This is a genomic window from Haladaptatus sp. AB643 (assembly GCF_024136975.1).
Classification (GTDB): Archaea; Halobacteriota; Halobacteria; order Halobacteriales; family Haladaptataceae; genus Haladaptatus.
Map to the genome: position 1 here is coordinate 1 of NZ_JAMYJW010000003.1, position 56,230 is coordinate 56,230.

At 61.3% G+C, this 56,230-nt stretch carries 57 protein-coding genes, 2 tRNA genes and 1 pseudogene; 24 read left to right on the top strand and 36 right to left on the bottom strand.

The features are described 5' to 3' along the window. The 5 genes from NKF25_RS07000 to pgk form a co-directional block, all read right to left on the bottom strand. A partial coding sequence (locus NKF25_RS07000; protein ID WP_253225990.1) for a hypothetical protein occupies positions 1-355 on the bottom strand: 355 nt, incomplete at its 3' end. A 236-nt stretch (positions 356-591) separates the two neighbouring features. Continuing rightward, positions 592-2,091, bottom strand: coding sequence for a D-alanyl-D-alanine carboxypeptidase/D-alanyl-D-alanine-endopeptidase (gene dacB, locus NKF25_RS07005; protein ID WP_253225991.1), 1,500 nt, complete (start codon positions 2,089-2,091; stop codon positions 592-594). Between the two features lie 316 nt (positions 2,092-2,407). Beyond that, positions 2,408-2,481 (bottom strand) — tRNA-Thr (locus NKF25_RS07010). A 17-nt stretch (positions 2,482-2,498) separates the two neighbouring features. Then, complete coding sequence (locus NKF25_RS07015) at positions 2,499-2,975, bottom strand: GNAT family N-acetyltransferase (protein WP_253225992.1); 477 nt, start codon at positions 2,973-2,975, stop codon at positions 2,499-2,501. Further along, positions 2,976-4,175 (bottom strand): phosphoglycerate kinase, encoded by a 1,200-nt coding sequence (gene pgk / locus NKF25_RS07020; RefSeq protein WP_253225993.1) that lies wholly within the window; start codon positions 4,173-4,175, stop codon positions 2,976-2,978. 210 nt (positions 4,176-4,385) lie between these two features. Here pgk and NKF25_RS07025 point away from each other — a divergent pair, with 210 nt between their 5' ends. From NKF25_RS07025 to NKF25_RS07045, 5 genes are all read left to right on the top strand, one after another. Then, entirely contained in the window at positions 4,386-5,501 is a 1,116-nt protein-coding gene (locus NKF25_RS07025; RefSeq protein WP_253225994.1) for a branched-chain amino acid ABC transporter permease, read from the top strand. Next, positions 5,498-6,811, top strand: coding sequence for a branched-chain amino acid ABC transporter permease (locus NKF25_RS07030; protein ID WP_253225995.1), 1,314 nt, complete (start codon positions 5,498-5,500; stop codon positions 6,809-6,811). The genes NKF25_RS07025 and NKF25_RS07030 overlap by 4 nt, the downstream gene beginning before the upstream one ends. Next, positions 6,808-7,650 (top strand): ABC transporter ATP-binding protein, encoded by an 843-nt coding sequence (locus NKF25_RS07035; protein WP_253225996.1) that lies wholly within the window; start codon positions 6,808-6,810, stop codon positions 7,648-7,650. Before NKF25_RS07030 ends, NKF25_RS07035 begins: the two co-directional genes overlap by 4 nt. Further along, positions 7,650-8,357 carry an ABC transporter ATP-binding protein gene (locus NKF25_RS07040; RefSeq protein ID WP_253225997.1) on the top strand — a complete coding sequence of 236 codons (708 nt, stop codon included), beginning with the start codon at positions 7,650-7,652 and terminating at the stop codon, positions 8,355-8,357. Before NKF25_RS07035 ends, NKF25_RS07040 begins: the two co-directional genes overlap by 1 nt. Before the next feature lie 88 nt (positions 8,358-8,445). Continuing rightward, positions 8,446-9,348: a right-handed parallel beta-helix repeat-containing protein gene (locus tag NKF25_RS07045; RefSeq protein ID WP_253225998.1), complete on the top strand. Its 903-nt coding sequence runs from the start codon at positions 8,446-8,448 to the stop codon at positions 9,346-9,348. Here the strand turns inward: NKF25_RS07045 and NKF25_RS07050 are convergent. The 4 genes from NKF25_RS07050 to NKF25_RS07065 form a co-directional block, all read right to left on the bottom strand. Further along, positions 9,345-10,616, bottom strand: coding sequence for an ABC transporter substrate-binding protein (locus NKF25_RS07050; protein ID WP_253225999.1), 1,272 nt, complete (start codon positions 10,614-10,616; stop codon positions 9,345-9,347). The two genes, NKF25_RS07045 and NKF25_RS07050, sit on opposite strands and share 4 nt — an antisense overlap. 137 nt (positions 10,617-10,753) lie before the next feature. Beyond that, the gene (locus tag NKF25_RS07055; RefSeq protein WP_253226000.1) at positions 10,754-12,106 is read right to left on the bottom strand and encodes an ABC transporter substrate-binding protein; all 1,353 of its coding nucleotides are present in this window, start codon (positions 12,104-12,106) and stop codon (positions 10,754-10,756) included. 143 nt (positions 12,107-12,249) lie between these two features. Further along, positions 12,250-12,810 carry a CBS domain-containing protein gene (locus NKF25_RS07060; protein WP_253226001.1) on the bottom strand — a complete coding sequence of 187 codons (561 nt, stop codon included), beginning with the start codon at positions 12,808-12,810 and terminating at the stop codon, positions 12,250-12,252. 138 nt (positions 12,811-12,948) lie between these two features. After that, the gene (locus NKF25_RS07065; RefSeq protein ID WP_253226002.1) at positions 12,949-13,707 is read right to left on the bottom strand and encodes a GTP cyclohydrolase IIa; all 759 of its coding nucleotides are present in this window, start codon (positions 13,705-13,707) and stop codon (positions 12,949-12,951) included. Between the two features lie 146 nt (positions 13,708-13,853). Between NKF25_RS07065 and udk the strand changes: the two genes are divergently transcribed. Next, positions 13,854-14,657: a uridine kinase gene (udk, locus tag NKF25_RS07070; protein ID WP_253226003.1), complete on the top strand. Its 804-nt coding sequence runs from the start codon at positions 13,854-13,856 to the stop codon at positions 14,655-14,657. A gap of 8 nt (positions 14,658-14,665) precedes the next feature. On the opposite strand, the gene NKF25_RS07075 is transcribed toward udk, so the two are convergent. Together NKF25_RS07075 and NKF25_RS07080 are read right to left on the bottom strand one after the other, a co-directional pair. Further along, positions 14,666-14,986 carry a DUF5785 family protein gene (locus NKF25_RS07075; RefSeq protein ID WP_253226004.1) on the bottom strand — a complete coding sequence of 107 codons (321 nt, stop codon included), beginning with the start codon at positions 14,984-14,986 and terminating at the stop codon, positions 14,666-14,668. 44 nt (positions 14,987-15,030) lie between these two features. Next, on the bottom strand, positions 15,031-15,681 hold the full coding sequence (locus NKF25_RS07080) for a helix-turn-helix domain-containing protein (protein WP_253226005.1): 651 nt from the start codon (positions 15,679-15,681) through the stop codon (positions 15,031-15,033). 182 nt (positions 15,682-15,863) lie between these two features. Between NKF25_RS07080 and NKF25_RS07085 the strand changes: the two genes are divergently transcribed. Further along, positions 15,864-16,814, top strand: coding sequence for a malectin domain-containing carbohydrate-binding protein (locus NKF25_RS07085; protein ID WP_253226006.1), 951 nt, complete (start codon positions 15,864-15,866; stop codon positions 16,812-16,814). Positions 16,815-17,295: 481 nt separating this feature from the next. Here NKF25_RS07085 and NKF25_RS07090 read toward each other — a convergent pair. Then, positions 17,296-17,378 (bottom strand) — tRNA-Ser (locus NKF25_RS07090). Positions 17,379-18,276: 898 nt separating this feature from the next. On the opposite strand from NKF25_RS07090, the gene NKF25_RS07095 reads away from it, so the two are divergent. After that, positions 18,277-19,728 (top strand): Na+/H+ antiporter NhaC family protein, encoded by a 1,452-nt coding sequence (locus NKF25_RS07095; RefSeq protein ID WP_253226007.1) that lies wholly within the window; start codon positions 18,277-18,279, stop codon positions 19,726-19,728. A 20-nt stretch (positions 19,729-19,748) separates the two neighbouring features. Here the strand turns inward: NKF25_RS07095 and NKF25_RS07100 are convergent, their stop codons facing one another. Beyond that, positions 19,749-20,501: a DUF2064 domain-containing protein gene (locus tag NKF25_RS07100; protein WP_253226393.1), complete on the bottom strand. Its 753-nt coding sequence runs from the start codon at positions 20,499-20,501 to the stop codon at positions 19,749-19,751. A 68-nt stretch (positions 20,502-20,569) separates the two neighbouring features. Here NKF25_RS07100 and NKF25_RS07105 point away from each other — a divergent pair, with 68 nt between their 5' ends. Further along, a complete protein-coding gene (locus NKF25_RS07105) occupies positions 20,570-20,770 on the top strand; it encodes a hypothetical protein (protein WP_253226008.1) in 201 nt (66 codons plus the stop codon). Between the two features lie 35 nt (positions 20,771-20,805). Here the strand turns inward: NKF25_RS07105 and NKF25_RS07110 are convergent, their stop codons facing one another. From NKF25_RS07110 to aroC, 4 genes are all read right to left on the bottom strand, one after another. Further along, complete coding sequence (locus NKF25_RS07110) at positions 20,806-21,435, bottom strand: uracil-DNA glycosylase (protein WP_253226009.1); 630 nt, start codon at positions 21,433-21,435, stop codon at positions 20,806-20,808. A 31-nt stretch (positions 21,436-21,466) separates the two neighbouring features. Next, the gene (locus NKF25_RS07115; protein WP_253226010.1) at positions 21,467-22,375 is read right to left on the bottom strand and encodes a hypothetical protein; all 909 of its coding nucleotides are present in this window, start codon (positions 22,373-22,375) and stop codon (positions 21,467-21,469) included. Between the two features lie 420 nt (positions 22,376-22,795). Next, positions 22,796-23,140 (bottom strand): HalOD1 output domain-containing protein, encoded by a 345-nt coding sequence (locus NKF25_RS07120; protein ID WP_253226011.1) that lies wholly within the window; start codon positions 23,138-23,140, stop codon positions 22,796-22,798. A gap of 56 nt (positions 23,141-23,196) precedes the next feature. Beyond that, on the bottom strand, positions 23,197-24,342 hold the full coding sequence (gene aroC, locus NKF25_RS07125) for a chorismate synthase (protein WP_253226012.1): 1,146 nt from the start codon (positions 24,340-24,342) through the stop codon (positions 23,197-23,199). 103 nt (positions 24,343-24,445) lie between these two features. Here aroC and NKF25_RS07130 point away from each other — a divergent pair, with 103 nt between their 5' ends. Beyond that, on the top strand, positions 24,446-24,961 hold the full coding sequence (locus NKF25_RS07130) for a hypothetical protein (RefSeq protein ID WP_253226013.1): 516 nt from the start codon (positions 24,446-24,448) through the stop codon (positions 24,959-24,961). Here the strand turns inward: NKF25_RS07130 and aroA are convergent, their stop codons facing one another. Further along, complete coding sequence (aroA, locus tag NKF25_RS07135; RefSeq protein WP_253226014.1) at positions 24,962-26,251, bottom strand: 3-phosphoshikimate 1-carboxyvinyltransferase; 1,290 nt, start codon at positions 26,249-26,251, stop codon at positions 24,962-24,964. A gap of 93 nt (positions 26,252-26,344) precedes the next feature. After that, positions 26,345-26,797, bottom strand: a complete 453-nt coding sequence (locus NKF25_RS07140) for a universal stress protein (RefSeq protein ID WP_253226015.1) — start codon at positions 26,795-26,797, stop codon at positions 26,345-26,347. Positions 26,798-26,946: 149 nt separating this feature from the next. On the opposite strand from NKF25_RS07140, the gene NKF25_RS07145 reads away from it, so the two are divergent. From NKF25_RS07145 to NKF25_RS07170, 6 genes are all read left to right on the top strand, one after another. Continuing rightward, the gene (locus NKF25_RS07145; protein ID WP_253226016.1) at positions 26,947-27,402 is read left to right on the top strand and encodes an ABC transporter ATP-binding protein; all 456 of its coding nucleotides are present in this window, start codon (positions 26,947-26,949) and stop codon (positions 27,400-27,402) included. Positions 27,403-27,515: 113 nt separating this feature from the next. Then, entirely contained in the window at positions 27,516-28,694 is a 1,179-nt protein-coding gene (locus NKF25_RS07150) for a Xaa-Pro peptidase family protein (RefSeq protein WP_253226394.1), read from the top strand. Between the two features lie 263 nt (positions 28,695-28,957). Beyond that, the gene (locus NKF25_RS07155) at positions 28,958-29,407 is read left to right on the top strand and encodes an ester cyclase (RefSeq protein ID WP_253226017.1); all 450 of its coding nucleotides are present in this window, start codon (positions 28,958-28,960) and stop codon (positions 29,405-29,407) included. A gap of 164 nt (positions 29,408-29,571) precedes the next feature. Beyond that, positions 29,572-30,024 (top strand): ester cyclase, encoded by a 453-nt coding sequence (locus NKF25_RS07160; protein WP_253226018.1) that lies wholly within the window; start codon positions 29,572-29,574, stop codon positions 30,022-30,024. Positions 30,025-30,078: 54 nt separating this feature from the next. Further along, positions 30,079-30,852, top strand: coding sequence for a prephenate dehydrogenase/arogenate dehydrogenase family protein (locus NKF25_RS07165; RefSeq protein ID WP_253226019.1), 774 nt, complete (start codon positions 30,079-30,081; stop codon positions 30,850-30,852). Continuing rightward, complete coding sequence (locus tag NKF25_RS07170) at positions 30,849-32,597, top strand: class I SAM-dependent methyltransferase (RefSeq protein ID WP_253226020.1); 1,749 nt, start codon at positions 30,849-30,851, stop codon at positions 32,595-32,597. Before NKF25_RS07165 ends, NKF25_RS07170 begins: the two co-directional genes overlap by 4 nt. Here NKF25_RS07170 and NKF25_RS07175 read toward each other — a convergent pair. Beyond that, positions 32,594-32,806, bottom strand: a complete 213-nt coding sequence (locus NKF25_RS07175; protein ID WP_066145796.1) for a hypothetical protein — start codon at positions 32,804-32,806, stop codon at positions 32,594-32,596. The genes NKF25_RS07170 and NKF25_RS07175 overlap by 4 nt on opposite strands. 289 nt (positions 32,807-33,095) lie before the next feature. On the opposite strand from NKF25_RS07175, the gene surE reads away from it, so the two are divergent. The 5 genes from surE to NKF25_RS24180 all read left to right on the top strand — a co-directional run bounded on the left by surE (position 33,096) and on the right by NKF25_RS24180 (position 36,961). Then, positions 33,096-33,872 (top strand): 5'/3'-nucleotidase SurE, encoded by a 777-nt coding sequence (gene surE, locus NKF25_RS07180; protein WP_253226021.1) that lies wholly within the window; start codon positions 33,096-33,098, stop codon positions 33,870-33,872. A gap of 59 nt (positions 33,873-33,931) precedes the next feature. Further along, positions 33,932-36,271, top strand: coding sequence for a bacterio-opsin activator domain-containing protein (locus NKF25_RS07185; RefSeq protein WP_253226022.1), 2,340 nt, complete (start codon positions 33,932-33,934; stop codon positions 36,269-36,271). Between the two features lie 98 nt (positions 36,272-36,369). Next, positions 36,370-36,627 carry a HalOD1 output domain-containing protein gene (locus NKF25_RS07190; protein WP_253226023.1) on the top strand — a complete coding sequence of 86 codons (258 nt, stop codon included), beginning with the start codon at positions 36,370-36,372 and terminating at the stop codon, positions 36,625-36,627. A 10-nt stretch (positions 36,628-36,637) separates the two neighbouring features. Further along, on the top strand, positions 36,638-36,820 hold the full coding sequence (locus tag NKF25_RS07195) for a hypothetical protein (RefSeq protein WP_253226024.1): 183 nt from the start codon (positions 36,638-36,640) through the stop codon (positions 36,818-36,820). A 6-nt stretch (positions 36,821-36,826) separates the two neighbouring features. After that, on the top strand, positions 36,827-36,961 hold the full coding sequence (locus NKF25_RS24180) for a hypothetical protein (protein ID WP_256486704.1): 135 nt from the start codon (positions 36,827-36,829) through the stop codon (positions 36,959-36,961). Positions 36,962-37,059: 98 nt separating this feature from the next. Here the strand turns inward: NKF25_RS24180 and NKF25_RS07200 are convergent, their stop codons facing one another. Further along, on the bottom strand, positions 37,060-37,590 hold the full coding sequence (locus tag NKF25_RS07200) for a GrpB family protein (protein ID WP_253226025.1): 531 nt from the start codon (positions 37,588-37,590) through the stop codon (positions 37,060-37,062). Positions 37,591-37,694: 104 nt separating this feature from the next. Here NKF25_RS07200 and NKF25_RS07205 point away from each other — a divergent pair, with 104 nt between their 5' ends. Further along, complete coding sequence (locus NKF25_RS07205; RefSeq protein ID WP_253226026.1) at positions 37,695-37,958, top strand: hypothetical protein; 264 nt, start codon at positions 37,695-37,697, stop codon at positions 37,956-37,958. Positions 37,959-37,988: 30 nt separating this feature from the next. Here the strand turns inward: NKF25_RS07205 and NKF25_RS07210 are convergent, their stop codons facing one another. The 3 genes from NKF25_RS07210 to NKF25_RS07220 form a co-directional block, all read right to left on the bottom strand. Beyond that, positions 37,989-38,264 carry a hypothetical protein gene (locus NKF25_RS07210; protein ID WP_253226027.1) on the bottom strand — a complete coding sequence of 92 codons (276 nt, stop codon included), beginning with the start codon at positions 38,262-38,264 and terminating at the stop codon, positions 37,989-37,991. 71 nt (positions 38,265-38,335) lie between these two features. Continuing rightward, on the bottom strand, positions 38,336-39,112 hold the full coding sequence (locus NKF25_RS07215) for a nucleoside phosphorylase (protein ID WP_253226028.1): 777 nt from the start codon (positions 39,110-39,112) through the stop codon (positions 38,336-38,338). 120 nt (positions 39,113-39,232) lie between these two features. Further along, complete coding sequence (locus tag NKF25_RS07220) at positions 39,233-41,062, bottom strand: acetyl-CoA carboxylase biotin carboxylase subunit (RefSeq protein ID WP_253226029.1); 1,830 nt, start codon at positions 41,060-41,062, stop codon at positions 39,233-39,235. 389 nt (positions 41,063-41,451) lie between these two features. Between NKF25_RS07220 and NKF25_RS07225 the strand changes: the two genes are divergently transcribed. Continuing rightward, positions 41,452-42,324 (top strand): class I SAM-dependent methyltransferase, encoded by an 873-nt coding sequence (locus NKF25_RS07225; RefSeq protein WP_253226030.1) that lies wholly within the window; start codon positions 41,452-41,454, stop codon positions 42,322-42,324. Between the two features lie 1,354 nt (positions 42,325-43,678). On the opposite strand, the gene NKF25_RS07230 is transcribed toward NKF25_RS07225, so the two are convergent. From NKF25_RS07230 to NKF25_RS07270, 9 genes are all read right to left on the bottom strand, one after another. After that, positions 43,679-43,948, bottom strand: a complete 270-nt coding sequence (locus tag NKF25_RS07230; RefSeq protein WP_253226031.1) for an acc operon protein — start codon at positions 43,946-43,948, stop codon at positions 43,679-43,681. Next, positions 43,929-45,479: an acyl-CoA carboxylase subunit beta gene (locus NKF25_RS07235; RefSeq protein ID WP_253226032.1), complete on the bottom strand. Its 1,551-nt coding sequence runs from the start codon at positions 45,477-45,479 to the stop codon at positions 43,929-43,931. Before NKF25_RS07235 ends, NKF25_RS07230 begins: the two co-directional genes overlap by 20 nt. A gap of 86 nt (positions 45,480-45,565) precedes the next feature. After that, complete coding sequence (locus tag NKF25_RS07240; RefSeq protein WP_253226033.1) at positions 45,566-46,894, bottom strand: sodium-dependent transporter; 1,329 nt, start codon at positions 46,892-46,894, stop codon at positions 45,566-45,568. Positions 46,895-47,101: 207 nt separating this feature from the next. Beyond that, positions 47,102-48,409 carry a sodium-dependent transporter gene (locus NKF25_RS07245; protein ID WP_253226034.1) on the bottom strand — a complete coding sequence of 436 codons (1,308 nt, stop codon included), beginning with the start codon at positions 48,407-48,409 and terminating at the stop codon, positions 47,102-47,104. Positions 48,410-48,623: 214 nt separating this feature from the next. After that, positions 48,624-49,328, bottom strand: coding sequence for an SDR family oxidoreductase (locus tag NKF25_RS07250; protein WP_253226035.1), 705 nt, complete (start codon positions 49,326-49,328; stop codon positions 48,624-48,626). Between the two features lie 42 nt (positions 49,329-49,370). Beyond that, positions 49,371-50,111, bottom strand: coding sequence for a metallophosphoesterase (locus tag NKF25_RS07255; protein ID WP_253226036.1), 741 nt, complete (start codon positions 50,109-50,111; stop codon positions 49,371-49,373). Continuing rightward, positions 50,111-51,904: a hypothetical protein gene (locus NKF25_RS07260; protein WP_253226037.1), complete on the bottom strand. Its 1,794-nt coding sequence runs from the start codon at positions 51,902-51,904 to the stop codon at positions 50,111-50,113. The genes NKF25_RS07255 and NKF25_RS07260 overlap by 1 nt, the downstream gene beginning before the upstream one ends. Then, the gene (locus NKF25_RS07265) at positions 51,901-53,172 is read right to left on the bottom strand and encodes a Single-stranded DNA binding protein (RefSeq protein ID WP_253226038.1); all 1,272 of its coding nucleotides are present in this window, start codon (positions 53,170-53,172) and stop codon (positions 51,901-51,903) included. The genes NKF25_RS07260 and NKF25_RS07265 overlap by 4 nt, the downstream gene beginning before the upstream one ends. A 93-nt stretch (positions 53,173-53,265) precedes the next feature. Continuing rightward, positions 53,266-53,448 carry a hypothetical protein gene (locus NKF25_RS07270; RefSeq protein WP_253226039.1) on the bottom strand — a complete coding sequence of 61 codons (183 nt, stop codon included), beginning with the start codon at positions 53,446-53,448 and terminating at the stop codon, positions 53,266-53,268. Between the two features lie 186 nt (positions 53,449-53,634). Here NKF25_RS07270 and NKF25_RS07275 point away from each other — a divergent pair, with 186 nt between their 5' ends. Next, positions 53,635-54,267, top strand: a complete 633-nt coding sequence (locus NKF25_RS07275; RefSeq protein WP_253226040.1) for a 2,5-diamino-6-(ribosylamino)-4(3H)-pyrimidinone 5'-phosphate reductase — start codon at positions 53,635-53,637, stop codon at positions 54,265-54,267. Between the two features lie 6 nt (positions 54,268-54,273). Here NKF25_RS07275 and asd read toward each other — a convergent pair whose 3' ends face one another. The 3 genes and pseudogenes from asd to NKF25_RS07290 form a co-directional block, all read right to left on the bottom strand. Beyond that, positions 54,274-55,308 (bottom strand): aspartate-semialdehyde dehydrogenase, encoded by a 1,035-nt coding sequence (gene asd / locus NKF25_RS07280; protein WP_253226041.1) that lies wholly within the window; start codon positions 55,306-55,308, stop codon positions 54,274-54,276. A 359-nt stretch (positions 55,309-55,667) separates the two neighbouring features. After that, positions 55,668-55,844: a 30S ribosomal protein S17e gene (locus NKF25_RS07285; RefSeq protein WP_253226042.1), complete on the bottom strand. Its 177-nt coding sequence runs from the start codon at positions 55,842-55,844 to the stop codon at positions 55,668-55,670. Positions 55,845-55,921: 77 nt separating this feature from the next. Then, positions 55,922-56,199: pseudogene (locus tag NKF25_RS07290) on the bottom strand (acylphosphatase). Positions 56,200-56,230: the final 31 nt, after the last annotated feature.

Genomic DNA, 56,230 nt, shown 5'->3' on the forward strand with positions numbered 1-56,230 from the left:
CCATCAGATCCGGATGGTCAGCGTTCGGGTAGCGAAACGACCACGCTCGGTCGAACTCGATACCTCGTCGGTAGCCCTTCAGCAGCAGATCACCGAGCACGTCGCGGAAATCCTTGAGCACGGCTTGCTCCGGTGGTTTCGTTGGCTCGGGTGGATTCATAATCTCCTCGGTCCCCCCCTTTTCGAGATGAGTGATTTCGGCCATCAGGTTGGGCGTCTCGTCGGGATATCGGAACGTCCACGCTCGGTCGAATCGGCGGTCGTTTTTGTACGCCGTACTGAGGACCATCTTGAGCGTGCTCCTGAACTCCTCGGGTTCGGCCATCCAGAGGGGGACACTCTGGGTGCGGCTCATGAAAGGGAAGCAAGCGTGCTGCCAGTATAAAACCGTCCGATAATTATTCTGGTAGAAACAACGAGCAACAGTTCACAATGCGGAATCCGGCGTTAAGCGGTAGCTAATCCTGTCCACGGACATTCGTATCACCGAAGCAGTCAGTCCGAAGCGGGATCCCCCTGTAAAACCGACTGCCCCGTTTCTCCGCCGTCCCGCTACCGTTCGAACCACGTGATACGATTGTGTCCGAGCGCTCAGGCGTCCACGAGCGCTCTCACCAGGTCGTCCTGATAGTCCCGGGCGTCGCCGAGTCCCACGGTCACGTTGGACATGAGAATCGAGAACAACACGTCGGGTTTGCCCGTTCGGCGAATAGCCCCGGACAGCGACCGCGTTCCCCGAACCGTTCCGGTTTTCGCTTGGACGGGCACGTCCACGTCCCGCAACCGGTAGGCGAGCGTACCGTGTCCCGGCGTCGGGAGCGACCCGAACAGGGTTTCGGACCACGGTTTCCGACCAATCCATTCGAGCATGGAAACCATGTCGGCGGCCGAAATCAGATCGAACTGCGAGAGTCCGGACCCGTCGCGGAAAACCGTCGCAGGCGCTCCCAAACTCTCGAAGTAGGCCCCGGTTAGGTCCGTCCACGCGTCGAACGACCCCACCCCCGTCGCACGGCGTGCGGTCATCAGCGCCAGTTGATCGGCATCGACGTTGTTCGAGTACAGCAACATCGGCCCGATGGTCTCGTGGAGTGGTTCCGACCGGATGCTCGTCCGGAACGCCGCCGTTCGGTCTTTCTCCTCCGTCTGCAAGGTCACGCCGCCTTTCACCGTCACGCCTGCGTCTTCGAGGAACCCCGCGAACACGGCGGCGGCGTGTTCGTCGGGGCGCATCACGGGTGACAAGTCGGTCTCCTCGTACCCCGGCGGGAGTTCGCCGATGGCGTAGATGGTCCCGTTCACCCGGTCGAGGTAGGTGTAGAAGTAGCCGTCCGACCCGGCGGGCGCTTCCGAGAGGTGGGACTCGACGGGGACGAACTCCGAATTCGGTTCGACCGAGAGATCGATCCCGTCGTCGGTTCGCTTGGCCGTGATGGCGACCTTGTTCCAGTACAGCGCGAGCGTCGAACTCGGCGCGCCGTAGGAGTACTGCGGGTCCTCCCAGGTCCACCCCTCCGGATAGCCGGGACCGCGAACCGAAAAGACGGGGCCGTACCCGGACGTGTCGAACGCGGTGATGTCCGCGACGACGTCGCCGTGAACCGCCTCGATTCCCTCATCGGCGACCTGCCCCGCCAACGTTTTCAGGTTGTTCTGCGACAGCACGTCCCCGTTGCCGCGAATCACGAGGTCGCCGTGAAACTGCGTCCCCGACTTCGAACCGTCGCCGATCACGCTGGTTTCGAACCGCTCGTCGGGTCCGAGATGTTCGAGGGCGAGCGCCGTCGTGAGCAGTTTCGTGTTCGACGCCGGTTTGACGACCTTTTCCGACTCGTGACTCGCCAGCACCTCGCCGTGCGGTCCGGCCTCCTTGGCGTATACCGAGACGATTCCCCCGGGGAACTTCTCCGACGCCTGTGCCAGCAGTTTTTCGACGGCCGAGTCGCCCGACCAACACGACTCGTCCCGTCCGTCGTGCTTTTTGTGCGACTCCTTTGCGAGCGCACCCTCGCTGAACAGCGTTCCGGCACCGACCATGCCGGTCGCTCCGAGCATCGTTCTCCTGTTTATCTTCCAGCTTTTATCTTTCATTACAACGTTGTATTTTCACGAACCGATCAAGTACACATCCCCTTTCGTGCTAGGGTATCTCTCCCACCATAACGTGTCGGATCGAACGCCGTCGGGAAGTAACGGGAATTACCGTCGGCGAGGAGAGGGTTAACGGGTAGTTTCCACCGGTATTGTGAATGCCCTGTCGAACGCTGTAGCTCCCAATCGAAACTCCCGATTCCGAGCAACACCAGTGTGGTACTCCGTGCAAACCAGTGCGGTACGCCGTGCAAAAACCTCGGGTTCTTTCGAGCAGCTATCCCTATCTCTCGGTGCCAAAACGAACCGCGAAGGAAGCCAAGGGTGGGATTTGAACCCACGTAGTCTCGATTACAAATCGAGTGCTTGAACCACCCAAGCTCCCTTGGCGCAACCCCCACTTCTCGCTACTCCTTTGAGTGGTTATCGTTTTCGCTCGATTTTTCCATCTCGATTCGATGCGGTTCGTACCCTCTGTTTTCGTACAGTCTGCGGGCGTTTTCGTTCCTCGCCATCACGTCGAGGGAGAACGCCTCGGCACCGCGCTCCGCGAGCATGGCTTCGGCTTCGTCCAGCAACGCGGATCCGACACCCTCGTTCCTGTGCGACGGTGCGACGTAGACGTTCTGGATGAGCCCCCGGGTGGTCGTCTGCTGGTAGAGCCCGGTCTGTAGCTCGAACATGACGAACCCGACGATGCCCGAATCGCGAGCGACGAGCAAGCCGTCCTCGATGATGTGCCGGGCGATCGAATCCCGAACTGCCCCCCGATTCTCGTCGGCGAGGATGTGGGAATCGTACGTGCGCTGGTCCCGCGCGAGTTCCACCCATCGCTCCACGACCGGGTTGATGTCGGCGCTCGTCGCCGCCTCGATGACCACCATCTATTGGGAGAGTGCCTGTAACGCCGGAAGGGGTTCGCCGGTGAGCATTCGGAGACACGCCCCACCGCCAGTGCTGACGTGGTCGAACCCGTCGAGGTCGAACTTCCGAATCGCGGCGGCGGTGTCACCACCGCCGACGATACTGAACTCGGCGTTCCCGGCCTCGATGTATAGCTCCCGAGTGCCGTCCGCGAACGTCTCGTCCTCGAACACGCCCGCCGGTCCGTTGAGGATGACCGTCCCCGAGTTTTGGAGGATGTTCGAATAGGAGCATATCGTCTCCTCGCCGATGTCCATCGCGGCCTCGCCTTCCTTCGGTGGGAACTCCTCCCGGGCGAGTTCGACGCGTTCGCCGTCCCGTTCGACGGCGGCGTCCTCGGGGAGGTGAATCCTGTCGCCGTAGGTTTCGAGCAGGTCGGCGGCGTCGTCGATGTAATCGATGTATCCCTGGTCGTGGATGAACTCCTTGCTGGCCTCGCCGAGGTCCGCGCCATCGGCGAACAGGAAGACGTTCCCGACGACTCCGGCCGTCAGGATGTGATCCGCGAGGTCGCGTTCCAGTACGTTCCTGGCCACGGCGATGGAGTCCGAGACCTTCGCGCCGCCGACCACGTACGTACGCGGGCGTGGCGTTCCTTCGATATCGCCGAGCACGTCCACTTCACGCTCCATGACTCGACCGGCGTATCCCGGTAACCGGGTCGGAAAACCGACGAGTGAGGGCTGTGAGCGGTGTGCCGCCGCGAACGCGTCGTTGACATAGACGTCGAGTTCGGGGGCAAGTCGGTCGACGAGATGGGTTTCGGCGGCCTTCTCCGCCGGGAACTCCATGTACTCCTCGCTGTAAAAACGGGTGTTTTCGAGAACCACCGCTTCGCCCTCGCGGAGGTTCGACACGGCCCGGCGTGCCTCCGCGGAGAACGTCCCGTCACAATAGGAAACCGGATAGGAGAGCAACTCGTCCAACCGCTCTGCGTGTGCCGAGAGACCCGCGAAATCGTCGCTCCCGGGTCTCCCTTGGTGGGCGAGAATGGCGACCTTCCCGCCGCGCTCCAACAGCTCCGAGAGCGTGTCGACGTGCGCCACGAGCCGCGCATCGTCGGCGAGGCTACGGGATTCGGTCAACGGACTGTTGATGTCGATACGCACGCCGAGCGTCGTCCCTTGAACCGCGAGGTCATCAAGGGTCAGTATGGACATACGTGTGCCTGCAACACCGCTCGGCATATGTGTGTCGGTAGTTGAGCCTCGAAATAAACACGGTTTCGAGTAAATAGTCGGGTTATTTACTTTCTACACATTCCTCTCTGGACCTTGTCAGTATGCCGTCGTTACCGGAATCCGATGGGAGGCTCTGTCGGAAAGGTTTAATAGCCTGACTGGAACCGGTTATCATGTGGAGAGTTATCAATGGACGATGCAACTGAGACCTATTCACGTGGACGCCGCCTCATCGTCGAACGACCACTGCTCGTGGTCGTCGGCTTATTCGCGGTGCTCCTCGTCTTCGATTTCATCCAACGCTTGGTAACCGGCAACCTACGCGTCTCCTACGTCGGGTCACTCATCTGGACTGGCCTCATGCGGGGACTCATAATCGGCCTCGCCGGAATCGGGCTTTCGATGACGTATAGTATTCTGAACTTCGCTAATTTCTCGCACGGGGACTACATCACGAGCGGCGCGTTCTCGGGATGGGCAGTCACGTACCTCATCGCGGGACTCGGGAGCAACAACATCGCGGGATTGTTGCTCGTCGGCGCGGGCGGAACCGTGTACGCGAGCAGTCTCGGTATCACGATCGCGACGACGCCGGTGGCCGTCATCCTCGGCATGCTGTTCGCCGGAGCGTTCACCGTCGTGTTGGCGCTTCTCATCGACCGGATCGTGTATCGGCCGATGCGTGATTCGGAGGGGATCTCCTTGCTCATCACGAGCATCGGCGTCGCGTTCGTACTTCGCTACCTCGTCGTCTTCGTCTTCTCGGCCGAAAGCCGCGGAACGACGGCGATCCAGGACATCCCGTCGTGGAATCTCCTGCTGTGGGACGGGACGGTACGGGTCACGGCACACGACCTGACGATCCTCGTCTGTACGGTGGGATTGATGCTCGGCGTGCACATGCTGCTCCAGCGGACGAAGCTCGGGAAGGCGATGCGCGCGATGGCCGACAACGAGGACCTCGCTCGCGTTACCGGGATTCCGACCGAACAGGTCATCCGCTGGACGTGGATAATCGGCGGCGCCCTGACCGGCATCTCGGGCTTCCTGCTGGTGCTGTGGCGCGGAACCATCATATTCAATTTCGGATGGCTCCTCCTGTTACCCATCTTCGCCGCGGTCATCCTCGGCGGCATCGGGTCGATTTACGGCGCGATTCTCGGGGGGCTGGTTATCGGTCTGACGTGGAACCTCGCCATCATCTGGATCCCCAGTGACTTCGGCCGTGCCGCCGCGTTCGGCATGATGATCCTCATCCTGCTGTTCAAGCCACAGGGACTGTTCGCAGGGAGGACGACAGCATGAGTTCGAGCGTCCGCGATTTCGAAATCAACGACACGATGCTCATCCTGGGCGCGCTGTTGGCCATCTACGTGCTGTACCTCGTGGGAGGTACACTGCTCGGCTACTCGCTTCGTGGCCAGTTGAACTCCCTCGCACGGCTCACGTTCCTCATCGGCGTGTACGGGATGTTGGCGCTCGCGTTGAACCTCCATTGGGGGTACACCGGGCTGTTCAACATCGGTATCGCGGGATTCATGGCCGTCGGATTGTACACGATGGCGATGATCTCGAAGCCCCCTGCAAGCGCGAGTGCCGGTGCCGCGACCGTTTCCGGTCTCGGCCTCCCGCTGTGGGTCGGCATCCTCGGCGGAATGCTCGCCGCGGCGATTCTCGGCCTGTTGGTGGCGCTTCCGGCGCTTCGGTTGCGCGCCGACTATCTCGCGATCGTTACCATCGCGACGTCGGAGATCATCCGTTTCATCGTGACGTCGAACCAGTTCCAGACGTTCACCCTGTTCGGCAAGCAACTCGGAACCGGTGGCGGTCGTGGACTGTTGTTGAACTTCTCCGATCCGCTCGACCCGCTGTTCAACAGTGGGCCGTACACGGCGATCGAGCACGCACTCGATCCGTTCGTCGGCGGTTCTTCCGGTCCGGTTCTGGACTCGTTGACCTACGCGATCATCCTGTTACTGTTCGTCGTGGCCTACTACTGGCTGATGAAGCGGACCGGCGAATCGCCGTTCGGACGCGTGCTCAAGGCCATCCGTGAGGACGAGCAGGTCGCGAACTCCCTCGGGAAGGACACCGACCGGTTCAAGATCAAGTCGTTCATGCTCGGCTGTGCGCTGATGGGGCTCGCGGGTATCCTCTGGCAGATGCGCCAGGGTGCCATCACGCCCACCTCGTTCAAGCCGCAGGTGACGTTCTTCGTCTGGTTGGCCCTCATCATCGGCGGTGCCGGGTCGAACACCGGGAGCGTCCTCGGCGCGGCGATATTCGCCGGGCTATTGTATCAGGGACCGCTGTACCTGAAGAACATCATCCGGGGATCGATTCAGGTCCCCACCGCTCCGAACTCCTTCGCGGGTGCGGTCGGACCGATACTCAACGGCAACATCATGCCGTTCGTTTCCTACATAATGGGTAACATCAACGCACTCCAGTTGGTCATCATGGGCTGTGTCCTCATCTGGATCATGCACCACCGGCCGGAGGGCGTCCTCGGTCACCGCAAGGAGGAAGCGGCGAGCATTCCGCTCCTGCGTCCAGGCGGTGGCTCCGGTGGTCCGAAACCGGATGCAGCGGCGGACGGAGGTGAGGAGCAATGACCGCGAGCGAAGCAGAAGACACCGACGATGCGAACTCGCTCGACATCGGGAACGAAGTCGCCGACCTGAGCGAGACGCCGCTCCGGGTCGAGAACCTCCGGAAAACGTTCGGCGGTATCACCGCCGTCGACGGGGCGACGTTTTCGGTCGAACAGGGCTCTTTCACCGGCCTCATCGGGCCGAACGGGGCCGGGAAGTCCACGACGTTCAACCTCATCACGGGCGTCTACCAACCCGACAGCGGTTCGGTGTACTTCAACGACCGCGACATCACGGGATTGCAACCGTATCAGATCGCCGACCGTGGCATGGTCAGAACGTTCCAGATCGCCCGCGAACTCTCCGAGATGACCGTCTTGGAGAACATGATGCTCGCCCCAAAGGGACAGGAGGGCGAAGCGCTCTGGCGATCCGTGATGCCGATAATTCGAGGCGACGTGCGCAAACAGGAGGAAGACGTGCTCGAACGGGCGTGGGAGATGCTGGAGTTCTTCGAGATCGACCACCTCGCGAGCGAGTACGCGGGCAACCTCTCCGGCGGCCAGCGGAAACTGCTGGAGATGGCGCGGGCACTCATGACCGACCCGCAGATGGTACTGTTGGACGAACCGCTCGCGGGTGTCAACCCGTCGCTGGAGAAGAAACTGCTCAAACACGTTCACGAACTCCGTGAACGCGGCTACACGTTCCTGCTCGTCGAACACGACATGGACGTCATCATGAACAACTGCGAACACGTCATCGTCATGCACCAAGGAAAAGTACTCGCCGAAGGGGAACCCGCGGCGATCCGTTCGAACGATCAAGTCATCGACGCCTACCTCGGAGAGGAGATCTGATGGCGCTGCTCGATATCGACAGCTTGGACGCGGGGTACGGCGAGGACTTACAGATCCTCTCGGACGTCGATATGCGCGTCGAGGACGGCGAGTACGTCACCATCGTCGGTCCGAACGGCGCGGGGAAATCGACCGTGATGAAATCCGTCTTCGGGTTGACGACGTACATGGGTGGCAGCATCAGGTTCGCCGGAACGGAGATCCACGGCGACGCCCCCGAGGACATCATCCACCTCGGACTGGGGTACGTGCCCCAGAACGACAACGTGTTCTCGTCGCTCACCGTGGAGGAGAACCTGGAGATGGGGGCGTACATCCTGGACGAAGTCCCGGAGGACGCCATGCAGGAGGTGTTCGACCGCTTCCCAATCTTGGACGAGCGCCGGGAGCAGAAAGCGGGAACGATGTCCGGCGGCCAACAGCAGATGTTGGCGATGGGCCGGGCGCTCATGCTCGACCCCGACCTGCTGATGCTGGACGAACCAAGTGCGGGGTTGGCTCCCGACCTCGTCGCCGAGATGTTCGACAAGGTGGACGAGATCAACGACCACGGGACCGCCATCCTGATGGTCGAACAGAACGCGAAGGAGGCGCTCCGACGCTGTGACCGCGGCTACGTGCTCGTGCAGGGTCAAAACCGCTTCATGGACACCGGCGACGCGCTGCTGGCGGACGACGAGGTCCGACAGGAGTTCCTCGGCGGATAATCCCGGGATTTCGGCGGATACTCCCGTACCATACCACCCCGTTTCATCGTGCCACAATCGCCAAGGACCAGCACCGCGTGTCATCGTCATGATTCTCTCACGCCGGAGCGGTTCGGCCGTCGCACTCGTGGTCGTCCTCGTGCTCGCTTCAGTTCTCGCTTCCGGCGCACCCGTGCCGACGATACCGGCTTCCGCGTCCCAGTCCGCTGAGACCGCATCCCAGTCCGCCGACGCTGCCCCGACGTCCCTCGATTCCTGTACGCGGATCACCCACTCCGGCCACTACGTCCTCTCCAACGACATCGAAACCCGTCAGCGGGCATGTCTTCGGATCGACGCCGACGATGTGACTCTCGACGGAGCGGGACACGTCGTGGACGGACGGGTGTTTCGGGAGGGTACGGCGGGCATCGCCGTGACGGGTCGGAACGTTACGGTTCGAAACGTCACGGCCATTAACTGGACGTTCGGCATCGAATACGAGAACGCGAGCGCCGGAACGGTAGCGAACGTGACGACGTGGCGAACCGCGGACGGAGTCTCGGTGTTACGCTCCCCGGAGACACGTCTCCGGCGGGTGACGGCGACGAACGGGTTCACGGGAATCGCGATGAGCGACTCGAACGGGAGCCGAATTTCGGACAGCGATGTCCGCGATACGAGTTCGTCGGGCGTGTTCGTCTCCGACTCCGAAAACGTGTCGCTGGCGAACGTCTCGGTCGTGCGAAGTAAGATCGGCGTGGCGCTGGCCGGGGTCCGAAACGGGAGCGTGACGGACGTGGCCGTTCGCTCGACCGAGGATGGCATCCTGCTGGTCGATTCACACGACAACACGATACGGAACGCGACGCTGACGAACCCGGACGGTAGCGCAGTCGTGACGCGTTCGAACGCGAACGACAATCCGATCGTCGGTAGCCATGGAAACTGGACGGCACGCGACGCGTCGAGGACGACGCACGCGAAAAACGGGCGAGAACGTGGCGCTTAGCTCAGCGCTTGCTGGATGACGGCCGTGTACGACGATTCGCCCTTGTTGAACGCGACCTGTTTGCTCACCGAACCACCTTGGCTCGACGTGAATTTTTTCGTGAACTGATTCGATAGCTGTTGGCCGTAATCGTTGTTCACATACAGCGTCGCGGCGGTTTTCGCGCCGAGCCGTTCCGCTGCTATTTGCGCCATTATCGCACCCTGAAGCAAGTCACTCGGTGCGGTTCGGAAGACGAAGTCGTTATCCTTCAGGTTCGTGACGGTGACCGCCGTGCTCGACGGCGAACAGCCCACGATCTGATTCGGGACGAACACCTCGGTCGCGACCGGGATGTAGTTCCCCGAGGACGCCGGGCCGGAGATGGCCGGGAAGCCCGCGTTGACGAGCGCGTTCGCGCCGCTGAGCGACGCCTGTCGGTCGGTCTGTGTGTCCTCGACCTGCGTTTGGACTTCGAGGTCGACGTTCCCGTCGTTCACCTGCTTGATCGGAATTTGCGACGCCTGCACCATCGCCCCACCGACCGAGGCGAGGTCACCGGTCTGCGGGAGCAGGATGCCGACCTTGATCGTTCGGCCCATTCCACCCGGGGCGCTGTTCGCCTCGGGTCCACCCGGTTTGCTCGTGAACTCCCGCGTGTTGACGACTTTGATGCCGTCCGGCGTCTGCGGTGCGAACTTCCAGACGTCGTAGGCGGCGGACGCCGGACCGCCGTGTACGTCGAAGTTCGTCGAACTCGATGCACCTTGATAGTTGATATCGTCCCCGTTCGCTGCGGCTTTGACGGCGTCCACGAAGTTCGCTGGACCGAACTCCTTTCCGGGCGGGTTGGCGACCCGACGCATCTGGTCGCGGATCTTGGTCCCGTCGTTCGCCCCCGCCGCCGCGTTGGCGAGGATGAGGATGGCGACGGAATCGTACGATTGGGCCGTGAAGACGCTCGGTGGTGCGTTGTACTGGTCCCGAAACAGCTTCGTGAACGCCTGCTGATTCGGTCCGGCGGCGGCGGGTGCCGTCCCGGTGACGTTTTTCATGTCGTTGCCGACTTCTTTCGGTAGACTGGCGCTCTGTAACCCGTCCGGAACGAGAACGGGCACGGATTGTCCGGTCCCGTAGAAGTCGCGGAATAGCTGAATCCCGCTTTCCGGATAGCCGATGACGGTGAGCATGTCCGGCCCACCTCCCTGTTGCAGGGTTCCCATCAACCCGACGGTACTCGTTGCACCTACCGCTCGGAGGTAGGTGCGGCGGTCGATTTTGTGACTCATACCCGGTGGGAGTCTCAACGTTCCGAGGCAAAAATGTATCTTAAATTATCATTATAGATGTCGCTCGATTCATCGGATGTCGACCGATACAGTAGGGGCGACGGTTTCCATCGAAAACGGTCGAACGAGAGGGGAGCTTAGCTCGAACCGGTCGCCTTTTTGATGACGGACGTGTAGGAGGATTCTCCCTTGTTGAACGACACCTTCTGTAGCACCTCTCCGTCGTACTTGTCGGTGAACGTTTTGGAGAACTTGTCCGACAGCTGTTGGCCGTAGCTGTTGTTCACGAACAGCGTCGCGGCGGTCTTGCCGCTGAGCTTCTTGGACGCGACTTGCGCCATCACCTTGCCTTGGAGCAGGTCGCTCGGTGCGGTCCGGAAGACGAAGTCGTTGTCGTCCAAGTTCGTCACGGTCAGCGCCGTACTGGACGGCGAACAACCGACGACGCCCTGTTTGATGTACACCTGCTGGCTCACCGGGATGTTGTTCCCCGAGGATGCCGGGCCACAGATGGCCGGGAAACCGGCGCTAACGAGCGCGTTCGCGCCGCTGAGCGACGCCTGTTTCTTGGTCTGTGAATCCTCGACCTGGGATTTTACCTTGATGCTGATGCCCGCGTCGTTCACTTGCTTTACCGGCATCTTCGCGGCTTTGATCATCAGGCTCCCGGTCGAGCCGAGGTCACCGGTTTGAGGGAGCAGGATACCGACCTTGGCGGTCCGGTTTTTCCCACCGGGCGAGCTATCGGCCATCTTGCCGCTCGGTTCGCCCTCGAAAGTGATGGTATCCTCCGTCTTGATCCCTCCGTCGGCGCTCGAATCGAACTTCCAGACGTCGTAGGCCGCGGACGCCGGGTCACCCTTCTTGTCGAAGTCCACGACGCTGGACGCGCCTTGGTAGTTGATGTCCTCGCCGCGTGCGGCGGCTTTGACGGCGTCCACGAAGTTCTCCGGTCCGTACTTCTGTCCGCCGGGATTGGCGACCCGTCGCATCTGGTCGCGGATCTTGCCCCCGTCGTTCGCCCCCGCCGCCACGTTGGCGAGGATGAGGACGGCGACCGCGTCGTAGGAGTGGGAGTTGAACACGCCCGGTTCGCGGTTGTACTCGTCCTTGTACATCTGATTGAACGCCTTCTGATTCGGCCCGGACGCCGCAGGAGCCGTTCCAGTGAGGTTTGCCATATCGTTGCCGACGTTTTTGGGGAGCGTCGAATCCCGCAACCCGTCGGGGACGATTATCTTTTGGTTTCCGTCGGTACTCTGGTAGTAATCGCGGAACAGTTGAATCCCGCTTTCCGGGTAGCCGATGACGTTGAGAACGTCGGGGCCACCGCTGTTGTCGCCGCCTCCGCCGCCGTTTCCGTCACTACTGCTCTTGCTGGTACTGCTGTCGTCGCCGGCACCGCCACCGCCGATACAGCCTGCGAGACCGGCAATTCCGGTTGCACCCAGTCCCTTCAGCACGTCACGTCGATCGATATCATATCGCATGGACAGCCATGGGTCTCGACTCAGGCGATATAAATCTACCTTTCCAGATTATTAACTCTCTGAAACATTGATGTTTAATATCAATGATTAATAATTTTACTGGGTCCCAGAGTGATTCGAGTTTCGGAAAACTGGAAATCCCGCTAAAATTCGCGACAGTCGGCACAGACCAACTGGCCGTTGACGTTCGTCAGATCGTGCGTCAGTGCGCCACAGACCTCACAGATGCTTTGGCCTTCGTATTCGGTCCCGCCGTTCGTTCCCATCCGGTTTCCGAGGTCCCCTTGGTCGATCTCCCGCTCCTGCGTTCGCGAGATGCTCGACGGGGATGTCGAAGCCGAAATCACGTCCCGTTCGGTGAGCACCCCGAGCAGTTCGTCGTCAGCGGTGACGATGATCCGGCGAATCCCTTGTTGTGCCATCATCCCCGCGGCGTCGGCTACACTCCGGTTGGGTTGCACAGAGAGCACGGGTTTCGACATCGCTTCCGAAACCGTCGTTTCCATCGGGTCGTCTTCGTTCGCGACGAGGGCGATCACGTCCGACTCGGTCATGATACCGACCGGCTCGTGACCCCTGAGAACGACGACGCTCCCGACTCCTTCGTCGTGCATGAGACGGACCGCTCCAAGAACCGAATCGGATTCACTGACGCCGACGTATTCCCGCGTCATCACGTCCCGCACGATAACTTCCGCGTCCATGTGTGAACAGTTGACATGGTCGTTCTAAAAAGTATCCCCGGCACCTTTATTCCCACATCCAGCGAAAGGTACTAGCCGATTTTTCGCCGTCGAACGATGCGATTCGAATCCGATTCGAATCGATTTATCAGACTCCGACTACTCGAATTCGATCCTGCTTCCGGTCGCTCGACACGTCTCCAAGGCGTGCTTCGCGTCCATTCCGGCGGTTTGCGGGACTCTCCCCGTGCCGACGCCGACTTTCAGTTCGACTTCGACCGTCTCCTCGACGTGCTCGATGACGTCCTCGTAGTCCGATTCGTCCATGTTCGGGCAGACCGCGATGACGTTGTCGCCGCCGACGAAGAACGACAGGGAGTCGTGTGCCTCGCGCATGTATCGCATCAGTTCCGCGTACCCCTGTTCGATGTGGATGAAGGAGTCGAAGGCGTTCACCTCGTCGGTGTAGTTGCCCGTCATGTCGTTGACGTCGAAGTGGGCGATCTGCACGTCGTCGTCGGTTCTGAACTCCTCGTCGATCGTCCGTCCGTCGAGGATTTCGCGGCGCGAATGATCCTGCGCGCTCCCGGCGTCCTGGAGCAGTTCCGTCGCATCTTCGAGCGCCTGAATTGGACTCGTTCCGGTGGCGACGCTCAAACTGACGGTTACGGGGTATCGATTTCCGACCGATTCCTGCACGAGCGCGTGATCGGACAACGAGAGACCGTTCGTCACGGCCACCATGTTGTCGAAGCGGGTGAAGAAGACGTACCCTTCCCGGTTACCGATGAGTTGGGAGAGGTCGGCGTACAATCGCGATTGAAGCGTTTGGAGGTCGACTTCCCGACGCGGTTCCGGCGTCACGGTCCACGGCCCGTAGTTGTCGATTTGTATCAACGTGAGTTGGGCGTTCGTCACTGTTGGTCGGGAGTTGGGCACACGGTATTATAAGCGAACCTAATCGTGATTTGCGTCTCAAAAATGGAATTGGCGGAGAACCGATCAGATTCCACACTAATCCCGAAGTCGGGGGATTCAAATCGTCGTTTCCCCTGCATCCCACAATGAGTATTCCGTCGTTCGTCATCGGTATCGCCGGGGGTACCGGCGCGGGGAAGACGACAGTCGCCCGTGAAGTCACGGAATCCCGGAGCGATTCGGTTACCCGGATTCCATTGGACAACTACTACAAGGACCTCTCGCACCTCGATTTCGAGGAACGCGCCGAGGTGAACTACGATCATCCGTCGGCGTTCGAGTGGGAACTGCTGCGTGAACACCTCGATTCGCTCCTTTCCGGACAGGCCATCGAGATGCCCCAATACGATTTCAGCGTTCACAACCGGAAGGACGAACGCGTCACCGTCGAACCGACGGACGTGGTCGTGCTCGAAGGAATACTCGCGCTGTACGACACCGACGTCAACGAGATGCTCGATTTGCAGGTGTACGTCGAAACCGACGCCGACGTGCGAATCCTCCGCCGAATCGAGCGGGACGTGGTGGACCGGGGCCGTGACCTCGAAGGCGTCATGGACCAGTATCTCTCCACGGTGAAACCGATGCACGAGCAGTTCGTCGAACCGACGAAAAAACACGCCGACCTCATCATTCCCGAGGGAGCAAACCGGGTCGCGGTCAACCTCCTCGAAGAGAAGGTCCGCGCGGAGACGCGTTCGGAACGCGCGTGGGAAGTCGAGGAGGAACTCTATCTGCCGGACGGTGACGTGGAACGAACCGACCAAACCGATCGACCCGAGCGAGACAGTCGTACCGAACCAAGCGGCCGAAGTGACACGAACGAGCCACCTGCCGCGACACCCAACGGTGGCGGCGAACGATGGCGCTCGTCGAAAGAATCGAAGTGAGTTACGCGTTACGCTCGTTTCTTTTCCGGGTTCTCGCCGACCGGGTGGTAGTCCCAGAACCCGCCGGATCGCATTCCTTTGCCGACTGCTTTGTGGAAATCCGTGATCGTCTCGTACTCGTCCTCCTCGACGTGGTCGAAGATGTCGGCGACGCTGACGACCTTCTTGTAGTTGATTCGGATCGGTTCGTCGGCGTGTGCCTCGACGAACTCCTCGCGTTCGAGCGGGAAATCCTCGTCTTCGTCTACCTTCTTCGCGAGGATAGCCATACCGTACTTCCGTCCTCCCTCGCTCCCTTCTTCACCGTCAGGGTCGTGGGGCCAGTCCATGCTCGCACGTTTCGTTGAGGGGGCAAAAAGGATTGCTTTCTGTCCTACTCGCTCGGCGCGGTAAGCCCCGTCTCGACCAAACTGCGGTGTCCGCGGCGCAGTCGTTCGGACACGGCTTGGTGTGAAACACCCAACTCCTCGGCGAGGTCCTTCGTCGTCGCCTTTCGCGGTATCTCGTAGTACCCCCTGTCCATGGCGCTTCGCAACGTTTCGTACTGCTGTTCGGTAAGCTTGTGCGACTCGTCCAGCAGCGTCGTTCGCTTGTGAACGTTCTGTACTTCGATCGGTATGCCGGTGTCTTGGCAGGATTCGTACACTGTCGAAAGCATGTCGCGGTCCACAAACTGAATACGAAAACTCCACCGATTGTTCGCGGCACGTGCGGTAAGGACGGTCGTATCGCCCATCGAAATCACGGAAAGCGTTTCGGCAACGTCGGCACCCCATCGCATGGAAAACAACCCCTGGTCGTCCAACTTCGTCAACAGTTTGGCATCCGTGACAGTTCCGTCGTCGTCGAACGCCTTCTCCACGGTCGAAATATCGGTCGCGGTCGCGCGCAACTGTGGCATCACGTATTCCGCTTGGTGTGCGACGACTCCCACGACTTCGAACCTCGAACCGGGCACCTGCGAAAACGTTTCGCGGAGTGCAAACTCGCTCGTCGGGAGCGCAATCTCTGCAATCGTACTCACCCGAGTGAGAAGCAACAGCATCCAGTTCGATGTTCTGCTTGCTAATTCATGCTGCTTTAAGAATAGCCGGACACGTCACATAACTAATTTCGGGTGGATTTCACTTTAGCTGGTGTATAATTAACTGGATAGGGTCCTGACCTTCGGATAATGTTGCGGTACATACGGGGGAGATGAGAAATATGTCAGGCTCTTCATCCGGCGGTTTAATCCAGGGAATACTCATCGGCGGCGGCGTCGTTTTCTTCGTTGCTGGCCTCATCATCGTCGCGGGGATTCCCGGCGGAATCCTCGGACCAGCAGGCAGTACGAACGGTGGCGCGAACGCTTCACCGGGAACCTCGCCAGCCACGACCAGCGTGGAGGCGACGTCCACCGCGGCGACGACGACCCAAACGACGAAATCGGCCACCACTACGCCGAAAACCACGGCGACACCGACGAGTACGACGAGTACAACGACATCGACTACTTCGACCACCCAGACGACACAACTGCAGAAGACGGTCCGCTATCGTGTCAACGTCGGTGGTCCACAGCTCAAATCCTCCGACGGCGGCCGGTACTGGCTCGCGGACACCGAGGATAGCCCGTCACGGTTCAACAACGCGCGTATCAGCGGTAGCCACACGAACAGCACGAACGATTACATCTCGATGACGTCCGCCGTCCCGTCCGGAACGCCCGAAGCCATGTTCCAGAGTCGGCGGTACGACGCCGACGTCGCCGGAAAGCCGAGCGACGACACCGAGATGCAGTATCGGTTCCCGGTACGGAACGGCCGGTACGAGGTCCGGTTGTACTTCGTCGAGAGCTACTTCGACAAACAGAGCTACAAGAAGAAAGGCCCGCGTAAGTTCGACGTCGAAATCGAAGGCAAGCGCGTCCTCAAAAACTACGACATGTTCAAGGAACTCGGTCACAACCGCGGCACGATGAAGTCGTACACGGTGACCGTCCGCGACGGCGTGGCCAACGTGAAGTTCATCCACGAGAAGGAGGACCCGATGCTCTCGGGCATCGAAATCGTCCGCGTTCAGGGCGGCAAGCAGAAAGGTGGCAAACAAAACGACCGTCAGTCGAACGACGTGAATTCGGGCCAGACACTCGCCGCCGCTTCCAAGTCGAACTGACCCTGCCGGTTACCCCCTGATTTTCCCGAACGCCGACCGTTTCAGAACTGTTGTAAACTGCCCTCCGACCCGTTCATCGACCTGTGTTCCGCACGTCGTGCGAAATCTCCGGTCCATTCCGAACCTGACTCCCGTTCCGTGTCTCCACTCATCGTTTGAAATACCGTGTGTTCCATAATTGAACAGTTGTTGAACCATCTGTTCGATCCTGATGGGATGTTTCGTGTCGCCGTCGGTCCGTAACGGCCTCCCGAATTTCGGATTTGGATGCCGCTCTCCCGCTCCTGCCGAGACGAGCGCCGCATCGCGGCGCTCGTCGGGTAATCGCGTGAAAAGCGGTGGGAATGGGATTTGAACAACGTCCGAGAACCTGCGCACAGCGCAGAACCTCGGTCTAGTTCAAATCCCATTCGTCGTTTTCGATGCTCGTGCTGTGCCGAGCGCCGCTACGCGTCACTCGGTGATTACTCACATCGGAAAACGGTGGGAATGGGATTTGAACCCATGAGGCATGACGCCACCTGCTTTCAAGGCAGGCGCAATAGGCCGCTCTGCCATCCCACCACGAGAGTGTCAGTTTACCCCGACGCCCTGATGCGATTTTACGGCTTCAAGACGTGAAACGAAAGATGACGATTCGCAGTACCGAAGCCCGATTGAACGAACTCGGAAACCACGAAACCGCCGTCCGTGGGGTGTATCTCCATGTGTGAGGTGGAGAAAGTTGAAGGTATCGTTCTCATTCCCGAACCAACCTGACGACAGCACGATGATCGGCAGCTAATCGAAGACAAAAACGACCGGAAACAACCCGTCAGATGGATTATTCGGGTGGGATGATCGACTTCCATCCGCTCCCCATCCCCGTACAGGCCCCCGGTTGGTTATTGGGTTTCCCGGTGGAATTATTGTCCGCGAACGAGAATTTCGAGTATGTCCTCCAAGAAAGCAGTCGGCGTCGCACCACTCGTTACTGGACTTCTACTTGCAAGCCAGTCATTCGATCAATCAGTCCTGAGTCATCCGTCTCTGTCGTCAGTAACCGGGATGATAGGGAGCCTCGCTGCTATCTTCGTCGGTATCGGTATTCTGTCCGGTAGGTGGGGCTTCGATGTCGAAACGGATTCGTCCAGTCAAACGGTTTCTACCGTTCTCGTTGTGATTGCTTTGGTGGCCTTTATTCTCGGTTTCGCACTGACTGTGGTCTGATTTTCTTCCCGAGAGATCGTATCAGCTACCCATTTACGGAATCTCCCGTAGAATCCAACTGACCTGTTTTCGATCCGGGCACGATAGGCCGCTCTACTATCCCACCACGGTTCGCTCTACTCGGCACCCCTTCTACGTACAGCCTGTCTCGGCTCACGGACGTGTCCGACACGACGAATTGCGAGACTGAAATATTATCCCAAGACATCATACCATAAGCGTTTAATTCCCCAGGTGCATTTCCCGGAGTACGATGCCATCATTGGATTTCGAGCCGATGACGTACGAGGAGTTGCCGGAGGAGCGGCGACCCACGTTCAAACAGGCGCTTTTACCCGTCCTTGCGACCATCGTCTTTCTCGCGGTCGGGTCGGCGTGGCTTGGGATGGACCCGCACATGCCGTTGCTCTGGGCCATCACGTTCACCGGCCTCGTCGGGTACTACGTCTTCGGCTACTCCTGGGAGGAACTGTACGATGGACTCGCCAACAGCCTGATGATGGGCTTGCAGGCGATTCTCATCCTGTTCTCGATTTACGCACTGATCGCCACGTGGATCAGTTCCGGCACGATTCCGGGGCTGATGTACTACGGACTGCAACTGCTCTCCCCGTCCGTCTTCCTGCCCATAACGGCGATACTGTCGGGACTCGTCGCCTTCTCCATCGGGTCGTCGTGGACGACGGTGGGGACCCTCGGCGTGGCGTTCATCGGTATCGGGTCGGGACTCGGGATTCCCGCGCCGATGACCGCCGGAGCGATTCTCTCCGGCGCGTACGCGGGTGACAAGCAGTCGCCGCTCTCGGACACGACGAACCTGGCGGCGGCGGTGACGAACACCAAACTGTACGACCACATCAACCGGATGCGAACCGGGACGCTGCTGGCGTTCGGCCTGTCGGTCGTCCTCTTCGCGTTCTTCGGTCTCCAAGCGAGCGGTGGCACCGAAGGCGGCAAGGCCGCCGCCATCCAGCACGCGCTCTTGGGAACGTACTCCATCTCGCCGCTGGTGTTCATCCCGTTGGTCGTCACCTTCGGACTCGCGCTCTACGGCTATCCCGCCCTCCCGTCCCTCATCGCGGGCATCTTCTCCGGCGCTGGGACGGCCATCCTCGTGCAGGGGATGTCGTTCACCGCCGCGTGGAACGTCGCTCTGAGCGGAACCGCCCCCAAAACGGGGATGAAACTGGTGAACGGTCTGCTCGCCAACAGCGGCATCAGCGGCTCCGCGTGGACCATCGCGGTCGTCGTGCTCGCGCTCGCGCTCGGCGGACTGCTGGAGAAGACCGGCGTCCTCGCCACCCTCGCGTACTACCTCTCCCGGGGGCTCAACAGCACCGGCCTGCTGGTCGCCGGAACCGGAATCTCGGCCACGCTGACGAACCTGCTCACGGCCCAGCAGTACATGAGCATCGTCGTCCCCGGCATGACGCTCCGGAATGTCTACGACGAACACGGGCTAGACAGCAGCGAACTCTCGCGGGCCGTCGAGGCCGCTGGGACGCCAACGGGTGCGCTCATCCCGTGGCACGCCGGAGCCATCTACATGGCAGCAGCGCTTGGCGTGCCCACGCTCGACTACATGTGGTTCTACTTCTTCGGCATCCTCTCGCCGATCATCCTGTTCGTGATGGCGGCCACTGGCTGGCGGATCGGATCGGAAGATTCGAGCGAAAAATCGAGTGCCGTCGCGTCGGCCGACTAACGAACCTTCTCCTGCTCCCGCTACCGAACTACCGTCCGTTTTCCGTCCCTCTCCTCGACGTGAACGCCGAGTTCGTGGAGATACGACGCCGTGTTCACCGGAACGATTCGCTCGGCGGCGATGCGCGAATTGAGAAGCGGAATCAACGAACACAAATCCGCCCCTGTCTCAACGCTCGTCATCGCTGGCAGGTAGTCCACGTCGTGACCGGCATCGACGGCGCGCTGGGTTGCCGTTTCGAGCTCAGGCGGCGTGTACACGTCCGCGAAGTCGATGGTGTCCGTCGCGCCGAGATAGTAGAGTCGCCCGTCCGCGGCGGGACCGAGGACGACCTCGCTCCGCCGGAGTTTCATCGCCGCGCTGTCGATTTCCTTTCGCGTGAGCATCGGTGCAGTTCCATCGACGATAGCGACCGAAGCCACCCCTTCCGCTTCGAGCAAGTGCGTCGCCGTGTTTCCGGCACGTCCGGAGAGCGTCTCCCCGACCTGTACCTCGAAACGCACGTCGTCCGTCCCTTCCAGCGCCTCGTCTGCGAGCGCGCGTAGCTCCTCCTCGGAACTTTCGTCGCCCGCATATTCGTCCGGTATCGCCTCGTCGGGACGGTAGTTGACGAGCAGTTCGCCGCCGCTGTTCGCCACCGCGACGAAGGTGTCCTTCAACATGGCGGCGTACAGTTCGGCCGCCTCGCTCGCGGAGAGCGGCGACGTTTCGGCGAGTTCCGGGAGGACGAACCCTTCGCGTGGCGGGTCGGCCAACACGGCGATGGTGGTCATACCCGCCCGTCGGTTCGGGAGCGCCTTGAAAGGCACCATTTTATGCCTCCACCGACCCGATTTCGACCATGGACTGGACGAAACCCCTCGGTCTGCTCGGTGTCGTTGTTCTCGCGCTGCTCGTCATCGGCGCGCTCGTCTCCCTCGTCATCAACACGCTTTCGGGCGCTGCAGCAATCGTGACGGTCGCGCTGCTCGTCGTCCTCATCGCCGGGGTCGCACACGTCGGCGGGCGGTCAAAGCGCTGGCGGCAGAACCCGTACTGGTAACCGATTCGGTCCGTTTCTTGTCTCCCCTCTCTCGATTATCGACCTTGTCGTCCCTTCGTCTGGCGATAATCCGTGTCCATCAACTCGTGGAAGTGCTGAACGAACGCTTCGGTCTGTTCTTCGGTCTGGTTTTCCGGCCGAATCATCGGGACGAGTTCGAACCCGCGTCCGCGAATCGTCGTCGCGTGGTCCGCCACGATGTCGATGTCGGCCGCCGGTTTCGTCGTGTATTCGGTCGCGATTTCCGCGAGCGCGCCCTCCCCGATGGGGACGAGGATTTCCGGGTTAATCATCCGTATTTCGGCGTTCAGATACGGCTCGCAGGTCATGATTTCGCCATCCGTCGGTCCGCGCTCGGGATGATGACAGCGGGTCAGGTAGGTGAGAAACGCGTTCTCGATCTCCGGTTCCTCGGCGTCCGGCGGGGATTCGTTCAATCCGAGTCGTCCGAGAATCTCCTGTAGTCGCTCCCCCGCCGCGTCGCCGGTGAAGGGAACGCCGGTTTCGTCCGCGCGGTCGCTGGGCATCTCGCCGACGAACAGGAAATGGGCGTCCACGTCGCCGTAGCCGTGGACGACCTGTTCGCGTGATTCACACAGATCGCAGTTCGTGCAGGCTTCATCCATCCCAAACGGGTTCGAGCGTTCCTCCTGCTTCGCGTTCATACCCCCGATTGTGCCGCGAGCCTAAAAGGGCCTACTCCTCGACGAGCGCGAGAAACGACTCCGCCCATCGTGCACCGTCCCGAACCGAGACGCGATGGTTTCGCTCGTCGTAGTCGATGAGGCCTGCGGAGTCGAGTTTCGGGAGGTGAAGCTGATACAGCGTCGAGTAGTACTTGCGGTGTTGGTTGTGCGTCGATCCGCCGCCCGGTCCGAGGCGTGCGAGTGCGGTCGCCAATTCGCTGATGTCGACCGCATCCTCGGTGTCGAGGAGGTATCGAAGCGCGTCACGTCGGCGTCTCGAACTGAGTGCCTCGAACAGGGTATCGAGCGGCGGCCCGTCCCTGGGCGCAGGCCGTGGAAGAGCCCCGTCGTTCGTGTCGTCCAGTTCGACCGTCTCGTCCACGAGCGCCCGAAACGGTGCGACCGCCGAGATATCGGACGGCTCCGAGCAGTAAAAGTAGCCGACTGCGTCGGCATCCGTGAGAAGGTTCGAAACGGCGTGGAAGAACGGAATCATCTCGTGGATCGAAACGTGTTCGGTCGGGGTGGTGAGCGAGTCGAAGACGAGTACCGTCTCGCCATCCGACGCCGCCAGTGCGGATGCAATTGCCTCCCGAACCCCGTCGAGGTCGTTCGGCCGGTCGACAGTTTCGACGACTCCCGCGGATCGTTCGTCGGGCGGGGTATCCGCCATCGAGTCGTCAGCCGTCGAGCGCATCGTTCGCCCGACTTCGATGATCCGAACGAACTCCGGAACCGTTCCGGTACGTCGTCGCCACGTTCGCAGGAACGAATCGGCGGATCGGTCGTACGTCACCGCGACCAACGCGTCCGTCTCGTCGTGGAGGGGTGAGTAACCGTTCGTCCGTTCGCAGTCAGCGGCGGATGTATCGACGAGGACGCTACTTCCGGTCTCGAAATCGTGATCTGTGCCGGTCATGGACGATATGTTCGACGATTGTTCGACTCGTCCGATACCCGCTGGAGGTGGGATACAGTGTGGTATTTCTTTGTCATATGTCAACATATGGGGCGGCAGATGTTTTTCGACCGTCCATAACGCCGAACACAGCGTTGTGGACGGCGATTCTCTCCGTCCGCAAATTCGGGTGGCACCGGTGATTCCATGGGTGTTTACGGGGACATTGCTACAACAATGTTACCCATGTTACCGTAGCACCAATGCTATCCGTACACGCCATACGCATCAATTCGTAATAAAGTTGTCCGTGAATAAATCTATGTGGGTCGATCGTAAATGGATCGATCGATGATTATGATTATTGTCTTCGCGCGCGAGCGGACGACGTTCCTCTAATCGTCGCTTCCGATACTGTGTTCGTGGAATGGGACGCCGGTATCAGTGTCTCACCGTGTTTGGGTTTTCACGAACGAAGACGTGTCCGTTCGAATGAGCGAACACGGTGAGTCCGTCGAAGGGTAACACGATGTGACCGTCTGCTCGTTCCTTCCCTTGGTAGGTATCGGCAAAGAGTGCGTCGAGCGCATCCGGATCGACTACCTCTATCAACGGGATTCGGGTGGTGGTCGGGTCCACGTTTCGAATCGCTGCAACCGATTCGATGACGACTTCGCTGAGCACTCTGGATGTGGTATCATAACAGATGTGGTATCCACGAGGATTCGATGTGACGAGTGTCGGCCCTCGTTCTCCGTTGTCACCGCCCGCATTCGTTCTGTTCATCTACGATACGATGATATTCTCTCCCTCAAACGTTATAAAATTACGTCCCGGGACGACTACTCGGAGCGACTGGGATGATAGTCGGTATCGTACTCGCCGGGTTGTGCGTCCAGTCGGTCGGGGTTGATTCGGCCACCGAGGAGCATGAAGTCCACGAGCGTCAGCGCGAGCATGGCTTCAACGACGGGCACGCCGCGCGGCGGAAGGACGGGGTCGTGTCGGCCGATGACTTGTACTTCCTTCTCCTCTCCCGTCTCCCAGTCGACCGTGGTCTGGGTCTTCGGAATGGACGTCGGTGCGTGAAGCGTGACCTCGCCGTAAATCGGTTCGCCGGACGTGATGCCGCCCTGAATCCCGCCGTGACGATTCTCCACGGGCTTCGGATCCTCGTTCTCGTCGAACTCCCATTCGTCGTTTCTGTCGTGGCCTGCCCATTCGCGTGACTCCCGCCCGAGTCCGAACTCGAAGGCGGTGGACGCGGGAACGGACATCATGGCCTGTCCGAGCCGTGCTTCGACGGAGTCGAAGCGCGGTGCACCCAATCCACGCGGGACGCCACGAGCCTCGAAGTAGATCGACCCGCCGATGGAGTCTCCCTGTTCCTGATAATCGTCGATCAACTCGCGCATCTCCTCGGCGGCGTCGGGGTCGGCACAGCGAACCTCGTTTTCCTCGCTGTGTTCGAGCATCTCCTCGAACGTCACGTCGTCGGCCCGAACATCACCAATCTGGTTGACGTGGGCTTTCAGTTCGACGCCGACCGACGAGAGGATTTTCTTGGCGACCGCTCCGGCCGCGACCCAGTTTACCGTCTCGCGCGCGGACGACCGACCGCCGCCGCCCCAGTTTCGCGTGCCGAACTTCGCGGAGTAGGTAAAATCGCCGTGACTCGGGCGCGGCGCGGTGATGAAGGGTTCGTACTTCCCGGACTGGGCGTCCTTGTTCTGGATGACCATACCGATGGGCGTTCCGGTGGTGTAGCCGTCCTGAACCCCGCTGTTGATCGTTACTGCGTCGGGTTCGTTTCGACTGGTGGTTATCATCGACTGGCCGGGTTTGCGCCGGTCCAGGTCAGCCTGTACGTCCTCCGTCGAGAGTTCGAGACCGGCGGGACAACCGCTGATCGTGACTCCCATCGCCTCGCCGTGGCTCTCACCGTACGTCGTCACCTGAAAGAGGCGTCCGAATCGGTTTCCGTTCATAACCGTGTCTGTGTGACCGGGGCATTTAGAGGTTACAGACCGCGGAACGTTTCGCCACGGCGGCCGAAAGAAAATTTATACCCGGAACCCCAACACGGAGGCGATGAATCGGCGTCGCTTCCTCGCTTTGACGGGGTTCGCTGGCAGTCTCGCAGGCTGCATTGGCCGCCTCCCGTTCGATGACGAGGACGCCTCGAAACCGGTGAGCCTGCGCGTTCGTAACTACTTCGAAGAACGGCGGGTCGTCACGGTGACGATAAAAGGAAAACGGGGGAAGAAACGATACAAATCCGATTTCTATCTCTTTCCTGGCTGGGTCGCAAACCGGCGAAACATCCTCGAAGCGGGCACGTACAAAGTGAACGTCCAACTCGACAACGGAATGTGGCGCACCGCGGAGTGGACGATGGAGGGCTGTGACACGAACGTCATTCTGGTCGATGCCGGTCAGGACGGTGTCGGCATCACCTCGACGTGTCAGAAGCAGACGACCACCGAGACGGAGACGTCTTCCGGAAACGAGACGACATCCGGGAACGAACCGGTCACCGAGACGGAGATGCCCGTCGGAAACGAGACCACTGAAACGGGAACGTCCGAATCGGGGACGACCTTCTGATTACCGCTGCACGTCGCCGCCGAGGTCGTAGAGCACCTCGAAGAAGTCGGGAAACGACACGTCGACGTGTTCGGCGTCCGCGATCATCGTCGTCCCGTCGGCCGCGAGACCGGCGACGGCGAGCGCCATCACGATCCGATGGTCCGCGTGGCCGTCCACGACGGACCCGACGAGGTCGGACTCGCCGCCGTACACGGTGAGTGCGTCGTCCTCTTCCTCGACTTTCGCTCCCATGTTCGAGAGTTCCTTCGCCATCACGGTTACGCGGTCGGTCTCCTTGTAGCGGACGTGCTCGCAGTTCTCGATGCGCGTCTCACCGTCCGCGGCGGCACCGAGCGCCGCGATGGTCGGGAGCAGGTCGGGCGTGTCCCCGACGTCCACCGTCGTCCCCGAGAGCGACGACTGTTTGACCGTGAGTACGCCGTCGTTCCGGTTCCACTCGACGTCCCCGCCCATGTCCTTCAGCACGTCCACGATGTACGTGTCGCCCTGTGCGCTCGGATACGCGCCCTCGATTTGGACGCTCTCGCCGCCCTCGGCGGCAATCGCACCCGCGGCGAGCAGGTAGGAGATGGACGAGAAGTCGCCGGGGACGTGATACTCCCCGTCGCTCGGTTCGTAGAACTGCCCGCCATCGACCGAGTAGCCGTCGTCTTGCTCCTCCACGGTGACGCCGAAGTCGGAAAGCAGTTCCAGCGTGATGTCCACGTACGGTGCCGACTTGAGTTCGGTCTCCAGTTCGATTTCCACCCCGTCCTCGGTCAGCGCGCCCGCCATCAGCAACGAGGAGACGTACTGGGATGACACGTCGCCCGGAATCGAGACCGCCCCGCCCGACACCGGACCCTTGATGACGAGCGGTGCCTTCCCGTTGTCGCGGCTACTTTCGGCCCTGCCGCCGAGTTGCTCGATCGCCGAGAGCATCGGTCCCTGCGGCCGCGAGCGGAGCGAGGCGTCGCCCGTCAACACGGTGATGCCATCGACCAGTGCCGCGGTTCCGGAGACGAGTCGCGTGGTCGTTCCGCTGTTCGCACAGTCGAGCACGTCCGCTGGCGTCCCGGGTTCGCCGCCGAAGCCGTCGATTTCGATCGCTTCGCCGGTATCCGTCACGTCGCCGCCGAAGGCTTCGACGGCGCGCATGGTCGCCTTCGTGTCCGCACTGATCAGCGGGTCGAACACCAGCGCGCCGCCGGAACAGCCAGCCGCGAGTATTGCTCTATGCGTGTAACTCTTCGACGGCGGTGCGCGCGCCGTCCCCGAAAGGTCCGAATGGGAAATTTCGACATCCATGTGCGGGTCGTCTACCCGAACGGGTATCAGAATACCGCTCCGGAAAATATTTTCCTGAACCTATCGAAAGGCTGCTATTTGGTGACGGTACCGCTACCTGACGATGGTTACCGGAACCGTCGCCCGTCCCGCCACGTTCTTCGCGACGCTGCCGAACAGCGTTTCGAACCGCTTGGACGCGCCGCGGTGGCCGACGAAGATGGCGTCGTAACCGTTGTCGTCGGCGTACTCCGTGATCTCCTGTACCGGTTCGCCGTACAGTAATCCGGTATCGAGGTCCGTCCCTTCGCGCTTGGCGGCCGCCGCCGCATCGTCCAGTAGTTCCTGTCCGTGCGTTTCGGCGTCCTCGACGTTCGACAGGATGAGATCGCGGTTCGCCTCCGCGAAACTCGTCGGCGGTACGTCGTCCGCCGCGACGATCTCCTCGGGAACGACGACGTGAACCGCCGTCACCGATTGTCCCGTGCTCCGCGCGAGGTCGAGTGCGTACCGGAGCGCATCCATGCTCGCCCCCGACCCGTCGATTGCGACCAGATATCCCCCCATGGTGACTGGTAGTTCGTCGTGTAGGAAGATGTGAATTCCGGTGATACGATTTCGGAAACCGAATTTCTAGCGAGCCAATTTTACGGAATCGTAATAATTGTTTAAGTGCCATCAGAAAGCTTATGTAATCAGGGGGCCGGATTTCGAACATGAAACGCTCGAAATGGGTAAACTATGGGTTGTTTTTCCTCGGTGTATTCCTCATCGTCGGGGGTGCCGTGGCCAGTATCGGAGCGTTCGACCACCAGTTCGCGCTCGATTCCTCGGCGAAGAGCCAGCCCAATTCGGGTCAGCACGTCTTTCATTACAAGAATTTGAACGAGGATCAAAAACACGTGGTCGACGGTGCAATCGGTGGGAAACAGTACACGCTGGACACTGCCACTTCGATTCCGGGTCACGGGCAATCGCTTACCGGCGAGAAGGTGACCGTAGTCAAAGGGGACACGTACTACACCTTCAGCCACGAGACGTACTTCGCCGCGACGAAGCCTCCGGGACTGGCGGTGATTGCGTTAGTTCTCAGTGGAATCGTGGCAATCATCGAGGGAGTACGCCGACAGCACTTTCGGCACCGCCGACTTCCGTGGCAGGTCGGCGGATAGGCTCCCATCATTTTCTATCGTAACGCCGTCTCACAGCCGATTTCCGGGCGATGTTGCCGGAAAGGCGTTCGCTCTCCGACACCGTTTTGGTGGTTCCTTCTGTGACGAAGGACATGGAACAGGACCTCTCGGCACTGGATTCCGTGCTCGATACGATGGACGTCGATGGCTTCCTCATCGACGCCGACTCGACGGATTCCGACCAACTGTATCTCTCGGGTTTCGACGCGCCGGACCCGTTCACGACGCTGTACGCGGACGGCGTTCACCTCCTCGTCTCCAGTCTGGAGTACGGGCGGGCCAAAAAGGAGAGCAACGCGGAAAGCGTTTCCCGAATGTCCGACTACGACTACTTCTCGAAGGTCGCGGAGTACGGTTCCGAGGAGGCGGAATACCGCGTTCTCGCCGAATTTCTCGCCAACGAGGGCGTCGAATCGGTCGCGGTACCCAGTCGGTTCCCGGTCGGCATCGCGGATGGCCTGCGTGAACACGGCGTGACGGTGACGCCCGACGAGACCGCGGTCGTCGAGGGAATCCGTTCGACGAAGACCGACGACGAGGTCGAACATATCCGCGTCGCACAGAAGGCCAACGAGGCGTCCATGCACGCCGCCGAGGACCTGATCGCCGCGGCGACGGTCGAGGACGGCGTGCTCCACTACGAGGGCGAACCGCTGACCAGCGAGCGCGTGAAGGAGGAGATAGAGGTCACGCTGCTGCGCCACGGGGCCGCGCTGGACGAGACCATCGTGGCGTGTGGCTCCGCGGCCGCCGACCCGCACAACCGTGGGAGCGGACCGCTCGCCGTCGACGAGGCCATCATCATCGACATCTTCCCGAAGGACAAGTCCTCGAAGTATCACGCCGACATGACCCGGACGTTCGTCAAGGGCGAGCCCTCGGCGGAGATTCGGGAGTACTACGAACTCACCCACGAGGCGTTCGACGCCGCCTTCGACGCACTCGAACCCGGCGCGACGGGCGAGGAGGTTCACGCGGCCGTGTGCGACGTGTACGAGGACGCGGGCTACGACACGCTCCGAAGCAACCCGAACGCCGAGACGGGATTCATCCACAGCACGGGTCACGGCGTCGGCCTCGACGTGCACGAACTCCCGAAGGTCAGCCCCAGCGGCGGCGAACTGAAACCCGGCCACATCGTCACCATCGAACCAGGACTCTACGACCCGGCGGTCGGCGGCGTCCGCATCGAGGATATCGCCGTCGTCACCGAGGACGGCTACGAGAACCTGACCGACTACCCCATCGAACTCGTCGTGGACGACGAGTAGGTCGCCCGTCCGTTTTTCTTTCGCCCGATTCCGAGGTACCAGCGGATTTCTCCCGGTCGAACGGCCAATACTCGTGCTCCGAAAAGCGGAATCGTGGCCGACGAATTTCGCTCACCCAGAGAAACGGTACCGCGGAGCGAGTCGAAACCCGCGCTGTCCATCGACCCATCCCACGTTACAACCCGTCCACCCTTCGTTTCCCGCTGAACGATGGCGCGCTTTATTCTCCTGCTTGATCTACTCAAACTGCGGAGGGAACCACCATGAGCATCGGAACAACAGACAACGAGACGGTCGTCCGCCGCGACATCGAGGAGGTATGGAGCAGCGACGGCGACTTGAACGCCATCGACGACACCGTGACGGACGACTTCGTTTATCACACGTCGATGATGGAGATAAACGGTCCGGCGGAGTACCGCGAGATGGCCGAGGAGACCCGAAAGATGTTTTCGGACTTCGATATGGACATCGAGGACGTCATCTCGTCGGACGACGAGGTGGTCGTTCGGTACACGATGCGGGGGACCAACACCGGCGAGATGATGGGGAAGGAACCGACCAACGAACGCGTCGAGATGACGGGCATCATCATCGACCGACTGGAGGACGGGAAGATACGCGAACGCTACGAGAACGCCGACGAACTCGGCATGCTCGTCCAACTCGGCGTGATCGAACTGCCGCCCGAGATGCGGGAGTTCGAGGAGTAATCGGGACGGCGGAACCGACCCCGACCTGTTTTTTGGCTCACGAAACGAGGTTCCCGCTGTCGGACCACGCGACGTTTCCCGCCGTTCAACGGCCGAATTCGGGCGAACGATGTGTTCGGCTTATCCTCGCTCCCACCGTCCGGGGGGCGTGGAGGGGAGATGACATGAGTATCAAAACGGCGGACAACGAAGCGCTCGTCCGGCGGGAGATTCAGCACGTGTGGGACAGCGAAGGCGACCTCGACATGATTCCCGACCTCGTGACCGACGACTTCGTTTTTCACAATCCGATGCTCGACGAACCGGCACGCGGCCCCGCCGAGTATCGAGCGGTGGTGGAGCGATTCCACGACGCCTTCTCGGGGATGAAACACCACGTGGAGGAGATGCACGCGGTGAGCGATGTCGTGGTGACACGGTACAGGACGCGGGCGACGAACGACGGCGAACTGATGGGCGTCGAACCGACGGGGAAGGAGGTAGACGTCACCGGTATCGTCGTGGACCACCTGCGGGACGGCAAACTGGCGGAACGCTACGTCAACGACGACGCGCTGGGACTGCTCGAACAACTCGGTATCGTCGACCTCCCGCGACAACCGGACCGCTCGGACTGAACCGAACCCGAGCAAACGAACCCCTTTTGGGCGAACCGTTCCAATCCGAAGCCAATGAACGTACTCGTCGTCGGGGCGGGCGCGATGGGTCGCTGGTTCGCAGAGTCGATACCGGCCGACCTCGCGTTCGCCGACGCGAAGCCGAGGGTGGCGGAGGACGCCGCGAGGGCAGTCGGTGGGCGAGCGGTCGCGTTGGACACCGACGAAACCTTCGACGCCGTCTGTCTCGCCGTACCGATACCCGCAGTCGCGGAAGCGATCGTTGACCACGCGCCGAAGGCCGAACGGGCCATCATCGACGTGACGGGCGTCATGGCCACCCCGCTCGACGCGATGGACGAACACGCACCCACGTTGGAACGGGTGAGCCTCCACCCGCTCTTCGGTGCCGACACCGCGCCGGGGAACGTCGCGGTCGTGACCGACGAATCCGGGTCGGTCACCGACACCCTCCTGGCGGCCATCGACTCCCGCGGAAACACGCTGGTCGAGACGACGGCGGCGGAACACGACGACGCGATGACGACGGTGCAGGCGGGGACGCACGCGGCCATCCTCGCGTTCGCGCTGTCGGCGAATTCGGTGCCCGAAGGTCTTCGGACCCCCGTCTACGACGAGTTGTCCGCACTGGCGGACCACGTCACCGACGGGGAATCGCGCGTCTACGCCGACATTCAGGCCAGCTTCGATGGCGCGACGGACGTGGCGAACGCCGCCGAGCGACTGGCCGACGCCGACCCGGCCGAGTTCGAGCGCCTGTATCGGGAAGCGGCGAAGCTCCGTGACGGGCAGACGGATCAGGGGAGCGAGACGGAGGCCGACGAATGAACCCGGACCAGCGCGAGCAGGTGCTTTCGAATGCCAAGTACCTCCAAGACGTGCGACCCGTGGACCCGGAGGAAATCGCGGAGTACGTCGAAGGCACGCCCCATCCGGCGGTCGTTCGGCAGGTGCTCCGCGAGGAGTTGGGGGAACTCGGGTTCGTGGAGCGCGAGGACGGTACCTTCGAACCCGCATCGGACGACCCGGTTCGTCCCGACTTTCGTGGCGTCGAATCGTTCCCCGAGGCGTACGGTAGAAAGCTGGAAGACCTGTTGGTCGCGGAGTTCGGCGCGGGTTGGCCGGACGGTGCGTCGGGCGACGAACTCCGACGAACCATCCAACGGCTCAAAGAGGACTACTTCGCGCAAAATCCGGTCGAGTACGACTATCGCGTGGCGCTCGGCTACGCCATCTACCACCTGCCGGACTACTACGCCGTGGTGCAGTACGTCCTCTCGGAACTCGCGGGACGGGGCTTGCTCCCCGGCAAACTGCGCGTGCTGGACGTCGGCGCTGGCGTCGGCGGTCCGGCGCTCGGCCTGCACGATTTCCTCCCGTCCGAGACGTTCGTGGAGTACCACGCCGTCGAACCGAGCGAGGCCGCGGACGTCCTCTCGGCGATGCTGGAAGAGACCGGAGCGAACTTCCACCCGACGGTACACCGCGAGACGGCGGAGGATTTCGAACCCCCAGAAGGAAACTTCGACCTCGTCCTGTTCGGCAACGTGCTGAGCGAACTCGACGACCCGGAAGCTGTCGTCCGGAAGTATCTGGATTTCCTCGCGCCGGACGGGGCGATGGTCGCCATCGCTCCGGCGGACAAGAACGCCAGTATCGGCCTCCGAGAAGTCGAGCGGAGCGTTTCCGACCGAACGACGGTGTTCTCGCCGACGCTGCGCCTGTGGCCCGGCGAGGAACCGAGCGACGACTGCTGGTCGTTCGACGTAAAACCCGAGTTGGCGGTGCCGCCGTTCCAACGACGGCTGGACGGCGGAAGCAGCGGAAGTGGGACGGAGGACGAATCGGCGAACACGGCGGATACGGCGAGTACGACGGACGGAACGACCACGACGGCCACGACGGACGCCTCGAACCGGGACGGCATCGACGCCAGCGAGTACGAGTTCGACGTGGACTCGGACGACGACACGGATTCGGGCGCTGCCGACACGGATTCGGACGGCATCGATGCGAGCGGGTACGACTTGGACGGGAGCGAGATCGACGGCGACGGGTCGAAAAGCGGACCCGACGCTACCGAGGGCGGACTCGATGCGAGTGCGTCCGAATCGGCAGAGACACGGGAAACCGAGTCGGACTCGTCGCCGAAGGTAGTGACGGCCGACGAACTCGACAGCGATGGCGAGTTCGTCAACGTGGACGTGCAGTACTCACACGTCATCCTGCGAACCGACGACACCCGCCGTCGGGAGTTCACGTCGAACCGGTCGGTGTCCGCGAAGATGGCCGAAATGGACCGACACGTCACCGAGCGGGTGAACCTCGTGGCGGTAAAGCTCAGCCACTCGCTGTCGGAGGAGGGGGAAAATCCGGTGTTCAAAGTGAGCGACGGAAGCGAGTCGGTCGGGAACTTCGCCGTGGTAACGAGGGAGACGTCGCTCAATCGAACGCTTCGTGAAGCGGCCTACGGTAGCCTTCTGGCCTTCGAGGACGTGCTAGTGCTCTGGAACGATGACGAAAAATCGTACAACCTCGTCGTGGACGAGCGGACGGTCGTGGACCGCCGCTAGTTCGCTTCCACGCACTCCCGTACGAAGTTGTAGTACGAGCCGAACTTACCCTCGTCGTTCGGCGACAGCGGTATCCCGTTTTCTGCTAGCAGTTCCACCGTCTTCCGTGGCTCGCACTCGAACCAGATCGACAGCACGTCAACGTTGTGTTGTGCGTATTCGTAGTTGAGTTCGAGTGTGTGAGCGTCTGTGACATTTCCCTCCGCCATGTCCACTTGGATACTGTGAGTGTCAGAGCATAAATCCATGTGGTTCGTTAACTATCAATACTGTATTATAATATCCCATGAATACGCCACCACTAACGAAATACTACGGTAGAGAGAATGGCACCCCGAGCGTCGTGGGGTGTTCCCGTGGGAATACGTTCATTTATCACCTTTCAAATATCAAAGTCCCCTCGACACAGTCGCTTCCCTGATGATTCCGTCCGGATCGGTGGCGGTCTCACTGCGGCCGAGCGGAGTACTTTTGCGTTCCCGTTCCTACCACCACTTTATGGGCGATTCGCTGGAGATTCTTCTGACGAACGACGACGGCATCGACAGTCCCGGTATCCGAGCGTTGTACGAGAGCCTGCAGGAGGTCGGAAACGTGACCACCGTCGCACCCGCGACGGACCAGAGCGCGGTCGGGCGGGCGATGTCCTACGAGGTCGAAGTCGAGGAGCACGAAATCGGCTACGCGATCACGGGGACTCCGACCGACTGCGTGGTCGCCGGATTGACCGAAATCGGACCGTACCCCGACCTCGTCGTCTCGGGGTGCAACAACGGGGCGAACCTCGGGGCCTACGTCCTCGGGCGTTCCGGCACCGTTAGCGCCGCAGTCGAGGCCGCCTTCTTCGACGTGCCGTCCATCGCCGTCTCGCTTCACGTTCCCAATCACCTCTGGCCCTACGATACGAGCATCGAGGAGTACGACGTGGCGGCCGACGCCGCGACCTATCTGGCCGAACACGCACTCGAATCCGGCGTGTTCGAAGGGGCGGAGTACCTGAACGTCAACGCACCCATGCCGAACGGCGAGTCGGTCCCGATGGAAGTCACGCGGCCGTCGCACGTCTACGACATGGACACGACCAACGAGGCGGGCGTGATTACGCTCCACGACCGGACGTGGGAGCAGATGGGCGACGAGACGCTCCCCGACGCCGAAGGAACCGACCGCCATGCGGTGTTCGAGGGGAAAGTCAGCGTCTCTCCACTGACCGCACCGCACACGACGCATCGACACGAATCGCTAGACGAGTTGGTGACGGAGTACCGTTTCTAGCGCCACCGTTTTACCCGCAGAAGCCTAATTTGGCATGATGAGCGGGGGGTGAGAATACCGTGAGTCGTACCGATATCGATCAACTCGCACTCGACGTACTCCCGGTGAACGTCGCGGTTCTCGACGGGGATGGCACGATCATCGCCACGAACGAGGCGTGGGAGGAGTTCGGCCGAGGAAACGGTCTCACGGACACGACGCTCGGCGTCAACTATCTCGACGTGTGTGACGTGGCCGACGACCGGACTGCAGACGAGGTAGCGGCAGGTATTCGTGCCATCCTGGCGGGTGATCGGTCCGAGTTCAGCCTCGAATACCCGTGCCATTCGCCCGACGAACGCCGGTGGTTCGTGATGCGCGCCGTCGACGTGACCGAGGGCGAGGATACGTACGTCGTGGTCGCTCACATGAACGTGACCGAGCGCCACGAACGGGAGTCGGAAGTCGAACGCTACGAGATGATCGTCCGCAACGTTCCCGTGATCTTCTTCGTCATCGATACCGACGGGACGTTCCAACTCGCGGAGGGACGCGGGGTGGAGACCGCAGGATTGGACTCCGAGGAACTCATCGGCCAATCGATCGACGACCGATACGAGGACCACCCCGACATCCTCGAAAACTGCCGTCGTGCGCTCTCGGGCGAGTTGGTGTGTGCGACCAGCGAAATGGAGGGGACGATCTACGACATCGTGTATCAACCCGTGTTCGACGCGGCGGGGGCGGTCGAACGCGTTATCGGCGTTGCGACGGACGTAACCCGACGGAAACGACACGAGGACGCCCTCGCCGCACTCTCGGACGTCACACGGGAACTGTTGGATTCGGAAACGTCGGACGAAGTGTGTACCGTCGCTGTCGAGGCGGCCGAGCAGTCGTTACACCTCCCGAAGACGACCATCGCGCTGTACGACGACTCCACGGGCGCGCTCCTCCCGGAGGCGGAGACGAGCGATGGCGGCCCGCTGCCGGACGAGGTACTGGACGGGGACGGCATCGCGTGGACCTCGTTTACCGAGAACGAGGCCCGTTTCGACGGCGAATTGGTTTCGCTGCCGCTCGGGACATACGGGGTATTAATCACGTCGATCACCGGCGACGCGGCGCTCGACATCGCCGAACTCTGTGCCGCCGCCGTCGAGTCGGCCCTCGGGCGGGCAAAGCGTCAGCGTCGACTGGAGGAACAGGAGACGACGCTCCGCCGACAGAACGCGGCGCTCGAACGACTCAACGAACTGAACGAAGGGATTCGGCGCATCGACCGGGCGCTCGTGGAAGCGAGAACGCGAGAGGAAATCGAGGTCGCCGTCTGTAGCCGCCTGACCAGTGGCGGACCGTATCGATTCGCCTGGATCGGGGTGGATGATCCGGCGACGGCAACCGTCGTTCCGCACGAATCGGCGGGCGTCGAACGGGGGTACCTCGACGCGATTACCATCAACACGAGCGACGAGACCGCCGACCCCGCGGGGACCGCGCTCCGAACCGGGCGCGCACAGGTCGTTCAGGACGTCCTCCGTGGATCGCTCTCCGAACAGTGGCAGAGCGAGGCGCTGAAGCGGGGATACCGGTCGTCCTGTGCGCTCCCGCTCCGCTACGGCGACGCGGTGTACGGCGTGCTTTCGGTCTACTCCGACCAGCCACGGACGTTCGACGAACTGGAACGGGCCGTCCTCGAAGACGTGAGCCAAACGATCGCGTACGCGATCAACGCCGTCGAGACGAAAAAGGCGTTGACGAGCGGCGAGGTAGTCGAACTCGAATTCGAAATCGGCGACCCCGGGGTGTTCTTCGTGGAACTCGCGACGGAGTTGGATTGCCGCGTCGAATTCACGGGTATCGTCTCGACGTCGGACGGCACGGTGACGACGTTCTTTACCGTCCGCGACGTTCCGGCCGACGACGTGTCGACCGTCGCGGCCCAGTCGCTGGAAGTGATCGACATAGAACAGGTGAGCGCCCGAAACGGCGCGTCGCTGTTCGCCGCGACGTTGACGGATTCGAGTTTCATCGGGACGCTCCTCGACCACGGTGCGGTTCCCGAGGCGTTCGTGGTCGGTCCCCTTCCCGGAACCATGGTCGTCAGGCTCCCGACGAACGCGGACGTTCGGACGTTCGTCGAGGTGATCAAAACGCGATTCCCCGACGTCACTCTTCGAAGTCGGCGACATCGCGAGAAGCCGGTCGTGTCCGACGACCTGAATACAACGCTCGCGGAGACGCTGACCGACCGCCAGCGGGAGGTGCTGGAGACGGCCTACTACAGCGGTTTCTTCGACTCGCCACGGAAGAGCACGGGGGAGGAGGTCGGTCGGTCGCTCGATATCTCACAGCCGACGTTCCAACACCATCTGCGAGCGGCCGAACGGAAACTGCTCCAGCGATTGTTACAATCGTAACCCGGCGGCGACCGTATCTAGATAGATAGCCTCCCGCGTAATACCTCACGTTCAATCTAGCTGGAAGTGCCTTTACATAGTACACCTTCCGAGCAACTATGGAAACGGAAGTAAAACGACAACCCTTGCGAGACGGCGACCGGCTGAGTCTCGACGTGCTTTCGGCGGTAATGGAGAAGGCAGGGTACGACGACGCGACCGAGTTCTCGACCTGTTTGTACGACGTGATCGATCCGGACGCGCTCGATTCGCTCTTTCATCGGCAGACGAAAGGAGGCCGTGTCGAGTTCGTGCTGGACGGCTATGAGGTCCGAGTCCACAGCAACGGGTTGGTGGAGGTAACCGAAGAGAACTGATGGACGAACTGTGATAGAACGAAACAAAGTGGTAGGCGACCAGCAAAACTGTGCGGTCTGTGGGGACGCCATCGATATCGAAGCGTGGCATCCGGTTCTCGCCGACACGGACTCGAACGGCACGCTTCGATTGTATCCGTTCTGTACGCCCGCCTGCCGAAACGAGTGGAATCGACACCGAAACGACCGATAACAGAGAATGAACGAAACACCCCCCAACGAGATAGAATACAGCGAATACGAGGACGAATACGGTACCGTAGCGATGTTCTACGACCCAGAGAATCACCAGGCGTGGATTCGTTCGAGCACGACGGTTTCCGTGCGACGGTAACGGCTTTTCTGCGGGTTGATTTCGTGCGTGGATATGAATATATAGTTCGTTGACCATTCTGCGGTATGGATCGTTCGACAGTCGGCGACGGCTGAGAATCAGTATTTTCCTACTTTTTCCGCACGTTCGAGCACGTGCCGAACGAACGGTTCCTTCTTCGCCGTGTACGTCGCCCTGTCGTCGCCGTGTTCGTCGGCCAACTCCCGCTTCAGTCGGTCGTACTCCGCCGCGACGGCGGGATGGTCCCGGAGATAGTCCCGGAACCCAACCGATTCTCGATAACAGTCGCTTCCCGCTTCGGTCAGCGAGAGATAGTGGGTGCGCTCCGTCCGCGGACCCTTTGCGAGAAAGGCGCGGTCGGGGACGCCGTCGTTCGGTCGATACTCGTAGCCGTGGCCCTCCAGCACGGAAACGAGTCGCGCGGCGTGAGACGCGTCCTCGACGACGGCGAGGATGTCGATGATTGGTTTTGCGACGATGCCCGGAATCGCGGTGCTGCCGACGTGTTCGAACGCGATAACGTCGCTCCCGGCAACAGAACGAAGCCGTTCGACTTCCGCCTCGTACTCCCGTCGCCACTCGTCCCTGTGCAGTTCGAGTTCGACGGTGCCGCGCTCCAGACCGACCATACGCCTTCCATAGGTAACTCGGAAATAAACGTTCGCACCGGATTCGATGCTCGCTCGTGCGTGACTCACGGAATATTTATCCCGGATCGTGACGAATTAGAATCATGAACCGCGCCCTCCTCCACTACGCGTCGTTGGGTCTCGTCGGTCTCTCGTTCGCCGCGCTCTCCGTTCCCGACCTTGCGGCAGGGGACTCCAGCATCAGCCTGTGGCTGCTTGCAATCAGCGGGGTCGGAATGCTGTTCGGAAGCTTCTACGAGGTGTTGACCGGCGGCCTCGCCGATTTCGAATCCGACCGCTTCACGCCGCTCATCGTCGTCAGCGCGATACTATCCGCCCTCGGGACGGGGCTGTCGCTCCTCGGATGAGTCGTCGTGCACGTCTCGTGTCGGCGAGAACTACGGCAGAAACCGTCGGAAACTCCAGAACACGCCGGATAACACGTTCTTCAGGTCCGCTCCGGGGGTGAGTCCCGCATCGGGATTCCTCGCCGATTCCCACCGGGTTTCGAGCGCGTTCCGCGAGCAGTGACGTAACTCGCCGGAGTGGACTCGCGTTCCATCAGCGTCGGTGAGTCGCAACAGCGCAACGTCGTCTCCCGCTCCGACGACGCGGTAGACGCCGCTCTCGTCGTCGTCGGTCGTCGGTCGGTAGTGGTCGCCAACGTCTATCATGATTCTACGCCGTCCACGGTTCGTCTTCGATTATGTACCGGGATGGTATGAACCAATCGCCGAGCATCGGCTCAGTTCGGACTCGCGGCGAGAACGTCCTTGGCCGTGTCCCCGAGATGTTGCATGTCCTCCCGCGTCAGATGGAACTTCGGCTCCCAGTCCGAGGGACCGAGGTAGTCGCTGACGACGAACATCGACGCCGCCTCCACTCCGCGGTGGGCGGCGATGGCGAACACTGCGGACGCTTCCATTTCGACGGTGAGGACGCCCTCATCGGCGTACTGTTGGACTTCTTCCTTGGTCTCCCGATACATCGCGTCGATGGTCCACGACGGCCCGACGTGGAACGCCTCTTCGCGCTCGCGGAGCACTCCGATGGTCTCGTCGGTGAGAGCGTCGCTCGCGTGGGCGTACTTTTCGGATTCGACGTAGTGGTGTGACGTCCCTTCGTCACGGATGGCCTTGTCGCAGACGATGAACTCACCCATCCCGATGGCCTCGTCCAGACAACCGGCGAATCCGACGGAGAGGAACTTCCCGACGCCGTCCGCGACGAGTTCGTCCATCAGCATCGCCGTAGCAGGAGCGCCGATTCCGAAGTTCCCGAGGACGCCGACTTCGAAGTCGGCGTCCTCGAAGGCGTAGAGGTCGCCATAGTAGTTGCCGACGTGCTGGCCGTCGTAGCTCTCGGTGAGGTAGTCCATCAGCGTGCGACTGTAACAGAGAACGACTGCCTTCGGCAGTCGTTCGAGCCCTGATTCGTCCTCCGCGTGTTTGTACTCGGAGTGCTCTGCGGGCGTGACCAATGGTTCGGCGTCCTGCTTTCCGGCGAGGTTTGGAAACGGCATCTCCTCGTGAAGAGACACGATTCCGTAATGTGTGTTGTGCAGATGTGTGATTCCACTCGACATAGATCGATAGCAACGGCTCGAACGACTCGAAAAATCCGAAAACCGGTTCGACCGTTTTCAGTCCACGACGACGAGCACGTCGCCCATATCGACGCTCTCGCCCTCGCTGACCGCAACCTGCGTGACGGTGCCGCCGCGGGAGGCGACCACGTCGTTTTCCATCTTCATGGCTTCGAGGACACAGACGACGTCACCGGACTCGATTTCGTCACCCTCTTCGACTTTCACGTCGAGGATGGTGCCCTGCATCTCGGCGGACACCGTCTCGCCCTCCGCATCGACGACGGTCTCGCCGCCGTCGCTGCTGCCGCCCGCTGGCTCGGGTTTCTGGCTGCCGCCGCCGCCGTTGTTCGCGGGGACCGCGGCGACGCCGCCGCGGTCTTCGAGGTTGACTTCGAAGCGCTTGCCGTTGACTTCGACGGTGAACTCGCGTTCGACGACCTCCTCGTCGTCGTCCGACGATTCGGTCGTTCCCCACTTCTCCTGTGCCTCCTCGATTTTCTCCGCGTCGAGGTCGTGGTCGAGGTACTTCGTGGTGTGGGTCCCGGCGACGAACTCCTCGTCGTCGAGCATCAAACGGTGGAACGGAATGATGGTCGGGATTCCCTCGATGTCGTATTCGGCGAGCGCGCGCTTGGAGCGAACGATACACTCCTCGCGGTCACCGCCGTGAACGATGAGCTTCGCGATCATGGAGTCGTAATCGGTGACGAGCTCGTCACCTTGTCGAAGCGCATCGTCGAGACGGACGCCGATGCCTCCCGGCGGGTCGTAGGTCGTTAGCTTCCCGCCGGTCGCGGGCGCGAAGTCCTTCGCGGCGTTCTCGGCGTTGATGCGGAACTCCATCGCGTGGCCTTCGAGTTCCACGTCGTCCTGTTCGAAGCCGAGCGGTTCGTCGGCGGCGACGCGGATCTGCCACTTCACGATATCGACGTCGGTCAACCACTCCGTAACGCAGTGTTCGACCTGAATCCGGGTGTTCACTTCGAGGAAGTAGAAGTCCGTGTCCATGCCGAGGAGTTCGCTGGGACCGCGCGTCTCGTCCTCCTCCACGAGGAACTCGAACGTACCGGCGTTGTAGTAGCCGGAAGCGGCCGCACCGTCGCGGGCCGACTCCGCGATTTTCTCCCGAAGCTCGTCCGAGAGCGCGGGCGACGGACCCTCTTCGATGACCTTCTGGTGACGGCGCTGCAGCGAGCAGTCGCGCTCGCCGAGGTGGCGCACGTTGCCGTGGTGGTCGGCGATGATCTGGACCTCGATGTGACGCGGGTTTTCGAGGTAGCGTTCGAGGTAGACGTTGGCGTTGTCGAAGTACGCCTCACCCTCGCGCTGGGCGGATTCGAGTTGGTCCTCGGCTTCCTCGGGACCGCGGACGACTTTCATCCCGCGGCCGCCACCGCCACCTTCCGCCTTGATGGCGACGGGGTAGCCGTACTCGTCGCCGAACTCCGTGACTTCCGACGGGTCCTCGACGGGGTCGGTGGTCCCGGGAACGATGGGCACCCCTGCCTCCTGCATCGTCTTGCGAGCCTTCGTCTTCTCGCCGAGTTGTTCCATCGACTCGCTCTTCGGGCCGATCCACGTCACGCCGTCCGTGGCTTCGACCAGCGCGGCGAAGTCGGCGTTCTCCGCGAGGAACCCGTAGCCCGGGTGAATCGCGTCCGCGCCCGCCTTCTCCGCGGCGTCGATGATGGCCTCTTGGTCGAGGTAGGACTCCGCGGCACGGGCCGGGCCGACGTTGTAGGCTTCGTCGGCGTAGCGGACGTGACCGGAGTTTCGGTCGGCATCGCTGTAGATGGCGACCGTGTCGATTCCGAGTTCCTCGCAGGCGCGCATCACGCGGACCGCGATTTCCCCGCGATTTGCGACCAGAACCTTATCGAACATTCTTGTGAGAACGTATTCGGGTGGGTAACCTCATTCTGTCGGTTCAGGGTCGCCCACGAGTGTCAACGGGAGCGTCACACAGGGGTTGACGGGTGGTAATTCCGTCCCACGACCCCTCGAAGCGGTAGCTTTTTCTCATCACACGCTGACATCTCGGGCGTGCAACGACCGACTCCACCCGCCGCTGGGCCGAATCACGGGCCAGCACCTGCTTTTCGCCGGGTGGAGTCCCGATTTCGCCGCTGACGCGGCCTCGGGGTGAAACCGGGCGATTCGATGACTCGTCTTCGACCAGCAACCACCCCACAGCGACAAATGTACACCAGCACCCGATCAGGCCGACGTATCGACAGCAACGCCAACCGACGATCAACCAGCGAGGACCGCCGATGAGCGACATGAACCCTCGAAACTACTACGACGAGTACGGCGAAAACGAGTGGGAGCGACTGGGACGCGACCCCGTCACCCGCATGGAGTTCGAGAATACAGTGGACTACCTCGACAAACACCTCCCCGAATCGGGCCGCGTTCTCGACGTCGGCGGCGCGGCGGGGCGCTACGCGGTTTGGCTCGCCGAGCGTGGTCGTCGGACCACGTCCGACTGCTCGTCAGAACCGATGGATTCTGGCGCTGATTACGACGTGACCCTCGTGGACGTGAGCGAGACGCAGGTCGAACTCGCCCGCGAAAACGCCGCCGAGCGCGGCCTCGAAGACGTGATTTCGGCGGAGAAAGGTGACGTCCGAGACTTGCGTTTCGAAGACGATGATTTCGACGCCGTCTGCTGTCTCGGCGGTCCCCTGAGCCACGTCGTGGATGATACCGAACGCGCACGCGCGATGGCCGAGCTCCGACGGGTCGCGGGTGACGACGCACCCGTCTTCGTCTCGGTCATCAGCAGGTTTGCGCCCATCCGCGACATCCTCAAGTTCAACCTCGACTGGTCGCACGGCCTCCTCGTTCCCATCGCCGAGGACGGCAAGTACACCGAAGAGCGCGTGGACGAGTATGCGAACGGCGAAGGCTGGGCGGAGTGTCACTTCTTCCGCGCCGACGAGTTCGAGGCGGAGTTGGAGGACGCCGGTTTCGAAGTCGAGCAACTGGTCGGTCTTGAGGGCGTTGCCAACCGCATGAAACCGGAGTTAGCGGAGGCGAGCGACGAGGCCGTCGAGGACGTTCGGCGACTCGTCAAGTTGCTCCGGGAGGACCGTGCGGTGGTCGATTTCTCGGAGCACATGCTGGCGGTGTGTCGAGTATAGTATCTGGAGGCGCTTCTCGTCCTGTGGTGCGTTTCGCCACTGCCGTTCAATTACGTGGGAGTGGACATGTCCCGATATCCCTCTCAATCTCTGAATCGTTCGTGGTGCATTAGTTAGTGCAACTCTCTTTGAAATCGGTGGTCGGTTCGATTGCTCCAAACGATTGGATACAAAGCAGTCTGATTTCTGGGACTTCGCCCCGTTTCGAGATGAATGATTGGTTCTATAACCGAAGTAGAACGTCCGACGGCAGCGAGGTCGATTCTTTGACTTTGTCCGGTTTTGGTGGTTTACTTCCTGTGGGCAGTATAAGCGGCAGTGGATAACTCCTACCCTTCAATAATATCTATAGGGAGGTTGTAGTGCGAATTGCGTCACTTCGCCGTCCTCGGGGAAGCGGATTTCATGGAATCCTTCCATCCACCGGTTCTCTAGCCGAATAAGAGCATATGAATCAACTTCTCGGCTATGTGATTGCGACCACTATCGTTTTCCTATTCATACTTGGCTTTGCGAGGCTGATGAATGACCTCCTCTCCACCGTTGGTGTTCTTAAGAATACGATTGGACGTGTTGCTGCCAATCTTCTCGGTGGTATGGTCGGATTTGCGTTCGGAATAACTGCCGTCAATCTTCTCTCAATCTCGATCCTCTAAACTCACGATCTCTCTTAGTGTATTGGAGGCATCTGTCTGTGTGACCACGTCTGTTTATAATGATTCGCAGGAGTCTTCATACATCCTAATGCAGCAGTTTCATGACTAGTTGAAATTCCGATAGCCGATTCAGAGTGTGTATCGGTCACCACTATAACTGATTGTTGTCGCCTCAATGACGCAAATAATAGAATGAAATAACAATCATGAGAAGTGTAATGATTCCTGCAAATATATAGAATAAAATCCCCCACCCAGACAATAATAGATGTGTCAAAGCAATACCAAGAATCATTGAACATATTACAATTAGAATATTTAATTGTTGGTTAAACGAGTCACTCATACTTCTTCATATGATGTTTATCATTTAAATCTAATGAAATAGCATGCTTGTTATGAGATACGCTCCCTGTATCTCGCACGACGTTTTTGACAGCCACTGGTGAGTAAAGAGAACCAGTGGCCGAATTCTCTCGCTAATCCCTATTAGTGCAATATGGAGCAGTGCGAAAAAGAGATATCGACCATTTCACCTTCATGTGCATGTGAATTCGGTTTATTGTCTCCTGAAACCATAACTGGAAGTGAAATTGGTCGATCGCCGTCCCCAGAGAGCAGATCACGTTCGTTCGCACCACAAAAAAAGCACCAAATCGGCGATTTACTCGGGTGACACCCTCCGATAGCGTCGAAGATCAGAACCGCGTCGTCCGCCCCGCCGCGCTCCACGCGTCCGTGGGCGCGTTCATCGGGACACGCACATCACGGTTCTGCAATCCGGACATCCGTCCGGCGAACTGCCAGCGCTCGCCGTCCCAATCCGGTTCCTCGTTCTCCGCTGCCGCAGCGGCCGCTTCCCGTTCGCGGAGGATGACGTTGATGGCCGCCATGATCGCGGCGGCTTCCTCCTCGGAGGCGTCCGGCGGAATCGAGAGGGAGATGTCCTCAGAGTGGGATATTTCCATGTTTCTTTTCCGGCTGTGATTTGCGCTTGCTCATCAGCATGTCGAGGTCGTCGATGAGTCGCGGGCGGGTCTCCTGCGGTTCGATGACGTCGTCCACGAAGCCGCGGTCGGCGGCCGTGTACGGGTTGGCGAACTGCTCGCGGTACTCCTCGATGAGTTCGTCGCGGCGCGCCTCGGGGTCGTCGGCCTCTTCGAGTTCCGAACTGTAGAGGACGTTGACCGCACCCTGCGGGCCCATCACCGCGATTTCGGAGGTCGGCCAGGCGTAGTTCACGTCCGCGCCGATGTGCTTGCTTGCCATCACGTCGTACGCGCCACCGTACGCTTTGCGAGTGATGACGGTCATGAGCGGCACCGTCGCCTCGGAGTAGGCGTACAGCAGTTTCGCACCGTGGCGGATGATGCCGCCGTGCTCCTGGTCCGTGCCGGGCATGAACCCGGGCACGTCCACGAACGTCACGATGGGGATGTTGAACGAATCACAGAAGCGGACGAACCGCGAGCCTTTCTCCGAGGATTCGATGTCGAGAGTTCCGGCGTTGACGCGGGGCTGGTTCGCCACGATGCCGACCGAGCGCCCGTCGAGGCGGCCGAAGCCCACGACGAGGTTCTTCGCGTAGCCTTCCTGCACCTCGAAGAAGGAATCCTCGTCCACGACGCCGTCGATGACGCGCGTGATGTCGTACGGTTTGCGCGGTTGGTCGGGCACGACGGATTTCAGTTCCTCGTCGCGGCGCTCCGGGTCGTCCCACGGGTCGAAGCGCGGCGGGTCCTCGACGTTGTTCTGCGGGAGATACGAGAGCAGACGGCGGATGTCGTCCAGTGCTTCCTCCTCGCTGTTCTCGGCGAAGTGGGCGACCCCGCTCTTGTCGGTGTGGGTCGTCGCGCCGCCAAGTTCCTCGAAGGTGACTTCCTCGCCCGTGACCGTCTCGATGACGTCCGGGCCGGTGATGAACATGTGGCTCGTGTCCTTCACCATGAAGATGAAGTCGGTGATGGCGGGCGAGTACACCGCGCCGCCCGCACACGGACCCATGATGGCCGATATTTGGGGCACGACGCCCGAGGCCTGCTGATTGCGGTGGAAGATGTCCGCGTAGCCAGCCAAGGATTCGACACCTTCCTGAATCCGCGCACCGGCGGAATCGTTCAGGCCGATGATTGGCGCGCCGACTTCCATCGCCTTGTCCATGACTTTCGTCACTTTCTGGGCGAACACTTCGCCGAGCGAGCCACCGAAGACGGTGAAGTCGTGGGCAAAGACGAACACCTTTCGGCCGTTGACCTCGCCGTAACCCGTCACGACGCCGTCGCCGGGGACCTGTTTTTCCTCCATGCCGAAGTTGTGGTTTCGGTGGGTTCGCAGTTGGTCGAACTCGTTGAAGGTGTCGTCGTCGAGGAAGTAGTCGATGCGCTCGCGCGCCGTCATCTTCCCCCGCTCGTGCTGCTTCTCGATGCGCTCTTCACCGCCGCCCTGCTCCGCCTCGCGGCGTTTTTCGCGTAGTTCGTCGATGCGCTCGTCCATCGTCATCGCTGAACACCCGGACGCATTGTCATTGCGGAATTGCAGTACCAGCGGGCGCAAAAGGTTTCCGTACTGTGTCGGGAAAGGCTTCGTCAGCCTGACAGCAACGAGTAGAGGTTCAGCCCAAGCGTGACGAGCAAGAACAGCGGCAGAATCGTCCTGACGCCCCACAGCCACGGCGTTCCGAGCGACCGCGCGATCCCGCCCGCGCCGGAGTCGAACTCCGCGAGGGCGTTCTTGCCGAGGACCCACCCTGTGAAGACGAGGAATCCGGCGAGTCCGGCCGTCAGCATCAGATCGACCAGCGTTCCCGCGACGAAGGTGAACACGGACGGGGTGAGCGCACAGACCGCACCCGTGACGAGCACCAGCGCGGTGAGGCCGAGCGTCGCGCTCCGCCGGGAGACGTCCTGTTCGTCCACGAGATACGCGACGGGAATTTCGAGCATGCTGATGGAACTCGACAGGGCGGCGAACAGAATGGCGGCGAAGAAGCCGACGGCGACGACCTCACCGTACGGCATCTCCCGAAACGCTCCGGCGACGCCCATGAAAATCGCGCCGGACTCGCCGCCTCTCGTGACTTCCGTGAGACCGCCTTGAAACGCGAACAGGAGCGGAAAGACGACGAGTCCTGCGAGGACACCGACCGCGGTGTTCAGCACGGCGATAACGCTCCCGTCGAACGGGAGGCTGTTGTCCTCTCCCAGATACGAGGCGTAGGTGATCATCGTCCCGACGCCGAGCGAGAGCGTGAACAGCGCCTGTCCGGCCGCGGCGCGGAGCATCCCGATGGGGTCGTTCTTGATCGGTGCCGGGTCGAAGTGGAGGTAGAACGACAATCCCGCTCCCGCGCCGGGTCGGGTGATCGCCCATCCGGCGAGCACCGCGAGCAGAACGACGATGACCGGCATCATCACCTTCGTCGCGGCCTCGATGCCGCGGCGGACCCCGCCGAGGACGACCAGTGCGGTCAGCGCGAGGAACGCGACTTGGAACGCGACGGCTTCCCAGCCGAAGCTGATGGTGCCGAAGTATCCGCTCGGGTCGGCGAAGTACGACCCCGAAAAGCTGGCGACGAAGTAACGAACGATCCACCCGCCGACGACGCTGTAGAACGACAAGAGGATGAGCGCCGTGAGGACGCCGAACAGGCCGACGTACCCCCACGATTTGGTTCCGGGTGCGAGGCGGGCCAGCGCCCCGGCCGGGTTTCGGTTCGAGCGGCGACCGATGACGAACTCCGCGAGGAGTCCGGGGACGCCGACGAGCAACACGATACAGAGGTAGACCACGAGAAACGCGCTTCCGCCGTATTCGGCCGTCATCCACGGAAAGCGCCAGACGTTGCCGAGGCCGACCGCGCTCCCCACCGCCGCGAGGATGAAGCCGACCCGACTCGCCCACGATTCACGTACCATTGCTATGCACTCGCTTGCCCAGGGGATATGAGACTTTCGAGGTTAGAAACCATCAAAATGCTATTAACACACGCGATGGGGCATCAGAAATCGATTTTCAGATTCGAATGGACATGAAATCAGGACTGTTGTCTACGGTTCGTCGATTTTACTCGTCGCTGTTTAAGTACTCGACAAAAAAGAATCAGTGCCGGTGCCGGACGACGCTCAGAAGAACGACATCAGGCTCAGTGCGAGCGTTCCGATGACGGCGATGAGCACGACCACTCGGAGGTGCGTGAGCCAAATCGTGCCGATGTTGCCGCGGGTCTTACCGAGGCCACGTCGGAGTTCTTGAACCGCTCCCGCGCTGTACACCCATCCGACGAAGATGACGGTCAGCACGACGCCGAGGGGGAGGAGGAGGTTCGACGCGATATTGTCGAACATGGTGAACGTGTCGAGACTCAGCGCCGACGGGACACCGAGGGCGAACACGATGACGCCGACGATGACTGTGATGACCGGCCGACTGAGCGAGTAGTTATCCACGAAGTACGAGACGACCACTTCGAGGAGGCTAATCGCCGACGAAAGCGCCGCGATGAGCAGGATGACGAAGAACACGAGACCGACTATCTTCCCCGCCGGTAGTTTCGCGAACGCCTTTGCGAGGGTGATGAACACCGCACCCGCGCCGGCCTCACCGGGGTCGATGCTCTGTGCGAACAGGAGCGGGAAGACGACGAATCCGGCGAGAACGCCGATGAAGGAGTTCAAGCCGACGATGCTGAGTCCGTCGGTGAGAAGGTTGTCGTCACCGTCCAAGTAGGACGCGTACGTCACCATCGCCCCCATCCCGAGCGAGAGCGAGAACAACGCCTGTCCCACGGCGGCGGGGATGATGGACTGGTAATTGTCCACGATGACGCCGAAGTCGGGGGAGAGGAAGTAGTCGTAGCCCGCTGCAGCGCCGTCGAGGGTGAATGCCCACAGGGCGAGTCCGACCATCAGGATGGCGATGGACGGAACCATGATTTTTGTCCCCATCTCGATGCCTTTCTCGACACCCAGCGCGACGATAACCACGACGAGTACCATGAACACGAAGTGGAACAGTATCGTTCCAGTACCCGCCGAAATCTGTCCGAAGTACTGGGAGGGGTCGCCGAAGTACGCGCCGGTCCAACTCCCGAGGATGTACTGGATGACCCATCCACCGACGACGCTGTAGTACGACAGAATCCAGAACCCAGTGAACAGGCCGAGGAGTCCGATGATTCCTGCGACTGGCCCACCGAGGTTTCTGAACGCGTCCACGATGTTCTTCTTGGTCTCGCGCCCGATGACGAACTCCGCGAGGATGGCGGGCAGTCCGATGAGAACCGCCGCGACGAGGTAGACCACGAGGAAGGCCGCCCCGCCGTTCTGTGCAGACATATACGGGAATCGCCAAATGTTGCCGAGTCCAACGGCGCTTCCGACAGCAGCCAGAATGAACCCCATTCGGGATGTCCACGTTTCTCGTTGTGACATGTGTATGCCTGCCATTCTTAACTGATGCGTATAAACTGCACGATGTCAATTAATCACCCGAATAAATGATTATCTCATATTATATTCGTGTAAGAAAATGACTCGTCAATCCACCAAACAGCCGAATCCGAAATCAAAGCGGCGTGATATCGTACCACTGAGAGACTAATTGACACCGAAAAACCTCAAACGTAATGATGTTTTCGGGGTCGGATCAGGCTTCGCCGTACACCGGAACCGCCGCCCCACTGGTCACGCTCGTGGCGTCGCTACAGAGCACACACATCACGGAAGCGATATCTTCTGGGGAAACCCACTCGTCGTGGTTGGCGTCGGGCATCATCTCCCGGTTCGCGGGCGTGTCGATGACGCTCGGCATCACGGCGTTCGCTCGAACCACACCTGAATTCTCCTCGGCGATCGTCTCGGTGAGCAGTCTGACACCCGCTTTGGACGCCCGATACGGTCCGTCCCCTTCCCCGCCTTCGAGCGACGCTCGGGCGCTGACGCTGACGATCGCGCCCTCGCTCTCCTGGAGATGCGGCAGCGCGTGTTTGGCCGCCAGGAACATCGTCTTCAGGTTCACGTCGAACAGCAGGTCGAACGTCCCCACGTCCGTCTCCTCGATGGGTGACCCGCCCTTCCACGTTCCCGCGATGTTGATGAGCGCGTCGAGACCGCCGTGGTCGTCGACGACGTCCGAAACGACGGTTTCGACGGCCGATTCGTCGGTGAAGTCGGCCTCGTAGAAATCGACTCGCTCGCCGTCGAGTGGGGAATCCTCGTCCGGTTCGACCACGTCGGTCGCACACACCGTCGCCCCGGCGTCCGCGAACGCGGCACAGACCGCGCTGCCGAGCGCGCCGCTCGCACCCGTGACCAGGACGACATCGCCGCTGAAGTCGAAGCTCACGTCCATGGATCGTCACACAGCGTGAGCCATGAAAACACACACGGCCGTTCAAACCCCGTCGTACGCTCCCAATCGCGTTCCGTCCAACAGGTACGCCTCGCCGTCCGAGAGTCCGTCGGGCAGGAACGGCGCGAGGAATCCCTGGCCCGCGACGTTCACCCACGTCCCACCCGTCAGGTCGTTGAACGCGGGAAAGACGACGAGTTGGGCGTCGATGGAGAACTCTCCGTCGTACCGTTCCACGAACGGCTCCGGATTCACGCGGCCGCGCAACCAGACGCGTTCGATTCGGCTGCCGCCGACCGAGTCCTCCAATCGCACGCAGGGATGTTCGTGACCGACGCAGACCACGTCCGCCGAGAGCACGTCCTCGCTCGGCCACGTGTGGCCGTGGACGAATCCCACGTCCCCGAGTCGGACCCCGTCGCCCGGCGTCACCGCACAGTCGACCCACGACTCGATATCCCCGTCGTGATTCCCCTTCACCAGCGTCACCGGCTGATCGATGGATTCCAGCAGCACCTCGATTTCGCCGCGCTCGGCCCCACCCGGCCCGGCGATGGAGTGCATGAAGTCGCCGAGGACGACGACCCTATCCGGGTCGGTTCGCCGGACGAGCGACGCCATTCGCTCGCGGCGCTCGTCCGCACGGCTGTCGAGGTTGATCCCCTGCTCGTAGCGGAGTCCGTCCTCGATTCCGGCGTGGTAATCCGCCACCACGAGCGCCCGTTCGTCGCCGAGCGTCGCAGTTGCGGCCGGTTCGCCGGGAACCGGTTCGACCAGCGCCATCAGATGGGTTTCAGGGTGTCCTCGCCGGATTCGTAACACCGTCCAGCCATCAGCGCGTCCTGCAACGCATCCTCGACCTCGGCGGGCGTCGTGTCGTAGGAGTTCACGACGTTCGCCATGAGGCGTTCGCTCTCGACGCCGTCGCCATCGTTCATGTCACGCATGACCTCCATCACGATGTTTTCGAGGTTCTCGGGCGTGGATTTCTCGCCATCCTCGTCCGCCGATTCGGGTTCGGACTCGGATTCGGATTCCGCCGCTTCGGATTCTGATTCCGCTCCTTCGGTCGGTGTCGGTTCCGGTTCGGTCGCTTCAGTCTGTTCGGGCTGTGCCGTCCCGGCCTCCGGCCCGGCCGCTTCTGCCGGTTCGGCGGCGGTGTCGGTGTCCGGTTCGGATTCCGATTCCGTCGCCATCTCCTGGGCCGGTTCCGGCGTTTCGATGTCGGCTTCGCCCGGCGCATCGACTTCCGCACCGCTGGTGAACTCAGTGCCGAACTCCTCCTCTATCTGTTCGCGTTCACCCTCGTCGAACTCGTACATCTCGCCGCTCACGTCCTCGCCCATCGGCTGGTCGTCGAAGTCGCCGAGGTCATCCTCAGACGTTCCCGAATCGAAATCGCCGAGTTCGTCGGTGGAGTCGTCCGCGGATTCGCTCCCCGTGTCGAACTCCTCGACACCGGTTTCACCGACCGGTTCTCCCCCTGCCGGTTCCGAATCGGCCAATTCGGCGTCCGTCGGTTCCGGTTCGGCCGGTTCCTCGAACTCCTCCGGTTCGCGGGCTTGCGCTGGCGGCGTTTCGGGTTCCGGATCGGCGTCCGGAGCCGTGGTTTCCGTCGCCGATTCGGGTTCGGTCGCCGATTCGGGTTCGGTTGTGGTCTCGGACTCGGACACCGTTCCAGCGTCGAACTCCGACCCGGCTTCCGCCGTCGATTCGGTGTCCGCTGCCGGTTCCGAATCCACCACCGATTCGCCCTCTGCTGCCGGTTCCGAATCGAACGTCGATTCGGATTCGGCGGATTCGGTCGTTGGTTCCGTTTCCGTCCCGACTTCCGTCTCGACGTCGGGCGTTTCGAGCGACACGTCCACGTCGAGCGTCGCGTCGCCGGGGTCGTCCGGCGACGCGTCGACCGTACCGACCTCGTCCTGTTCGCCCGCGACGACGCGGGCCGCATCGAGCGCCACGTCCTGCAACTCGGCGAGGTACGGCGTCGACGTCCGATAGTGGTCGAGCGCCAGCGGAACACCGGCGGCGAGGCCGGTGTCCACGTCGGCGGCTTCGAGCGCCTGGCGCAGGTCCTCCCCGCGCTGGCCGGAGTCGAGCGCACCGGCGAACGTGCGAATCCGGTCGAGGGTCTGTTGTGCCGTTTGGACTGTCCAGCGGTCGCGTGTTTCGGCATCGACCGCGTTCATGCTCTCCGGTCGAATCGAGGTGTACACCAAGTCCGAATCCTCGGGCTGGAACGTCCGTGCCTTGCCCGTCACGGCGACGAACATCGGCGCTTCGGCGCGTTCGAGGAACGCGAGCGCGTCAGGCTGGTACTGGCCAGCGTAGACGACGAACCCGCCGGTCGGGTCCACGATCCGGGCGCGGAGCACCTCGTCGCCGACCTGCTCGATTTCGGTCAGCACCCCGACGACGAACAGGCGGTTGATTCGCGCCCCCGTCGGCGTGACGACGTAGTTCGGCGCGCGCTCCTCGTCGCTGTCGGAGTGTTCGAGCGATGAGCCGTCGTACTCGGCGGCGAAGATTCGCCACGCGACTTCCCGGCGGCCGACGCCACCCTGCGAACTCATGCGTCCACCTCCGCGAGGAAGGCCTTCGCACGCTCGGCCGGGTTGTCGTCCGTCTCGGTGAACTCGGTCGCTTCGAGATTCGCGCCGTAGTCGTCCACCGAGAGGTTGCCCCGGACGCGGTACTCGTGGCCGACGATCTCCTCGCGGATGCTGTCCGCGACGACTTCCTGGTCCATCGCATCGCGGGCCGCTTGTCGGGCCTTTTCGAGACCGCCGCCGTACACTTCCGCGGTGAGGTCGGCGTCCAGAATCGCGGTGACGGTTCCCGTCCCGTCGTCCACGATGGCTTTCACACGTAGGTCGTCCTGCCCGTCGACCTGGCCGTGGCTTCGACACTGGCCCTTCTGCACCACGCGGCCGCACTCGGGACAGCGCTGGATGAGTCCCGACCCGTCGCGGACCGCGACGATGTTACCGAGGACTTCCACGTCGAACGCACCGCCGGTTTCGACCGCCTCGCGGACGGTCATGCGCGTCGCGCTGTCGTTCACGTCCACCTCGCGCGCGAGGGGTGAAACGGTCGTGAACTCCGAGAAGTTGATCGACGGCACGCCGCGGAACTCGCGGATGTAGACGTTGTCTACGCGAATCTCCGCACCCTCCGTCACTTCGTCGCGCGCTTCCCAGTCGGTGAACGGGAGTCGCGCCGACTCGTCGGCGACGATACCGCTCTTGATCTCGGTGTCGCCGTCGCGTCCGTCGATGACTTTGCTCTCGACTTCGAGAACCGTCACCTCCAGTGCGACGCCGCGGTCGCCGGGTCGGACCTCCGCCAACGTCGCGTCGCCGCCCACTTTGTAGGATACGTCGAGTTCGCCCCCCTCGCGTGCGATGTTGGTGCTGTCCCCGAGGTTGAGTTCGGGGTTACCCTCCCATTCTCGCACGCCCGCGTTGCCCGCGGTGATGACCTCACCCGGACTGAGGCTGAAGTCGTTCCACGCCGTGTAGGAAATCTTCCCGGTTTCGTCGGCCAGTTCCCCCTCGAAAATCGTCTGCTCGTTGCCCTGATAGCGGATCGAGCGCTGGCCGACGGTGAGCACCTTCGCGGTGATCGTGACGTTGCCCATGTCCGTCGTCACGTCGGCGATATCGGCCGTCGAGGGCGAGGAACTGCTCGAACTGCCGTCGCCGTACTTTCGTCGAAGGCTCTGTTTGGCTTCGTCTACCGGCACACTGTACTCGATGAGGTTCTGCAGGTCTGCTTTGACCTCCTCTTTGTCAACACCGAGGTCGGAGGCGAGCGCCTCGGCATGGTCGTCAACGTTCATCACCCGAAGTTGGGACGGGATGGATTAAAAGTGTTCGTCGTCGCTAGAAGTGTGAGCGGGAATGGAGGTGGAATCGAAATCGACCGAAATCCGCTATCGCCCGGCAAATCCCCACGCGAAGACCAACCCGATCAGCATGACTGGAACGCTTCCGTACGCTAGTATCGGGTCGAGTGCGGTGCTACTGTACGAACCCAGAATTCCACCGAAAACGAGGAGATATATCGAAACGAGGAGGATACCGATGCCACCGAGTTGGCTCGATTTTGCTTCCATGTCTTGTTCGTGAAGGAACTGAAACAGTTTGGGAGATGAGTGTTTAGTTTCACATCTCAGACAGCAACGACGGCACCACGACCGTCTCGAACATTCTCACCCAAACCGAACTCATTCCGACAAAGCGACCGTTCCTCCTTCCGCGACACCGAAAGGGGTTTTCACCGGGCTAGCATACGATAATCCATGCACGTGGTCGTCAACGCCGCGATGAGCGCCGACGGAAAGCTCTCCTCCTGCCAGCGCGAGCAGGTCGCCATCAGCGGCGCGAACGACTTCAACCGGGTTGACGACCTTCGGGTGGAAAGCGACGCCATCGTGGTCGGCGTCGGGACCGTCCTCGCGGACGACCCCTCCCTGACCGCCGACGATGGAGCAAACCCGACACGCATCATCGCGGACTCGCGTGCGCGAACCCCGCTCGACGCGCAGGTGTTGGACGACAGGGCGGACACCCTCATTTTCGTCGCCGAAAGCGCACCGACTCGGAACGTCCGAGCACTGCGCGGGGCCGGGGCGGACGTCGTCGTCGCCGGAAACGGTCGCGTCTCGCTCCGCCGGGCGTTTTCCGAACTCGAATCGCGCGGCACCGAACAGGTCATGGTCGAGGGCGGCGGCGAACTCATCTTCTCGACCTTCGAGGCCGAACTGGTGAACGAACTCCGTCTCTACGTCGGGTCGCTGGTCATCGGCGGCCGGGACGCACCGACGCTCGCGGACGGTGAGGGCTTCGTGGAGAGAAAATCGTTTCCGGACCTCGAACTCGATTCGGTCGATACGATGGACGACGGCGTTCTACTTCGCTATCTCGTCTCCTAATCCGTCTCAGATCCACCCTTCCTGCGCGAGGAGTTCGCCGTTCAGCACGCTCGCACCGGCGGCGCCGCGAATCGTGTTGTGGGCGAGGCAGTTGTACTGGATGCCCGCCGGGGTCTCCTGCACGCCGCCGACCGCAACCTGCATGCCGCCGCCGAGGGTGCGGTCGAGGCGGGGTTGCGGGCGGTCGGGGTCCTCGAACACCTTGATGAGCGGGTCCGGCGCGCTCGGGAGGTCGAGCGTGGTGGCGTTTTCGAGGGCTTCCTCGGCGCTCGCCTTCGTTATCTCCTCGGTCGTCTCCGCCCACACGTTTTCGAGGTGGCCGTCTAGCGTCGGGACGCGATTACACGAGGCCGCCACGTCCACGTCGTGAAGCGAGATTTCGCTGCCGTCGAAGGTGCCGAGCAGTTTCTGTGGCTCGTCCACCATCTTCTCCTCCTCGCCGCCGATGTGCGGGATGACGTTGTCGATGATCTCCATCGACGTGACGCCGTCGTAGCCCGCGCCGGAGACGGCTTGCAGGGTGGAGACGTGCACGCGTTCGAGACCGAACGAATCGAGCGCGGCCAGGGTGGGCACCATCGTTATGGTCGAACAGTTCGGGTTCTTGACGAGCGCGCCGTCCCAGCCCCGTTCGTCGCGCTGGACTTCGATGAGGTCCAGATGCTCCGCGTTGACTTCCGGGATGACGAGCGGTACGTCCTCGGCCATTCGGTCGTTCGAGGAGTTCGAGGAGACGACGTATCCCGCCTCGGTGAACTTCGGTTCCACTTCGGCCGCGACGCCGGACGGGAGCGACGAAAAGAGGAGGTCCACATCGTCCGGGACGTCTCTCGGGTCGGTCGCGCGTACTTCGATGTCGCCGACATACTCCGGGATGGGCGAGTCGATTCGCCACTTCGCCGCTTCGCGGTAGAGTTTGCCCGCGCTGTCCTCGCTCGCGGTTATCGTCGTCAGTTCGAAGTCTGGATGACCGTCGAGGAGTTGAATGAATCGCTGTCCGACCGCTCCGGTTCCGCCGAGAATTCCGACGTTAACACTCATGTGGAACTCGATAGCAGGAGTGTGCAAGTAGCTTTCGACGGTGTCGGAGTTTGCCGTGAGACCGATTGCCGTCCATCGATTCTCACGGCGATACGTGTCTCATGTTTGAACACTATGCTCATATATCGGTTGAAGCCTCTGGGAGAGCATGGAGAGGGATGTTGTCACATGTCAGAGGTGCGGCCGTGCATATTCCGCCCGCGTTCGAGACGACGGCTCGTACGTCCTCCCGACGGACACGGGTACGTGTGAACGATGTGGAAGCGTCGAGTTCGATAGAGTCTCCAAGGAGATCGTCGAAAACGATTGAACCGCTCGGCTCCGCAGAATCGATGAACAGTGCGACAGCACTGAGAAAATTACTCTTTCTTGCGCGTGACGTAGCCGGCGATGCGGTTGCGGACGCCCTTCGAGCCGATGTTGGTCAGCTTTTCGACGCTGTCCTTGTTCTGGCTGAAGTCCTTCGTGAATGCGGTCGGATATCGCTCCAACAGGATGTTCCCTGTCTTCTTGACGTAGTCGGGTTTGATTGCCATACCGAACTCTTTCCGATAGCGGGCCTTAAAAGCATTCGTTCGCGTCGGCCGTGAGGAAGCTATCGGCGACCCCGGAACTATCGTCTGATTCGAAACCCGGATTCCCCGTTCGGGTCGTCGTACTCGACGCCACGCCGTCCACGTCCGCGGCCGGACTCCCCGTGTGACACCACTCGACCATCTCCTCGACCGTCGATTCGGGACCCTCGAAGACGGCTTCGACGCGCCCGTCGGAGAGGTTCTGCACCCAGCCGTCGATTCCCTTCGATTCCGCCGTGTCCCGGGTGTTCGCCCGATAGAAGACGCCCTGTACCTTACCGGAGACGAAGACGTGTGCACGAGTACGATCCGTCATATGCGAAAATTCGAAGTCGAACCACAAAATC

Coding starts and splice junctions, on each gene's coding strand:
- NKF25_RS07265 (WP_253226038.1), bottom strand. CDS start 53,172: ATGAACGTTGACGACCATGCCGAGGCGCTCGCCTCCGACCTCGGTGTT.
- NKF25_RS07160 (WP_253226018.1), top strand. CDS start 29,572: ATGAGTATCAAAACGGCGGACAACGAAGCGCTCGTCCGGCGGGAGATT.
- NKF25_RS07030 (WP_253225995.1), top strand. CDS start 5,498: ATGAGTTCGAGCGTCCGCGATTTCGAAATCAACGACACGATGCTCATC.
- NKF25_RS07055 (WP_253226000.1), bottom strand. CDS start 12,106: ATGCGATATGATATCGATCGACGTGACGTGCTGAAGGGACTGGGTGCA.
- NKF25_RS07115 (WP_253226010.1), bottom strand. CDS start 22,375: ATGACCGGCACAGATCACGATTTCGAGACCGGAAGTAGCGTCCTCGTC.
- pgk (WP_253225993.1), bottom strand. CDS start 4,175: ATGTCCATACTGACCCTTGATGACCTCGCGGTTCAAGGGACGACGCTC.
- NKF25_RS07060 (WP_253226001.1), bottom strand. CDS start 12,810: ATGGACGCGGAAGTTATCGTGCGGGACGTGATGACGCGGGAATACGTC.
- NKF25_RS07155 (WP_253226017.1), top strand. CDS start 28,958: ATGAGCATCGGAACAACAGACAACGAGACGGTCGTCCGCCGCGACATC.
- NKF25_RS07130 (WP_253226013.1), top strand. CDS start 24,446: ATGAATCGGCGTCGCTTCCTCGCTTTGACGGGGTTCGCTGGCAGTCTC.
- NKF25_RS24180 (WP_256486704.1), top strand. CDS start 36,827: ATGAACGAAACACCCCCCAACGAGATAGAATACAGCGAATACGAGGAC.
- dacB (WP_253225991.1), bottom strand. CDS start 2,091: ATGAAAGATAAAAGCTGGAAGATAAACAGGAGAACGATGCTCGGAGCG.
- surE (WP_253226021.1), top strand. CDS start 33,096: ATGGGCGATTCGCTGGAGATTCTTCTGACGAACGACGACGGCATCGAC.
- asd (WP_253226041.1), bottom strand. CDS start 55,308: ATGAGTGTTAACGTCGGAATTCTCGGCGGAACCGGAGCGGTCGGACAG.
- NKF25_RS07200 (WP_253226025.1), bottom strand. CDS start 37,590: ATGGTCGGTCTGGAGCGCGGCACCGTCGAACTCGAACTGCACAGGGAC.
- NKF25_RS07245 (WP_253226034.1), bottom strand. CDS start 48,409: ATGTCACAACGAGAAACGTGGACATCCCGAATGGGGTTCATTCTGGCT.
- NKF25_RS07110 (WP_253226009.1), bottom strand. CDS start 21,435: ATGAACGCGAAGCAGGAGGAACGCTCGAACCCGTTTGGGATGGATGAA.
- NKF25_RS07170 (WP_253226020.1), top strand. CDS start 30,849: ATGAACCCGGACCAGCGCGAGCAGGTGCTTTCGAATGCCAAGTACCTC.
- NKF25_RS07235 (WP_253226032.1), bottom strand. CDS start 45,479: ATGACGATGGACGAGCGCATCGACGAACTACGCGAAAAACGCCGCGAG.
- NKF25_RS07275 (WP_253226040.1), top strand. CDS start 53,635: ATGCACGTGGTCGTCAACGCCGCGATGAGCGCCGACGGAAAGCTCTCC.
- NKF25_RS07120 (WP_253226011.1), bottom strand. CDS start 23,140: ATGAACAGAACGAATGCGGGCGGTGACAACGGAGAACGAGGGCCGACA.
- NKF25_RS07215 (WP_253226028.1), bottom strand. CDS start 39,112: ATGCCGTTTCCAAACCTCGCCGGAAAGCAGGACGCCGAACCATTGGTC.
- NKF25_RS07050 (WP_253225999.1), bottom strand. CDS start 10,616: ATGAGTCACAAAATCGACCGCCGCACCTACCTCCGAGCGGTAGGTGCA.
- NKF25_RS07255 (WP_253226036.1), bottom strand. CDS start 50,111: ATGGCGCTGGTCGAACCGGTTCCCGGCGAACCGGCCGCAACTGCGACG.
- NKF25_RS07285 (WP_253226042.1), bottom strand. CDS start 55,844: ATGGCAATCAAACCCGACTACGTCAAGAAGACAGGGAACATCCTGTTG.
- NKF25_RS07100 (WP_253226393.1), bottom strand. CDS start 20,501: ATGACCACCATCGCCGTGTTGGCCGACCCGCCACGCGAAGGGTTCGTC.
- NKF25_RS07205 (WP_253226026.1), top strand. CDS start 37,695: ATGAACCGCGCCCTCCTCCACTACGCGTCGTTGGGTCTCGTCGGTCTC.
- NKF25_RS07075 (WP_253226004.1), bottom strand. CDS start 14,986: ATGGACTGGCCCCACGACCCTGACGGTGAAGAAGGGAGCGAGGGAGGA.
- NKF25_RS07040 (WP_253225997.1), top strand. CDS start 7,650: ATGGCGCTGCTCGATATCGACAGCTTGGACGCGGGGTACGGCGAGGAC.
- NKF25_RS07225 (WP_253226030.1), top strand. CDS start 41,452: ATGAGCGACATGAACCCTCGAAACTACTACGACGAGTACGGCGAAAAC.
- NKF25_RS07025 (WP_253225994.1), top strand. CDS start 4,386: ATGGACGATGCAACTGAGACCTATTCACGTGGACGCCGCCTCATCGTC.
- NKF25_RS07105 (WP_253226008.1), top strand. CDS start 20,570: ATGGACTGGACGAAACCCCTCGGTCTGCTCGGTGTCGTTGTTCTCGCG.
- NKF25_RS07260 (WP_253226037.1), bottom strand. CDS start 51,904: ATGAGTTCGCAGGGTGGCGTCGGCCGCCGGGAAGTCGCGTGGCGAATC.
- NKF25_RS07095 (WP_253226007.1), top strand. CDS start 18,277: ATGCCATCATTGGATTTCGAGCCGATGACGTACGAGGAGTTGCCGGAG.
- NKF25_RS07150 (WP_253226394.1), top strand. CDS start 27,516: ATGGAACAGGACCTCTCGGCACTGGATTCCGTGCTCGATACGATGGAC.
- udk (WP_253226003.1), top strand. CDS start 13,854: ATGAGTATTCCGTCGTTCGTCATCGGTATCGCCGGGGGTACCGGCGCG.
- aroA (WP_253226014.1), bottom strand. CDS start 26,251: ATGGATGTCGAAATTTCCCATTCGGACCTTTCGGGGACGGCGCGCGCA.
- NKF25_RS07145 (WP_253226016.1), top strand. CDS start 26,947: ATGAAACGCTCGAAATGGGTAAACTATGGGTTGTTTTTCCTCGGTGTA.
- NKF25_RS07250 (WP_253226035.1), bottom strand. CDS start 49,328: ATGGACGTGAGCTTCGACTTCAGCGGCGATGTCGTCCTGGTCACGGGT.
- NKF25_RS07240 (WP_253226033.1), bottom strand. CDS start 46,894: ATGGTACGTGAATCGTGGGCGAGTCGGGTCGGCTTCATCCTCGCGGCG.
- aroC (WP_253226012.1), bottom strand. CDS start 24,342: ATGAACGGAAACCGATTCGGACGCCTCTTTCAGGTGACGACGTACGGT.
- NKF25_RS07035 (WP_253225996.1), top strand. CDS start 6,808: ATGACCGCGAGCGAAGCAGAAGACACCGACGATGCGAACTCGCTCGAC.
- NKF25_RS07045 (WP_253225998.1), top strand. CDS start 8,446: ATGATTCTCTCACGCCGGAGCGGTTCGGCCGTCGCACTCGTGGTCGTC.
- NKF25_RS07140 (WP_253226015.1), bottom strand. CDS start 26,797: ATGGGGGGATATCTGGTCGCAATCGACGGGTCGGGGGCGAGCATGGAT.
- NKF25_RS07165 (WP_253226019.1), top strand. CDS start 30,079: ATGAACGTACTCGTCGTCGGGGCGGGCGCGATGGGTCGCTGGTTCGCA.
- NKF25_RS07190 (WP_253226023.1), top strand. CDS start 36,370: ATGGAAACGGAAGTAAAACGACAACCCTTGCGAGACGGCGACCGGCTG.
- NKF25_RS07175 (WP_066145796.1), bottom strand. CDS start 32,806: ATGGCGGAGGGAAATGTCACAGACGCTCACACACTCGAACTCAACTAC.
- NKF25_RS07085 (WP_253226006.1), top strand. CDS start 15,864: ATGTCAGGCTCTTCATCCGGCGGTTTAATCCAGGGAATACTCATCGGC.
- NKF25_RS07230 (WP_253226031.1), bottom strand. CDS start 43,948: ATGGAAATATCCCACTCTGAGGACATCTCCCTCTCGATTCCGCCGGAC.
- NKF25_RS07210 (WP_253226027.1), bottom strand. CDS start 38,264: ATGATAGACGTTGGCGACCACTACCGACCGACGACCGACGACGACGAG.
- NKF25_RS07220 (WP_253226029.1), bottom strand. CDS start 41,062: ATGTTCGATAAGGTTCTGGTCGCAAATCGCGGGGAAATCGCGGTCCGC.
- NKF25_RS07270 (WP_253226039.1), bottom strand. CDS start 53,448: ATGGAAGCAAAATCGAGCCAACTCGGTGGCATCGGTATCCTCCTCGTT.
- NKF25_RS07015 (WP_253225992.1), bottom strand. CDS start 2,975: ATGGTGGTCATCGAGGCGGCGACGAGCGCCGACATCAACCCGGTCGTG.